Source organism: Corynebacterium sp. HFH0082 (assembly GCF_000411235.1).
Classification (GTDB): Bacteria; Actinomycetota; Actinomycetes; order Mycobacteriales; family Mycobacteriaceae; genus Corynebacterium; species Corynebacterium jeikeium_D.
The window spans coordinates 1,338,349-1,396,019 of record NZ_KE150404.1 but is presented as its reverse complement, the minus strand read 5'-3'; the positions used below and the strand labels follow the sequence as shown (position 1 = coordinate 1,396,019).

The window sequence follows — 57,671 nt, the reverse complement described above, 5'->3', positions numbered from 1 at the left end:
CCCGCACCAAGGAGTACGCCCCAGACACCGGGCATACCGTTTTTGCCACCCCAGACCAGCAGCGAAAGCACGGTAATCACAGCGAGCGCGATTGCGCCCGAGCGAGCAGCAGCCAGCAGCGGTCGCCGCGAATCATCGTATTTAGACTCGGGCTCCGGAGTTGTTTTTTCAGTCACGGTCGAAGATTGTACCTTCTGCGTCCACGTCGACGTCTTATAACCTGCCGGACCCCACTTCCACTTCTGGGACGCGCTCCCGTTGAACGGTCGTCGGCAAGCGCATTGCGACGGCGGAGGGTGAAGACAACCGCGATGATAAGCAGGATCCCGAAGGTGAGAGCGACAAATTCAAAGGGGAAAATGGTCGTGGCAACGGCGGCGTACGCGACGACCGACACCCATAGGTAAAGCACTAGCACCACGCGGCGATGACTGTGTCCCATCGACAGGAGGCGGTGGTGAATATGCATTTTGTCGGGTGAGAAGGGTGACTTGCCCTGACTGACGCGGCGAACAACAGCAAGCAACAAGTCGAGCATTGGCACGCTAATTGCTGCGATGACGACCACAACCGGCGAGATTAGAGCGATGACGTCAGCGGTGCCGTACATGGAGGGCGCGATGCGTCCCGACGCCGACACCGATGCCGCTGCGAGCAGCAAACCGATCATCATGGCGCCGGAATCGCCCATGAAAATGCGTGCGGGTTCGAAGTTGTGTGGCAAGAAACCCAGGCAAGCGCCGAGGAGGCACGCGGAAATCATCGCGGGTGGATAGGCGGAAACGGTGCCACCTTGGTCGTGAAGCATGACCATCGAATAGACAAGGATTGCAGCTGCGGCAATCATGCCGAGTCCAGCTGCGAGACCATCAATGCCGTCAACAAAATTGAAGGCGTTAATCAATGCCACAGTAAATAGGACAGTCAACACTGTGGACATGATTGGATCGAGAATGAGCGTGGCGCCGCCACTAAAAGGGATATAGAGCAGATACCAGTTGACGCCCATAAATGACATCAAAAGTGCCGCCGCGACCTGCCCCACCAGCTTGGTGAGGGCATCTAAGTCAAAGAGGTCATCCCAAATACCGACGATTAGCAAGAGCGACGCGGCCGCTACAACTGCCCTCATATCTGGAGTCATGGGCGGAAAACCACGGTTGAGAGCCGGCATCACCGAGGCAAGGGCGATAGCTGCGACCACCCCGGAGTACATCGCCACGCCTCCGAGCCTGGGCTTCGGAATATCGTGGACATCGCGCGTGCGGGGCGCATCCAACCAGCCCGAGCGGACCAGCACATAACGCACCACTCCAGTGAGCAAATAACTGACAGCAGCGGAAACTAAAACGAGCATGGCGAGCTCGCGGATGGGCACACCTGCCCCACCCGACTGGGCTGCCAATAAGCTCATGTCCGCCACTAGGTACTACTCACCCACACAATCGCTGCAGATACTAAACAGGAAAAGCCTTAGGTAGACAAGACTACTGCCCCAGCAGTCGCTCGGGCGTAGTACTCAAAACCTCGGCAACCGCCGCTGCTGACACAGCGCCTTCGCGCAGAATCCGCGGCACTGGAGTCGAGATATCGACAATCGTCGATGGGGTGCCAATCGTGGCTTCGCCGCCGTCGACGTAGACAGCCGCTTCCCCACCCAACATCTGCTTGGCACGCACGGCATTGGTGGCCGGTGCCTGGCCGGAGATGTTCGCACTGGACACGGCCATCGGACCGGTGCGGCGCAGAATCTCGATAGCAATTGGGTGCAGCGGCATGCGCAGCATGACCGTACCCGCAGTATCACCAAGGTTCCACGGCAAGCTCGGCGCCTGGTTCACAACCAGCGACAGTCCGCCCGGCCAGAAAGCCTCCACCAGCGTGCGAGCAGCTGGCGAGTATTCGCGGACGAGCCCCTCAATCGTGTTCCAGGAACCCACGAGTACCGGTACCGGCATATCCGGGCCGCGGTGCTTGGCACGCAGCAAGGAGGCAACGGCCTGGTTATCAAAGGCATCGCAGCCAAGACCATAGACGGTATCGGTAGGCATAACGACCAGCCGTCCTGCCTTCACTGCATCTACTGCTGCTGCAATTGCGCGTTCGCGGTTTTCATCTGTGCTGCAGTCCATAATCCTGCTCATCAGATTTGTGCTCCTGCTTCAAAGTTTGCTTTTAAGATCAATTTTTGCGTCCCACCGTAAAACGGTCACGACCTGCAAGGTCACGGTGGACCTCTACATCAGCGTAATCCCAGGTGTCCTTTAGCAGTGAACTGACATCGTCTCCTGAAGAGTCATCGTGCTCGATGCCGATGACTCCACCCGGCCGCACCAGCGCATCCACTAGGTTCATCATAGGTCGAATGACATCTAGCCCATCGTCGCCGCCGAAGACCGCAGAGTGCGGATCAGCTCTCACCTCGGGGGCAACCTCGGTGTCTTCGGGCACATATGGAGGGTTGGACACAACAATGTCGGTCTCATCTACCCAATCTGCGAGTTCACCGCCAGCATCAATCAGCTGTATATCCGTGACATCGCCAGCAATCAGACGCACACGCCCATCGCCGTACGTCTCGATATTCTTCGCAGCCCACGCCCGTGCCCGCTCGGAGAGCTCCACAGCCACCACGTCCGCTTCGGGTACGGCATCGGCGATTGCCAACGCCAACGCACCGGATCCAGTACACAAGTCAACGATTTTCGGCTTGACGACGCCACTTGCGACCAGTTCACGGGCTCGATCGATTGCCCACTGCGCAAGCAGTTCCGTCTCCGGCCGGGGCACAAAAACACCGGGCCCAACCTGTAGTTCCAGGCTCATCATCGGCGCCGTACCGAGGATGTGCTGCAGTGGCTCACGAGCCACTCTGCGGGCCAGTACCTCGGCCAGATACTTGCGACCGTCCTCATCGGTGTACGGTTCGTCTCCGCGGAAGATGATGTCTGCCGGTCCCGCATTGATAGCAGCTGCAAACAGCGCCCGCGCGTCGGCATCCGGAGAAGCCAGCGCCGCGTCGTCAAGCGTGCGACGCGCATAGCGAAACAGCTCGCCGAGAGTACGGACGGAATCCGGTAACGTCGGCGAGCTATTTTCTGCGGGCGTGGGGCTACTCGGCTTCAAGACGCTCAGCGCGCTCCGCGTCGTGGAGGGCCTTGAGCAGGTCATCCATGTCGCCGCCCAGCACCGAGTCCAGGTTGTGAGCCTTGTAACCGATGCGGTGATCGGAAACGCGGTTCTCCGGGAAGTTGTAAGTGCGGATGCGCTCGGAGCGATCCATGTTGCGCACCTGAGACTTACGCTGGTCAGAGGCGGCCTCGGCAATCTCCTCTTCCTTCATCTGCTGCAGTCGAGCAGCAAGGACCTGCATAGCGCGGGCCTTGTTCTGAATCTGCGAGCGTTCCTTCTGACAGGTAACAACGAGACCAGTCGGCAGGTGCGTCAGGCGAACGGCGGAGTCAGTGGTGTTAACACCCTGACCGCCCTTACCGGAGGAGCGGTAGACGTCGACACGCAGATCCTTTTCATCAATCTGAATGTCTTCGACCTCGTCGGGCTCCGGGTAGACCAGCACACCAGCGGCGGACGTCTGAATACGGCCCTGAGATTCGGTAACCGGCACGCGCTGCACGCGGTGAACGCCACCTTCAAACTTGAACACGCTCCACGCACCGTCACGGGACGGAGTCTTAGCTCGGATGGACATAGTCATGTCCTTCACGCCGCCGAGATCAGACTCGGACAGCCCGAGAATCTCGGTGGTAAAGCCGTGCTTTTCTGCATAGCGCTGGTACATACGAGCGAGCTCACCTGCGAAGAGCGCTGCCTCCTCACCGCCGGCACCGGACTTGAGCTCCATAACGATGTCATCGCTGTCGTGCGGATCGCGCGGAGCCAGCAGGTCGGCGAGCTTTTCCTCGAGCTCCTCTGCCTCGACAGCGAGACGCTCAGCCTCAGCTGCGAATTCGGAGTCCTCGTATGCCATCTCGCGAGCTGCCTCCAGGTCATCCTGGACCTCAGTCAACTTCTTGTGAGTCTGAATGACCGGCTGCAACTCATTGAAGCGCTTGCCGACCTTACGGGCAGCCTTCGGGTCGTTGTGCAGCTCGGGGTCTGCCAGCTGCGCCTCAAGGCCGTGGTATTCGGAGAGGATGTCGTCAACTGCGGAAACCTGATTAGCCATTGAATATTCCTTCAGATTGTGATGGGTGAAATGCTGGTTAGTGCTGTGGTTTGCGGCTAACCCCAGCTAAAGCATGTCGTCCACATCAACGTCGGCGGCCATTGGTGCAGAAGAAGCCACCTGCATCAGGAATTCCTTATTGTTCCGGGTCTTCTTCAGCTGCTTAATCAACAGGTCAATAGCAGCCTGCGACTCCAGCGCGGAGAGGATGCGGCGCAGCTTGTGCATAATGCGAGCCTCCTCCGTGCTGAGCAGCAGCTCATCCTTACGAGTACCCGACGGGTTGACATCCACTGCCGGGAACACGCGGCGCTCGGAGATTTTACGGTCGAGCTTCAGCTCGGCGTTACCGGTGCCCTTGAACTCCTCGAAGATGACGGTATCGCCTGCGGAGCCGGTCTCCACCATCGCGGTGGCGATGATGGTGAGGCTGCCGCCTTCCTCGATGTTTCGGGCAGCACCCAAGAAGCGCTTCGGCGGGTACAGAGCGTTGGAGTCCACACCACCGGAGAGGATTCGTCCCGATGCCGGCGAAGAGTTGTTGTACGCACGGCCAAGGCGGGTAATGGAGTCCAGCAGTACGACGACGTCCTGCCCCTGTTCCACCAGACGCTTTGCACGCTCAATAGCCAACTCGGCCACTGCCGTGTGATCTGACGGCGGGCGGTCGAAGGTAGAAGCAATAACCTCGCCACGGACACTGCGCTGCATGTCGGTGACTTCCTCCGGGCGCTCGTCGACAAGCACGACCATCATGTAGCACTCGGGGTTGTTCGTCGCGATAGCGTTCGCGATGTTCTGCAGGATCGTGGTCTTACCGGCCTTCGGCGGCGAAACGATGAGCGCACGCTGCCCCTTACCAATCGGCATAATCAGGTCTATGACGCGAGTGGTGAGGATCTTCTGCTCGGTCTCCAGACGCAGGCGACGGTTCGGGTACAGCGGGGTGAGCTTAGCGAAGTTCGGGCGCTGCTTTGCCTGCTCCGGATCGATGCCGTTTACGGTTTCGACCTTGACCAGCGGGTTGTACTTGCGGCGATTACGGCCGTTGCCATGAGTGACCTGGCCCGAGCCATTCTCCCGTGGCATGCGGACCTGCCCCGTAACGGCGTCGCCCTTGCGCAGACCGTACTTACGAACCATTTGCGCGGACACCAGCACATCGTTAGAGCCCGGCAGGTAGCCAGACGTGCGCACGAATGCGGTCTTGTTATCTAGCACATCGACGATGCCAGCCACCGGCTGGAGAACGTCATCCTCGCGGATCTCGTCCTGGCCGCCGTGTCCCCCACCGTTGTTATCGCGTCCGCGACGGTCGCGGCGATTGCGACGGTTGCGGCGGTTACGGTTGCCACGACCGTCATCGTCATGGTTATTGCGGTCGTTATTGCGATTGTTGTTGCGACCGCGGCGGTTGTTGCGGTTGCCGCGGCCTTCATCGTCGTTGTCTCGATCGTGGTTGTTGCGATCGTTGCGGTTATTACGGTCGTTGCGATCACCGCGGTCATTACGATCATTACGATCGTTGCGATTGTCGTTACGCTCACCGCGGTCGTTGCCGTTATCGGAATCGTCGCGGCTATCGTTGCTGCGATCGTCCTGATTCTCCTGCTCGCGCTGACGAGCACGGTTACGACGATTTCGACGCTGCTGAGAACGGGACATCTCCTCGCGGCCATCCGCGTTGGCGTCGTCACGCTTGTCGTTGCCCTTGTCGCTCTTGTCGGCGCTCTTACTGGAACCCTTATCCGCGCTTTCCGACGGCGATTCCTTGGCATCCTTCGCCTTGGAGCCGGTATCCGCAGCCCCAGCCGCAGCCTTCTTCGCGCGGGATTTCCGAGCTGGAGCGGAACCAGCAGCCGGGGCACCATTCTTAATGGCCTCGATCAGCTCATGCTTGCGCATGGCGGAGATGCCGCGAATGCCCTTGCTGGAAGCGATTTCACGCAGTTCTGCCATTCGGAGGGCCGCAAGATTCTCTGGGCCGCCTGCCGTGGCAGTGGTGTCCGTATCGGTCACGGATGTCCTTTCATCGACCTTCCCTGCAGTCACTCTCTACAGGGGGCTATGTCATTGACACTTTTTCGCTCTTACTGCCCGCCACCGCGTGTGCTCCGTCGTCGAACCTTTACCACGTGCGGAAAAGTAGCCGCAGCTGACGGGAAATTATCGAAAAAGCCAGGCAAAAGACCTCGACGTTGAAACTAAACCGAGGCATCTTGCCTACATTATTTCCGCATCTCAAACCCGAGCGTCCGGGCTGAAGATGGTTAGGAAATTCTAGGTCCACAGCACCGCAAGACTATGTAGTCGCACTACTGATTTGTGTGTTTTCAATGTCACGTTGCGCCATCGCGTTGTGTGAACAACTGCGAAGGTCAACGGCATGCGGAGTACATGAAGAAGTACGTATCTAGCCGCGTATTGAAAACGACCTATTGCCCAAGGATAGTCACCAAATAGTCAGGTAGCAACACTAGTTCTCACCTGCGTTTCGCTAGGTCGCGGGGCTGTGAGTCGGTACTGTAGAGCTCATGCGCAGTACGATGCCTCATATTCCTCTCAATATCGCTCAGATTGTGGAATACGGTCGCACCATTCACGGTCGGACTCCGGTGACCTCCTGGAACAGTGACGGACCTGAGACCACCACTTTTTCCGCCATCGCCGCGCGCGCTAGTGCGCTGGCACATGCACTTCGCGATGAGCTCGGCATCGACGGCGACCAGCGCATCGCCACCCTGATGTACAACTGCACCGAACACTTCGAGGTCTTCCTCGGCGTCGCCTCCATGGGCGCGGTATTCCAGCCGCTGAACAAGCAGCTCATGCCGGATCAGATTGTGCACATTATCAATCACGCCGATGACCAGGTCATTATCGCGGACCCGACCGAGATCGAACTGCTCGCCGAGGTTCTTCCCCACTGCCCGCACGTCCGCGCTGTCATCATTATCGGTATCGGTGATCTGTCCGACGTGGCTGAGCAACTGCCAGATGGCATCCCGTGGTACTCCTACGAATCGCTCATCGACGGACGCCCCAGCCGCTTCGACTGGCCTGAGCTCGACGAAAGCTCCGGTGCAGCCATGTGCTATTCGACGGGCACCGAAGGCGCACCTAAAGGTGTCGTCTACAGCCACCGTTCGCTGTACTTGCACAGCCTGAATATGCGCACCACTGACTCCTTTGCAATTTCGCATGGAAACCCATGGCTTTGCTGTGTGCCCATTTATCACGTCCTGTCCTGGGGCGTGCCGCTGGCCTCCTTCATGTGCGGGGCGTCGCTAATCTTCCCCGGCGCGGACCTGTCCGCACCACGTCTGGCAGAAATCATCGAAACCTCAATGCCGCGCGTAGCTCAGGGCGTGCCGACGCTGTGGATTAACCTCATGGCGCACTACCTCAGCAATCCTCCGAAGCGCATGAGCCTGCAGGAGATTTTCTCGGGCGGTTCCCCTGTCCCGCCTGCACTGATTCGGCTCTGGGAAGAGCGCTACGGTGTCGACGTCATCCACTTCTGGGGCATGACCGAGACTTCGCCTATCGGTACCGTGGCACGTCCTCCGTACGGCGCCTCCGGTGAGGCCCGCGAACGCTACCGTGTCAGCCAAGGGCGTTTCCCGGACATCATGCAGTTCCGCATTGTTGATGACAACGACCGCGTGCTCGACCTGCATGACCGCAACCAGGGTGAGCTGCAGGTGCGCGGCAACACGGTCACCGGAGGCTACTACAGTTCTCCGGAGGCTCAAGATGGAGGCACCGCGCACTTCTTCCGCGGTGCGGAGGTCGACGAGGCTAGCGAACAGTTCACCGAGGACGGGTGGCTCCGCACTGGCGATGTCGGCTCGATTACTCACGACGGCTATCTGACTATTCATGACCGTGCTCGCGATGTCATTCGTTCCGGTGGCGAGTGGATCTACTCTGCTCAGCTGGAGAACTTCGTAATGGAAAGCCCACAGGTACTCGAGTGCGCGATTATCGGCATGCCAGATAAAAAGTGGGGTGAGCGCCCACTGGCCATTACGGTGCTGATGCCGGAAGTTGAACCAAGCAAGGAGACCGCTGAAATGCTCCGCGATGAGCTGCGGCCAAAGCTACCAAAGTGGATGTTGCCGGAGTACTGGGCCTTCGTGGACTCAATCGATAAGACCTCAGTGGGCAAGTTCGACAAGAAAGACCTGCGCTCGCACTTGAGCGCAGGTCAGTACAGCATCGTGAAACTGAAGGGGCCGGGCGAAAAGTAGGTGGCAGGCTAAGCCACTGGCTCGGCACCTGGCCGCAGCGGCGGCTTAGCCGTCGACCACGACCTTAACCGGCTCGCCGATTCCCAGCTCCATGACCTTGATGCCAGCCTCGCGGGCATCGTCCAAGATCTTCTCATCCACTGCAGTAGTTCCCAGAACCATACAGGTCGGGCCAGCACCCGAGAGAAATGCTGCGTAGCCACGGTTGCGCAGGCGGTTGACCCACTCTGCGGTCACCGGCAGCACGTCGGAGCGGTACGGCTGGTGCAGGCGATCTCGCGTTCCCTCCCACAGCAGTTCCGGGTGGGACTGCAGCGCTGCGGTCATAACCGCAGTACGGGAGACATTGAAACGAGCGTCGACATGCGAAACATCGCTCGGCAGCACCTGACGGACTGCATTCGTGGAGGCGTGGAATGCCGGTACGAGTGCGGTAGCCTGAATGGACTCATGCACCGGAATGCTCACTGCTCGGTACTGAGGTGCGGTGCGACCATCGACAGGCTTGTCGGTCCAGCTGACCACTGCCCCGCCGAGAACGGATGCGCCGGCATTATCCGGGTGGCCCTCGAAGACCGAGGATTCCTGGATTACCTGGTCGTCGGTAAGCGGGAAGCCCGCCAGACCGTTAGCGGCAGCGACACCAGCAACAGCGGCGGCTGCGGAAGAGCCCAGACCGCGCGACTGCGGAATGGTGTTGTGGCAAATAACCTTCAGCCCCGGTGCCTCGACTCCTGCAGCGCGAAGGCCCGCGCGAATCGCGCGCACAACCAGATTAGATTCGTTGCGCGGCAGGTCAACTTCGCCCTCGCCGTGAATTTCAACGACGACACCGGACTCGATGACCTCGACCTCGACGATGTCGTAGAGCGCAACTGCCAACCCCAGGGTGTCGAAGCCCGGGCCCAAGTTCGCTGACGAACCTGCAACAGTGACGGTGACCTTCTGACCCGGGAAAAGCTCCTGTGCCATTTAGATATCCATTCCTTCGATACGAATGACGTTGTTGACGGCCAAAACCGCGTCGTTGGCGCGCAATTCGTCAACCGTTGCTTCCAAATCCTTCTCCAGTGCCTTGTGGGTCACGATGACCAGGCGAGCGCCGTTGGCGCCCTCTTCCTGGCGGACGGTGCGCAGGGAGATGTTGTGATCAGAGAAGGTACGAGCGACATCGGCAAGCACTCCGACACGATCGTCGACGTGCAGGTCGATGTGGTAGCGGGTGCGAACGTCACCGAAGTCGAGAATCGGCAGGTTAGCGTAGGTGGAATCTCCCGGTGCGCGACCACCGTGGACAATGTTGCGAGCAGCTGCAACGAGGTCACCGAGCACTGCGGAGGCGGTCGGATTACCACCAGCGCCGTTGCCGTAGAACATCAGGCGACCAGCGGCCTCGGCCTCAATGAAGACAGCGTTGAAGGACTCACGCACAGTTGCCAGCGGGTGACGACGTGGAATCAGCGCTGGGTACACGCGGGCGGAAATGGACTCCTTGCCATTTTCGTCCGTAACCCGCTCACAGGTAGCCAGCAGCTTAATGGTGCAGTCTGCGCTCTTGGCAGCTGCGATGTCGTCAGCGGTGATCTCGGTAATGCCCTCGCAGTGAACGTCATCAGCAGTCACGCGGGTGTGGAATGCCAGGCTGGCCAGAATAGCTGCCTTGGAAGCGGCATCGTGGCCCTCGACGTCTGCAGTCGGGTCGGCCTCGGCGTAACCCAGGCGGGTGGCCTCTGCCAGCATCTCGTCGTAGTCCGCACCGGTGGAGTCCATCGCATCAAGGATGAAGTTGGTAGTGCCGTTGACAATGCCCATGACCTTATTGACAGTGTCACCGGCCAGCGAACGACGGAGCGGACCGACGACCGGGATAGCTGCCGCCACAGCTGCCTCAAAGAACAGGTCGACACCCGAGGAATCAGCAGCCTCAGAGAGCTCCTCGCCGTGCGCGGCGACGAGTGCCTTGTTGGCGGTCACGACCGACTTGCCGGCACGCAGTGCCTCCAGCACAACGCGACGTGGGTAATCAATGCCGCCGATGACCTCGACTACCAGGTCAACGTCATCGCGCTGAACCAGCGAAAAAGCATCATCGGTAAGAAGATCCTGATCCACATTCGGACGCGGCTTGGTCTTGTCGCTCACAGCAATACCAACGACCTCGACCGGGCCGCCGATGCGGCGCTCGAAGTCCTCAGCCTTCTCGTTGAGCAGGCGGTAAACCTCAGTACCGACTGTGCCAAGACCTAAAATAGCGACACCAACTTTGTGGCCCTCGCCCTTTCCAGGATTATTCGTTGCGGCAGTCATCGTGGCGTTTCACACTCCAGGCTTAGTAAGTCTTGTACGGTTTCTCGTCTTAATATTTGGGTCACTTGACCATCGCATACCGACACTACTGGTGGTCGCGTCAGCATGTTGTAGCGGCTGGCCATTGCGTAACAGTATGCCCCAGTAGCAGCGAGCGCGAACAGATCACCCTCGACAATGTCGTTCGGGTAGTTCGCATCGTTAATCAGAATGTCTCCCGATTCACAGTGCTTTCCGACGACGCGGGTGGGAATCCTGGAACCGGACACCTCGCGATTAACGACGCGACCATCATAGTTCGAGCCGTAAAGCGCCGGACGAATATTGTCGCTCATGCCGCCATCGACCGATACGTAACGACGGGTCATGCCATCATCGATGGTCACATCCTTCAAAGTGCCCACTTCGTACACCGTGACCATGGACGGGCCAACGATGGCACGACCTGGTTCAACAGCCACTGCCGGAGTCGCAATGCCGATACGCTGCGCAAGCTTGTCTACGGCAGTGAGGATCTCGTCGGCAAGCGGAGCAACGTCGAGGGGCTGCTCGCCTGCGGTGTAGGCGATCCCGAAACCGCCACCGAGGTCAAGAGTGTTGAAGTGTTCCGAGATTTCAGTGCCGTGGCGTTCGACCAGCTTTTCCACCAGTGAGAACACGCGCTCGGCGGCGAGAATGAAACCGTCGGAATCGACAATCTGAGAGCCGATGTGGCAGTGGAGACCAATCAGGCGCAGATTGTCGTCCTCTTCTACGAGGTTGGCAGCTTCCAGCGCCGAACCGGACGCGAGGGAAAAGCCAAACTTCTGATCCTCATGCGCGGTAGCGATGAACTCGTGGGTGTGCGCTTCCACACCGGGCTTCACGCGGACGAGCACATCCTGCACCACGCCTGCTTCAGCCGCCACCTGGGACAGGCGACGCAGCTCCGAACGGGAGTCAAGCACAATCTTTCCCACGCCAGCGGAGATAGCATCACGCAGCTCAGCGGTGGACTTGTTATTGCCGTGGAAGGTCATGTCCTTGGCTGGGAAGCCCGCAGCCAGAGCGATAGCCATCTCGTTGCCCGAGGCGACATCGAGATGCAGCCCCTCCTCCATTACCCAGCGGGCAATGGTCTTCGACAGGAAAGCCTTGGATGCGTAGTGGACATTCTCCGCGCCGCGGAAAGCCTTGGCCATCGAGCGGCAGCGGGAGCGGAAGTCCTGCTCATCGACGACAAAAACCGGCGTGCCAAATTCCTTGGCAATGTCGACCAGGCTCACGCCGCCAATCTCCACCGAGCCGGGATTCTCTTCGTCAGCGTCCCGACGACGGGCGGTAGTTGGCCAGACATGCGCTGGTAGTTCATTAAATTGGGTGGAATCGGGTCGGGTGTAACCACCCAGTTCGAAACCATTGCCGTCGATAGGCACGAAACAGCTCTCTTTCTCCGTTACCCGGACGGAGCAACGGGGGTGTAGTTTTACGGGCGCGTTCGACTACATGCGCTCAGGTGCGGTAACACCGAGCAGCTGCAGAGCATTGGCCAGCGTCTGGCGGGTAGCCTCAGCCAGGCCGAGACGAGCACGGTGCAGCTCGGAGACCTCTTCGTCGGCCTTTGGCAGAATCTGGCAGGTGTCGTAGAAGCGGTGGAAGACACCGGCGAGCTGCTCAGCGTAACGGGCAATGCGGTGTGGTTCCCGCAGGTCAGCAGCAGACTTGATGATGGCCGGGAACTCACCGATAGTGCGGATGAGCTCACCTTCGCGGTCCTCTACCAGCAGGGAGAAGTCAGCGCCTTCGCTGGTCACACCGGTCTCTTCGGCACGGCGACCGATTGAGCACAGACGAGCGTGGCCGTACTGGACGTAGTAGACCGGGTTGTCGCTGGACTGCGAAGCCCACAGCCCCAGGTCGATATCCAGGCTGGAGTCGACGGAGGAACGGATTAGCGAGTAGCGAGCAGCATCGACACCAATGGCCTCAACCAGGTCGTCCAAGGTGACCACTGTGCCCGCACGCTTGGACATCCGGACAGCCTTGCCGTCGCGAAGCAAGTTGACCATCTGACCGATGAGCACCTCGACGCCGTCGGCGTTGTAGCCGAGCGCGGCAGCGGCGGCGCGCAGACGCGCGATGTAGCCGTGGTGATCGGCACCCAGCATGTAGATGCACAGGTTGTGGCCGCGGTCGAACTTGTTCTTAACGTATGCGATGTCACCTGCGATGTAGGCTGCGTCGCCGTCGGACTTGATGACCACGCGGTCCTTGTCGTCACCGTAATCGGTGGACTTCAGCCACCACGCGCCGTCAGCTTCGTAGAGCTTGCCGTTTTCCTTCAGGGAATTGACAGCTGCTTCCACCTGACCGGACTCGAACAGCGAGTTTTCGTGGAAGTAAACGTCGAAGTCGGTGCCGAACTCGTGCAGAGACTTCTTGATGTGCTCGAACATCATGTCCACGCCGATGGCGCGGAAGTGCTCCTGGACCTCTTCCTCAGAGCCCTCGAGTGCCTGCGGGTTCTTCTCCAGCACGGCAGCGGCGATGTCTTGGATGTACTCTCCGCCGTAGCCATCTTCCGGAGTCGGCTGGTTGCGAGCGGCTGCAACCAGGGAGTCGGAGAAGCGGTCAATCTGGCGACCGTGGTCATTGAAGTAGTACTCACGGGTGACTTTGGCACCGGTGGCGGACAGGACACGACCGAGAGCGTCACCGACTGCTGCCCAGCGAGTACCACCCAGGTGGATTGGCCCGGTCGGATTTGCGGAGACAAACTCCAGGTTCACGTCGAGGTTGGAGTTGAAGTCGGCATGACCCCACTTCTCCCCCGCTGCCAGGACGTCCTCGACGATCTTGCCCTGGGCATCGGAGGCCAGGCGGATGTTAATAAAGCCCGGGCCTGCGATGGTTGCTTCATCGATGCCCTCAGAAGCGCCGAGCGCTGTGGCAATTTCAGTTGCCAAGTCACGCGGCACCATGCCGACGCGCTTGCCCAGCTGCATGGCGATATTGGTTGCATAGTCGCCGTGCTCAGGGTTACGCGGACGCTCGACGGTCGGGTTTTCCGGCACGATAGAGACATCGGCATCGTGGGCAGTCAAAACCTCGACGGTGACTTTTCGGACTAGTACAGCAAGATCAGCAGGATTCACGATTGCCTATCCTATTAGGTCAATCGCAGTCGTGGAAACATCAGCCACCAAAAGATTGATTTGAGGGGTATCTGCAGGCCACCGCGTCCGGCTGTCCTACACCGCTTTCACGGTCCAGCCGAATTCAGGTTGAGAACAGATTTAATCCGGGGCTAGGCGTAGCATTCAGGTAGGAAATTATTGCCTTACCCCTCAACCCTTTTTGGAGCGACCGTGAAAGTAGCACTTTTCGCGACCTGCATCGGGGACATGATGTTTCCAGATGCAGTGAGTGCGACCGCCAGAGTTCTCACGCGCCTAGGATGCGATGTGGTCTTTCCACCACAACAAACCTGCTGCGGCCAAATGCACGTCAACACCGGGTACCAGAAGGAAGTCCTTCCTCAGCTGGACACCTACGCTGATGCTTTTGCAGATTCCTCGATTGATTACGTTGTCGCCCCGTCCGGTTCCTGCGCCGGCGCCGTTCGCCACCAGCATCCGATGATTGCGGGCCGTTACGGTACCCGTGCCCAAGTCCACGCGGCACAGGCCTGCGCGAACAAGACGCTGGATCTCTCCGAGTTCATCACCGATGTCGCTGGTGTGACTGACGTCGGTGCTTACTTCCCCCACTCAGTGACCTACCACTCCACCTGCCACAGCTTGCGGGTACTCAAGGTGGGTGACCGTCCGTGGCGGCTGCTCAGCGCAGTCGATGGAATCGATCTGCGCGAGCTGCCTGGCGCGGCGGAGTGCTGCGGTTTTGGCGGCACCTTCTCGGTGAAGAATGCGGAGACCTCCGCTGCAATGGTTGCCGACAAGACAGCCAATATCCGCGCTACGGAAGCGGAGTTCGTCACCGCTGGCGATGCTTCCTGCTTGCTCAATATCGGTGGCGCGTTGCGTCGCCAGGACTCTGGCGTGCACGCCATCCATATGGCCGAGATTCTGGCCTCCACCAAGGAGACCCCGTTTGATGTGCACAACCGCCAAGAGGCTTCCCTGCGAGGTGAACAGTAATGGTCGCAATTAACGTCGGCATGCCAGCCCTTCCTCCCCGCGCGCCGCACAACGTCGGGCATCTGCGCGGTACGCGCGGGTTCACGGCCGCAGCGCACGAGGAGCTCAAGAACACTCGCATGCGCGAAAATGTCGGTCATGCCACGCGTTCGATTCGTCAGAAGCGCGCGCATGTCGTAGCCGAGAAGAATGACTGGGAGCAGCTGCGGCTCGCGGGCAGCCACATCAAGCGCGATGTTATGGCGCGTCTGCCGGAACTGCTGGAGCAGTTTGAAGAGTCAGTTACGAACGCCGGCGGTCACGTCCACTGGGCGCGCGATGCCGCCGAGGCAAACCGCATCATCACGGACTTGGTGAAAGAGACCGGCGAAGAAAAGGTCGTCAAGATTAAGTCGATGGCCACACAGGAAATCGGCTTGAACGAAGCGCTTGCCGACGCCGGCATCACCGCCCGCGAAACCGACCTGGCGGAACTCATCGTTCAGCTTGCCGACGACATGCCGAGCCACATCCTGGTTCCTGCTATCCACCGCAATCGCGAAGATATCCGCGAGATCTTCCTCAATGGAATCCCCGGAGTCGACCCGGACCTGAAAGCCAATCCGGCCGATCTCGCCGAGGCATCCCGCAAGTTCCTGCGCGAGCAGTTTATGGAGGCCAAGGTTGCGATTTCCGGCGCGAACTTCGGTGTAGCCGAAACCGGCACGGTAGCCGTCGTCGAATCTGAGGGCAACGGCCGTATGTGCCTCACACTGCCGGAAACACTGATTTCGGTGATGGGTATTGAGAAGCTGCTTCCCACCTTCCAGGATCTGGAAGTCTTCTTGCAGCTACTGCCACGGTCGTCGACAGGCGAGCGTATGAATCCCTACACCTCTCTGTGGACGGGAACGACCGACGGCGACGGCCCGAAGAATTTCCACATTGTGTTGCTGGACAATGGGCGCTCGGCCACTCTTGCAGATCCGATTGGGCGTGAAGCGCTGAAGTGCATTCGCTGCTCGGCATGCCTGAATATCTGCCCTGTTTATGAGCACGTGGGCGGTCACGCTTACGGTTCGGTCTACCCGGGTCCGATTGGTGCGATTTTGTCCCCGCAGCTCACTGGCATGGATTCCTACGATGATCCGAATGCTTCGCTGCCCTATGCGTCGTCGCTGTGCGGGGCTTGCTTTGAGGTCTGTCCGGTGCGAATTGACATCCCTGCGGCACTGCTGGAGCTGCGCCACCGTAAGGTCACGGAGCACCGCCCGCCGGTGGAGGGCAAGCTGTTTGCCACACTCGGGTTCATCATGGGCAATCAGAAGCTGTGGAACATGAGCGCAAAGATGGCCTCCCTCGCCCGCGTACTCGGGTTGAAGGACGGCGAGATTCACGCCCTGCCGCTCTTCCTCAGCGGATGGTCCGATGCGCGTGATACCCCGGTTCCGCCGCAGAAGCCCTTCCGCTCCGTGTGGGGTTCGGAGGATCTCTCCGCTCAGTTGGCGCGTGAATCGGCGCATCAGGTACCGACCAAGATCAATGGCCAAAGCGAAAAGGAGTCCTAGCGATGACCAACTCTGGCGCCAAAAACGACATTCTCGGCCGCATCCGCAACGCGCAGAAGATTGCCTTTGAGGGCCGCGATTTAGCCTCTGACGTGGGCATTATCACCGGCGAGCCCGGCGCGCACTTCTCCGTTCCACGCGACTATGAACGAAGCTCGGAGCTGCCCCACAAGGACATCGTTTCGCTTGCCGACGAACGCATCGCCGATTACAAAGCCGATGTGCGCCGTTGTGGCAGCTCGGCAACTGAAATCAATGACGCAGTGAAGAAGGCTATTGCGGATGTTGGGGCCTCGCTGATTGGTATCCCCGAGGGCTTGGACCGCGACTGGGTTGCGGGGCTTGGCTCTGGCGAGACTGCTGAAGGGGCGACCGAAATCCGCGTCGATACCGGTTTCAACGCCCGCGAACTGGACGAACTCGATGCCATTGTCACCAGCTCTGCGGTTACCTGCGCGGAGACCGGCACCATTTTCCTGGACGGCTCCGCTACCTCCGGGCGCCGAGCCCTGACCTTGGTGCCGGATAAGCATATTTGTGTCGTCCCAGCAGAGACGATTGTCTCTGGCATTCCGGAGGCCATTTCCCGCCTGCGAGAGGTTGACCCCACGGCTCCAATCACTATGATTTCCGGGCCTTCTGCGACCTCGGATATCGAGCTTTCCCGCGTCGAAGGTGTCCACGGCCCGCGCACCTTGATTGTGATTATTGCTGGGTAGGGGCGAATACTCCCTGTTATCGCCCTGGCCAGTACCTTTTGACTGACACGAATAGCATCACCGCTACCGCCACGATTGTCACCGCAGCGGTAGCGCCAACATGGTGCCGCGGCACATTTGATGCAACTACCAGCACAATAACCAGCGCAAGGACTGCAGCCCAACCTTGTCGCGCCCTTTTATCCCATTTGAAGGCATTGTCCTCCCAGTCCGGGTCAAAGACCCCTTCCCTATTGCGGTAATCAAAAACGAACTGAACCGCGATTAGTAGCAACACACCGGGAAAAATCCACTTAGTTGTCAATCCCGCCCATGCAATGACTCCGATTAAGAACCCGAAAATGGCAGCATAGATAACTGCTTGTCCCCATACTGCACTAGGGCTTTTGGGTCTTTTCAGCGCAACTTCGGTTTCCGTCATAGATTCCAGGCTAAATCTCAAATCGAAGCTCCACAGCGGTTTCAACCAAACCTCGGAATATTGACATGCCAACAATGCGTTATGGAAAATGAAACAACCTAGCTAAAGGAGCCTTCCATGAGCGCAATCATTCAAAAGTTCTCAGTAGCCGACAACCCACAGCTTCCCGGCATGGATCCCTTCCTGTTCGCGGTCCACCATTACGACCTATACCCGCAGGCCAAGGGCACAACCATGACACCAGATGCCTCGCTGCTCGGCCACAATATCGGCATGGACTTTTCCGGCAAGGACGGCTGGTCCATGTACCACGGCACAACCGTCCCCGGCTTCCCCTCCCACCCACACCGTGGATTTGAAACCATCTCCATCGTGGAGGAGGGCTTCGTCGACCACACCGATGCCGAAGGTGCACAAGCCCGCTACGGCGAAGGCGACACTCAGTGGCTGACCACCGGCGCGGGTACAGCACACGCAGAGATGTTTCCGCTTTTGCATGACGACGGCCCGAATCCCCACCACATGTTTCAGATTTGGCTGAACCTGCCGCCCGAGGGCAAGGGGGCAAATCCGCACTTCCAGATGTTTTGGGCCGAGGACACTCCACACGTCACCGGCACTGATGACAATGGCCACGGTTACGACGTAAAAGTCATCGCTGGCGCATTCGGCGATACTCAGCCGCTTGCTCCACCGCCAGAATCCTGGGCCTCCAACCCGGATTCCGATGTAGCCGTGTGGGTGCTGCGTCTGCAGCCAAACGCGCAGCTCACTTTGCCACCTACCAATCATGCCGAGACAATTCGGAATCTCTACTCTCTACGCGGCAGCCTCTCCGTCGAGGGCGAAACGCTGGAGCAAGAGGGCGCAGTGCTGCGCTCAACTGAGGCACTGGACATTTCCGCAGGTGACGAAGGGGCTTTCGCACTCATCCTCCAGGGGCGGCCAATTGGCGCTCCCGTGTATCAGCATGGCCCGTTTGTCGCGAATAGCCGCGAAGAGCTCGTTGAGGCATTCGATGCCTACCAGCGTGGCGAGTTCGGCGCATGGCGGTTTGATTCCAACGATCCGGTTGCACCCTTTGAAGAGGGGCGCTTTGCCCGCTATCCGGACGGTACGGTTCGCCGCCCGGTCAACTAACCGGGATCCCCGGCGGGCTGCACTTGTGAAACTGTGCGAGTTTATGACACTTTCAGGCCATTTTTCGGGCCATTTTTGTCATAAACGCAGTCAGTAACTCGGATTGGCCCGCTTCCGCCAGGTACACCCGAAACAAAAATCCCTAAAGCAACCAGGCGAATCTAATCGAACCTGACCGCTTAAGGGATAAAACGTGCCCCCGAGAGGAGTCGAACCTCCGACCTTCGGTACCGGAAACCGGCGCTCTATCCACTGAGCTACGGGGGCGTGTGGCACAAGTACAACAAGTGCAACGAGAAGAGATGTTACCACTTGGCTGGGGCGATTAGCGAAATGCCCCGCACCCCAGCCAAATCCGCACTATGCGGCCTCAGAAACCTGGTCTTCCTCAATAGGACACACCACGGGCACGCCTTCGTCATCAAGCACGCGGGCTCGAATTCCATAGACGCGGGCCAAAAGGTCCGGAGCGAGAACATCAGCAGGTCTCCCCTGGGCAACCACGTGGCCGTCGTGAAGCATGACAAGCTCATCGCAGTAGCGGGCGGCGAGATTGAGATCGTGGATTGCGACGAGCGCCAAGGAGCTCCGTGAGGTGACCTCCGCGCGGACGAGCTGTAGGAGTTCTACCTGGTGGCGCAGGTCGAGGGCGGAGGTGGGTTCGTCGAGAAGCATGACCTCGGGATCACGGACAAACATCTGCGCGACGGCGACGAGCTGACGCTGACCGCCGGAGAGCTCGCCGACGAAGCGGTCGGCAAGGTGCTCAATACCAACCTTGCGGAGAGCCGCCGCCGTGTGCTCAATCTCGGAGCCGCGAACGCGCAGACGCCCGGCGCGCCGCCCAGAGACCAACACCGATTCAAATGCGGTCAGCGAGGCACTTGCTGGCAAATCCTGGGGCACGTAGCCCACCACATCACGCAGTTCGGAGCCGACAACCCGCTCAGTGTCACGGGTCAGCACAATCTCCCCGGACATGGGCTTTCGAATCCCCGCCAGGGCGGTCATCAGTGTGGACTTGCCCGCAGCGTTTGGGCCGAGCAAGCCCGTCACCGTACCCGGCTTTAGCGTGCGTATTGACGCCCCGCGCAGCACCTTCCGCTTGCCATAGCCTGCAGCTACGTCATTGACATCGAGAAATACGCCCATTAGTTCCACACCGTCCTCTTACGCAGGAAAACCAAGCCGACAAAGAATGGGACACCGACGATTGCCGTAATGATGCCAATCGGCACTGCCACACCCGGCACCACCGTGATGGATACCGCATGAGCTGCCGCAAGCAGCGCCGCGCCTGCCGCCATCGATGCTGGGGCAAAGAAGCGCTGTTCTTCACCGACCAGCATGCGCGCAATGTGTGGACCGACCAGTCCGATGAAGCCGATGATGCCGGCAAAGGCCACTGCGGTTGCCGCCAACAGCGAGGCTACAATCAGCGTCGCAATGCGCAGCCTATCCACATTGATGCCCACGGCTTTTGCGCGGGCATCGCCAAGTCGCAGCACCGTCAGCGCCCACGCGTAGCGGATGGTGAACGGAATAGCGATTAGCAGCGCTGCCGCAATGATGCCGTTGGCCACCCAGTTCGCGCGCTGTAGCGAACCCATCGTCCAGAACACGATCTGCTGGAGCGCCTCGGTAGTCGCGCGGTATTGCAACAGCGCCAACAGCGCTTGGAATAGAAACACCAGACCGATACCCAGCAGAATCATCGATTCCTTACCCGAGCCGCGCCATACCGACGCCGCCGCCACAATCGCCACAGCGACGACGGATGATACCCAGGCCACAGCCGCTAAGTTGAACTGCGCATGCGGAATGATCACCCAGCCCAGCACAATCGATGCCGCCCCACCGAACGCCGCTGCAGCGGAAATACCGAGCGTAAACGGCTCCGCCAGAGGGTTGTCGAGGATTGTCTGCATCTGTGCGCCGGCAAGCGACAGCGCTGCACCAATCAGCACTGCCATCACTGATGCAGGCAGGCGCAGCTTCCACAGCACCGTACGAGTGGTTTCGTCAACATCATTCGGGCTCACGATGCCCCGGACGACATCCCCCACACTCAGTGACATCGGCCCCACGATTGTCGCCACTACAAACGCGCACACGGCCAGACCCACCAGCACCGCAATAACGGCAATCTTCCGGGCTGAGCGTCGTCGGTACTGTCGCGCAGAGTCGTAGGTCGTGCTTGACGACGGACACTCGTGCTGTTCGGTGGCGGGCTGCGACTCTTGACCGCCACTGTCGTTGGTGGAGGTGGGCTCGCGGGGTTCGTCGTCAAGCCCTGACGCGGGAGCGTGCAGGTTGGTGTAAGTCATCGGATTCCTTCTTCGGTGGTGGAAGATGGGTTACTTGGTCGGCTCCAGCGCGGTGAAGAAGGTGCCGCTGAGTTCGAAGGGCAGGTAGTCCTTGTGGAACTTGGCGAAGTCATCGACTGGGTCGAGGTCAGCGAACTCTTCGGGGTGAATCCACTTGGCGAATTGCTCGAGGGCGAAGACGTTGTACGGCGAGTCGTAGAACTGGTGGAAGGCGGCGTACAGGTCCCCCTTCTTCGGCGCAGTCAGGGTGTCAAAACCCGGCGTCTTCAGCAGACCTTCCAGAGTGCGCTGTGCGGTCTCTGGGGTGGCGGTGTAACCGAGCTCAACGTGTGGCAGGACTTCCGGCTTCTTTGGGTCGAGCGCCCAGGAACCGCCGGTGGCGATGATCTTCTCCGGCTGGACGGACAGGACCTTCTCTGCGGTCACGTCGCCCGATTCGGTGTCGAGGAGGCTGTCTCCGAGGTTCTCGCCGCCGGCTGCTGTGACGAGGTCACCGAGGTTGGACTTGTTGACGGTCGAGCAGCAATCCTTGAGGCCGGCTGCTCGCCAGACGAAGGTCTTTGGCTTGTCTTCGAGCTTGGCGGCGCGTTCGGTGATCTCGTTGACGCGCTTAGTGTAGAAGTCGGTGAACTTCTTGGCATTGTCCTGCTCGTCGACGATCTGGCCGAGGAGCTCGACGGACTTGGCGGTGTTCTCCAGGGGCTTCTGACGGAAGTCGGTAAATACGTACTTCAGACCTGCCTGATCAAGCTTGGTGAGGAAACCAGACTCCTCCGCGGCCTTCTTATGGTCAAGGGTCATGACGACCACGTCTGGGTCGTGGGAGATGAGGTTTTCAACTGTGACATCGCCCTTGGCGATATTGCCGATGGTCGGCATGTCCTTCAGCTCTGGATTCGCCTCGAAAAGCTTGGTTTCAAACGACGGTGCGCCCGAATGCAGATCGCTGCCCATGGCGACAACGTGGTCACCCGGGTTTTCCTGGTCAAGCATCGAGGTGACAAACATGGCGCGGCCTTCACCGAGCACGACTCGTTCAGGCTGCTTATCGAAGGTCACAGTGCGACCTGCGACATCAGTAACAGTGAGTTCTCCCTTGTTGTCGGCAGCCTCGTTCGACTCCGCGTCCGCACCGCATGCTGTAGCGACGAAGCTCAGCGCTGCACACCCGATTACGGCCAGAGTTTTGGTCTTTGGCGCGGTTTTAGCCTTGGCGAAAATATTGACTCTCATGCGTTCTTGTTTCTGCCTTATTTATCTCTGCGTAGTTTTTGGTGTTTAGGGCGTGCAAAGAGAAGCGAACACTCACCCCTTTGCATTAGGCACGCCTTACCTTACAGTTTGAGGCGTAGAGAAAAAAGCGCCCTGCTAGTGGTGGTTTTACTAGCAGGGCGTAGAGGTCTTATTTCCTTTCGAGAACCGCCTGGAAGCACCTCAACATCACTTCGCGGTCTTCATTAGCAAGTGGTGAAATAACTTCCTCGCGAACGGTGTCTACGTAATCCGGTGCCGCTTCGGCAAATACGTGTCGACCAACACCTGTTAGGACGACGACATAATCCGAGTCCGGGTCTTCGCCGTGATCTTCGGTGTGAATAAATCCGCGCTTCTCCAACCTGTTGGTATGCAGCAGCGCGCGAGGATGGTTCCACTTCAGTCGATCACAAATCTTGTCAACATGCAGAATCCCATCCTCCACCTCATGCAGAGCGATGAGCAAGGTAAAGTCCGCGAACGTCAGCCCAGTTCGAGTGCGTAGGCTCCGCTCAATATTGCGCTCTACCTCGCGAAAAGCAGCTACCATCGACTGCCAAAAGAGCTGTTCATCATCACTCAGCCATTCAAATGAGTTCATACTGCTCTAGGCTAATGGTGAGAGCCTCGAAGCGGAGACAAATGAGAAAACACTCACAGAAAAACTTTTGACTACTCTGCTTTTCCGTCGGCGAAATCGGTGACCGTAGCATTGGCGGTCTCTGCAATCTTATCGAGCACAGCGGAAATTCCCTGATAGTCGATATTTTCACCGAGCACATCAAACAAAACATGGCGCACAAGCTTCACATGGTTCGGCGCCGCCTTCTCAATCACGGTTCGGCCCTGTTCAGTAAGCGTGACATCGATACCACGGTTATCGCAGGCGCAGCGTTCCTTAGTTACTAGTCCTCGTCGCTCCATACGAGTGATTTGGTGCGACATTCGGCTACGGTCCCATTCCAGGGACTCGCACAGGGTGCGCATGCGCACAACATTGTCTTCAGCCTCGGAGAGAACAACCAGAACCGAAAAGTCTGCAGTGGAAATATCGAGAGTTTCTTGCAGCTGAAGGTCGATTGACCTGTCAACGGCCCGCTTTGCGTTCAGAATTGAGCGCCATAACCGCTGTTCTTCATCACTTAACCACGGAACATCTTGCATGTGTACAGAGCCTACTATCTTGAAACCAAATCCTGAATTTTCATAAATTCCGCTCCTGTCACACGATCGAAGCGTGCTTCATCGCACGTCAGGACTAGTACCTGCATATCGCGCCCCGCTTTGGCAAGAGCATTATTCATCCGCCGCAAACGGTGTTCGTCTGAATAGCCTAATGCATCATCAATAATCACCGGTGCGCCTTGTCCGCCCTCCATTACGCCGGCGACGGCCAAGCGCAGCAGAATGTCCAGCTGTTCCTGCGCTCCACCAGATAGCTCATCGACATCGAACTTGCCATCGGCATTGGACCGTGACTCAATCTCCAAGTCCTCATTCATAGTGAACTGGGTTCCCGCACCGAACACACCGCCGCCGTACTCTTCGAGCTTGCGGAGCAAGGGGTCAGCCAGCGCATTCCGCGATGCCGCGCGTGCCTGTGTCATTACCTCCATCAGAGTCTTGGCGGCAGCTGCACGCCGACGCATTGAGTCCCGATCGCGCTGTGTTCGCTCCACCACGCCTTCTGCTGCTGCCAGCTTCTCATTCGCGCTGTCGAAATAATCCAAGTGCACCCGAATTTCTTGCCGACGCTTTTCCAGCTCAGCCAGGCGCTTCTCAACTGCATCTCGCCGCTGCTTAGCACCCGCGAGCGATGCCTCCACATCGTCGGCATCCCGCTGTGCCAGCTCCTTCTGAGCCGCCGCTAGCTGCCCTTCCGCCACCTGGAAGTCCTTGCCTCGGTTTTCCACCGCAGCAAAGATCTCGGCATCCGAGGCTTTTTCTCGCGCCGTCGTGAGCGAATCTTCGCGGACCTTCAGGACGGACCGAGCCCCTTCAAGCTCGCTGCTGGCCTTCGTATAGTTGGCGTGTGCAGGACGCTTTTCCAGCTTCGACAAGCGCATATCAGCATTGTCGCGCTCCGACTCGGCATCCCTACGCACCACTGCGGCTTCTTCCAGCCGCGACTTTGCCGCTACCAAGTCAATCTCCGTCGGCGCATCCTCGCCCGCAAGTTCCCGATACCGCTCGCCGTGTACTCGCGCTTCTTCCTTCGCATCGTCCAACTCTGCTATGAGCTGGTGATACTCCACACCGTCGGACACCGCTGTTATGGATGTCTCCACCTGGAATTTTGCTTTTTCCGCTTCACGACGTCGTGCGTATGCCTTTTGTGCTTCCGCGACAGAATCAGCGCCTGCCGCCTCAAGCTGTTCCTTGAGCGATATCTCTGCTTTTTCCAGCTTGCGCTGCTGCGAATCTGAGCCGTCTCCGGGCTGGATAGCAACCGTGACGTCGCCAACTTCGATGACCAATGGTTTAGTAACCGCGCGTTGAACTGTCCCAGCCTCCGGAGCGAGCCCCACTTTCTCGCCGTCGACCGTGACCTCCTGCGCACTACTAGCCGAGAGCTGCACACTCGGGCTCGACGCCTCCAGAACAGCGGTGGCTGTTGCAACTTCGCGTTCGCAGGTCAACAGTTTTTCCATTACCTCCTCGGTAACGGAATTCCGAGCAATTACCTCCTTGTGCTCTGCCAATTGCGCGCGGAGCGCATCGAGTTTCTCCACTCGCTTCGACAGGGCTTCAACCAAGCCGCGCTTCTCCCCCAATGCGACTTCAGCTGCGGCCAGCTCTTCTGCTTTTCGAGCTTCGCGGTACGCGGTCACAACCGCATCGCGGTCTTCCTGCGCCTTCTGTAAAGCTGCGACCTCCTTATCGAACGCTTCCTTAAGTTCAGCAACTTTCTTCTCTGCGGCGGAATGCTGATCCTTGGCATCTTGTGCCTGCTGAATGAAGGTTTCCCGCTCTTGCTGAGCCTGTTTAGCTAAGTCCAGCTGCTGCTTCGCCGCTGCAGAGACCTCCTGTGCCTGGGACACGGCAACCCTGAACTTTTCGAGTTCTTCTAGCGCCTGGCCCCAGTGCTCGACTTCGTTTTTGGCCTCTGGCAACGATGCCCGCTGCGTGTGTTGGCTTTCTTCATTACGAGCAGCTTCCTCATTGAGCGCCTCGAATTCCCGGACCTTTTTCGCCGCTTCGTCGCGCACCTGCTGGGCTTCCGTCAGCTCTTTGTCTACGTCGGTAAGCTGCTTGCGCTCTTTGCCATTTTTTTGGAAATAGTTGCCGTATTCAGCTTCAACGGCTTCAAACAGACCTACCTCTTCTGCGGTTTCCGCGCGCTGCCCCGATGCCGACTGCAGTGCGCTTGTGACCTGCGCATACCCGCCCAAGGAGAGTGTCTTTTGTGCTTGCCCCTGCTCGGCAACGAAGACCTGCCACAGGTTCTTGGTGTCTGCATTGTGCATTCGGGCGGCCAGCCACTCTTCCGCCTGGTCATCTTTGAGAACCTCGGCTGACGGAGAGTGGACGGTGACGATTGTGCCGGTGTCCTTGGTGCTACCAAAGATCTTGTCCAGCGTAAATTCGTAGCCGTCAAGCTCCAGCCGGAGCTTAACCTGCGGCTTTTCCTGGCTGGAGTGACTGTTCAGACTAAGCGCTTCACTTGACTTGGACTTCCATTTTGTCGTCAGCGCAACGTGAATAGCTTTGGCGATTGTCGTCTTACCCGACTCGTTTTCACCGGAAATCACTACCACACCGCGTTCGGCTAGTCCCGTGATTGAGAGTGAATCAATCGCACGTACATTGTGTAATTCGATGTCGTGAAAACGCATGATTTATTCCTTCTCTCCTGCCAGGCGGGCCAGCAAGCGAAGCGCATCGGCTGCTGCGGTGGCTTCAGATTCTGATAGGGGGCTACCGCTCTCGGTTCGTCCTTTACTCAAGACCGTTAGTTTTTCTGCAGCTATGAGCGGATAACCGGTGAGATTGAGATTAGAGATATCCCCCTCGGACGGAACCACCGTCAAATCGGAGCCACTTTCCCGGCGATAAAGTGCAGCGAAAAGCTGTTGATACTGCTCAAGTCGGTTTTCAAAGGTAGTCGACTCTGACAGTGTCACGGTTCCTCGCAATGAATACTTCACCGCTGTGTCTGTCTTCGCCTCGATACCGTCCAGCTCAGCAAAAAACTCATCGAGGTCTTCCGCGCCAGTGATATCCATGTCGATGGCATGAAAAGCCCACTGCCCCACTCGGTGGGAGGCCACGGTAACTGAGCCTTTTACGGGGTCATCCTCTGCGATTTCGACGACTAGCGCATTGCCGGAATCCCGTTCTTTGTCGTCATACGCTGTGGTTTCGTGTGCGCCGGAGAAATAAATTCTGCCAACATGATCGAGTCGGCTCGTGGAGTGGGAATCCCCCAGCGCAACATAGTGCAACGCCCCACGGTCAATAGCTTGTTCCAAGCTGGTCAAATCAATGGTGGCGCCTGCATCAGCACCAAAGCCCTCTACTTGGCCGTGTGCGACCATCACTCGAATTCCATCGGCGGGCTCAAGCTCCGTGGCTATTTCCGCCACGATGTCATCTGCCGAATACTTGCCGCGTACTGGCACACCGATGAGTTCCACCCCGTCACGGATGGAAATGGGCTCGCTGTCTCGAATTACGTAAACTCCTCGGTCTTCCAAAGATTCGAAAGCGCTACGTCGAAAAATGGAAGAGGCATCGAGCGCATCATGGTTGCCGGGTAGGAGATACACCGGCACCGGTAACTTGGCGATTCGCTCAAGAGCCCGCAGGAACACCTTGTCCGGCAGTGTGTTGGAATCGAACACGTCTCCAGCGACGACAATGAACTCAGCGCCTTCGCTGGTCGCCAACTCGCCGATGCGATCGATGGCGTTGAGGCGACTTTCGTGGAACCTAGCTTGGGCTTCACCGCCGTCGAGCTCTAGGAACCACCGAGTCATTCCCAGTTGCCAATCTGAGGTGTGAATGAATTTCATGACTAGCGCTCCTTTTGTCCCAGGCTCAGCGATTCCTGCAGATGTTGCCAACAATCTTCCAAATCGGCGACTGCACGAATGGTCTCTCTCGAAATTACGCAGGTTGGCTGCAATGCTTCATGCAGCAAACTGCGGTCGGTAACTGTTAGTGGATCAATAACCTCAAGCGAAGGAACGCTGACTCGTTCCAAGTCATTGCCCCAGTAGTCGGCTTCGACAGCGAAAAGCTCGGCAACCTTTTTCTGCTCGTTGTCACCGCCATCATTTCCACCAGCAACATCCGACTTCTGGTCGGTTTTATTGGGATCCTCCCGAACCGCGCCGCCAAGCCCGAGGCGCTTCGGCGCAGTCCGGTTTCGCAGCTGTGTTAGTTCCTGAAGCCGGCGTTGCAATTCGCGTTGCGGATAATCGCGCAGCTGCAGTAGCGACAGCGGATCGCGGTCGATATCAGCGACAAGTTGAGCTGCGATTGCAACGGTGTGCTTACACACAGGTGCCGGGTCCGGGCAGGTACATTCGCTGTAAATGTGCTCTTCGCCATCGCAAAGCAGCATTTCCATCTGCTCATACGGCAATTCACCGTGCTCAAACTCCGTGAAAGCCGACGGATTGTTCACTAACCACCGCAGTACGTCGTCAGTTTGTTTCTGCTCCCGCCGTGGGAACCGAATAAAGACTGAGAATGGTTCCGGCTGGCTGCCCTGCACTTCACCGATGATGTAACCATCCGCGATTCGAAGCCCCAGCACATTGCCGTCGAATCGGTACTTCTCACCTCTGTGAACACGACCCGAATCGGCGCCACGGATGATGAACTCCCACACCCACCGGGCAAAAGTAGTACGCGGCTCGACCGCCACGCGCGCTGCGGTTCCACGGCGCTGCTGTCCGGTAAATGCACCGGCCCAGTCCTGGGTGGCTAGGAGCTTTTCAATCGTCGAGCTGGTCGCTGGCGCGCTTCGCGCCGTAGTCCTTTTACGACCGCGCTTCCCAGAGGGGCCCTTGCCAAACTCGGCAAAGATGACATTGTCGCCCCATGTCACGTCTCCGTCACCGGCCATTAGTACCACCTCTTCTGGACTCTAAACGGTGTCACATTGTTGGGAATCGAATCGTCATCAGAGGTTGCGGAATCCGATGCCGTGGCCTCTGGGGTCACCCCATCGGTCACTGTCCTACCGGACTTTGACTCCGCTGCGTCCATCGATTCACGCAGTGACTGAATCTTGTCCTGGTCCAATTGCCACAGAGACCGCAAACGGTGAAAGTCCATCTCCGTGAGCTTGGTTTCACCAGCGCGCACAACCGCATCGGCCAATTCTGCCTTCTCGAAAATCAGCTCGTCGATACGCTCTTCCAGCGTTCCCACGCTGACCAGCTTGTGCACGTGTACGTCTTTACGCTGACCGATGCGGTAAGAGCGGTCCGTGGCCTGGTTTTCAACCGCTGGATTCCACCACCTGTCAATGTGAATGACGTGGTTGGCGGCAACCAGGTTGATACCGACACCTGCCGCGAGAGTCGACAGCAAAATGATTGGTGGACCGTCCGGGGCATTAAACTCTGCCACTACTTTCTCGCGCTGTGCCGGAGTCATTGCCCCTTGAATAAACGGAATGTCCACGCCAAGGCGCTTGCTGAAATGAGGGGCGAGCATCTTTCCAAACTCCACGAACTGCGTGAACACAAGCGCGCGTTCACCGTTTTGGACAATCTCATCGACGAGCTCTTCCAGCCGTGCAACCTTGCCCGAGCGATGCTGCCCATGATTGAGCAGCCCCGAGCCGTCGTGCTGGTAGTGCGCTGGGTGGTTGCAAATCTGCTTCAACTTCATGATGCCGCCGAGGATGATGCTCTTTCGCCCGAAGTTGCCAGAGCGGTTCCGCTTCGAGCGCTTAAGCTTGTCCTCGATATCCTTCACGGCTTCCTGATACAAGAAAGCCTGCTCCGTCGTGAGAGGAACCATTTCCACCTGCTCATTCTTCTTAGGCAGGTCCGGCGCAATAGCTGGATCCGACTTGAGTCGGCGCAGGATAAAAGGTGCTGTAATCGACTGCAATTGCAGTAGCATTTCCGCATTCCCATCACGCTCGATGGGAATCGCAAACTTGTTGCGAAATGCATTCGCCGACCCCAGCATGCCTGGGTTACAGAAATCCATGATGGTGCGTAGCTCGCCCAAGTCGTTTTCCACCGGAGTACCAGTCATGGCGATGTTGTGTCGCGAGCCCAGGCTCCGTAGCGCTCTGGATACCTGCGCGTTGGGGTTCTTAATTGCCTGTGCTTCGTCGGCAATAACATGATCCCACTGCACTTGGGAAAGTTCCTTCACATCGCGGGTAGCAACACCATAGGTCGTCACAACAACATCGTGTTTTCCGATAAATTCCTGTAGTTCTTCACCATGAGGGCGGTTTGAACCATGCAGCAGCCCAACCTTGAGCTCTGGAGTGAACTTTGCCGCTTCTGCTGCCCAATTGCGCAGCACACCTGTCGGAACGACCAGAAGCGAAGCCTTGTGCTCTTGATCCGTCGCATCCGCTTGACGACGGCAGCGCTCATACTCCAACAGCGCCAGAATTTGCACAGTCTTACCAAGCCCCATGTCGTCAGCGAGAATGACACCAAAGCCGCGGTTGGACATATCCGCCAGCCACTCCACACCGCGCTGTTGATACTCCCGCAGCTCACCGACAAAACTCGGTGGCACCTCGACCGACTCTGCGAGGGCCGTGGAACCGTCTGAGTACTTCGACACCAACGCCTTGAGCCAAGAGGGATCCCTGGGGGCGACTGGCACTGCTGCTGGAGCTTGCGACTCCAAGCCACCGTCGAAGACCAGCTCTTTCAGGGTGGCTTGCCCCTTACCGGTCTCCTCCCCGGCCTTGGTCTGCTCCACCAAAAACTTCAGGGCTTCTCTAGCTACCTCTGGGTTCGCGTGCACCCAGTGGTCTCGCAGATGCACTAGCCCCGTACTCGATGCAGCGAGCTCACGCATTTCCGCTTCCGTCAGTACGGCATCCCCCACGGCCAGCTTCCACTCGTAATCAACCAGTTGGTCAAATCCGAGTTTCGGTTCCGAACGGCGCCCAGCAGGCCCCGTCGGATCTAACTGGACGACTTCAGTGTGCAACTGCAGGGTGGTCTCCACTGACTTCCAGTTCGGCGGCAGCATCACATCGATATCGACCTTTGCCAGCTGCGAGATGCCATCAGTCATAAGCTCTATCAGCTGCTCTGAGGTCAGCAGCAGATCTAAGCCCGGGTGGCCCGCTGCTTTCGCATATTTGAGCGTCGGGAATGCCTCTTGTGCAGCCAATAGCTGCGGGCGAAGTAGCGACAGCACGGACCGGCGACACATTTCTGGGTTCAGGCGCTCTGGAGCTGCGACACCGATGCGGTAGTACATCCGCAATGGCCATAGAGTCTCATGTTCCACCGCAGCTGAACGAGGATTGAGGCGAGTTACTGAGCCGCCTTCGTCATCCGCTCGATCCCGCAACTCCAACAGCTGCGGAAGATCCACATCCGGCAAGTCTTCCAGCTGGCCTTCAAAACCAACGGGTTCCTGCACCATTAGCTGCAGGCGAACATCCTCACCATCGGCCGACAGCCTCCACTTTGCCAGCGACTGCGCCACCCCCGGCGTCGCGCGCCCCAGGGAATCCGACTGCAACAACGACCGCACGAAGCTCTGGCGCTGTTCTGCCGGTTCATCCAAATCGGCCAGGAGCGCGTTGGTGACCCAATGAAACATGCGATTGATGAAATCCTCAGCCACCGTGGCACCTCCGTTATCAATCAACACCGGTGGTGTACGGGAAATGACCTGACTCTGCCAGGCAATCTCACTCAACCCCTCCGACATCCGCCACGTCGGCCACCACTCATTGTCTTCCCACGTCAGCGCCACCAGTGCCCGCCCAGAGCGTGCGAAAGCATCCAATCCCTGTACAACATCTACAAAGAACCTAAGATCCGGCGCCATCGCCGCCGAGGAAACTTCCTCCTGCAATTGCACCAGTGCTGTCACAGCAGCCCATGGCGGGAACACCCATGTGGGTACCGTTTTCTCTACTGCCCGCCCCTTCGGTGTGCGCAGTTTTAGCGTCAGCTGCGCTCGACTCCCCCGGTCCAGGACTGCAAAAAGCCGACGCTGATGCGCCGGGACTTCCAGCAAATCCACGTCCGCAATAATCCGGTGCCCCTCTGGCCGCTCCACCCATAGGTGAAGACCCGAATCATCCTTCCAGACCGCGTGCAGCAGCAACGGCACCGCTGACTTAGCAACTTGGCCCATTACTTCCTCCCCACTGCTTGCTCAGCCATCACCGTCTAATCACCCGGCGACTTCGCCACCAGATATTTCTTCAATGAAGATTCTGCCACGCACCCCGGAGCAGCTTTTCCATCACACCACAAGATTAGCACGCGTGTTCGAATTATGTATCTTGCAAAAATTACTTCACCTCCACCCAAATACCCCTTTTCCCAGGTAATTTGTCGCACTTAACCGATTTTTAAAGCCTTTTTCAACGCTTCTTATCTTGCAATGCAGCGCATCACATGCAAACGTCGTATGAGCTACAAGAATTAAAAATGTGTGACTCGTGCAATAGTTCTGCCATGGTTCGCATGTGCCAGTAGGCTCCGCTGACTGACGTAGACAGCCTGGAAGCCGAAGTTGTGTTTCATTGCGAATCGCAGGTTCCGCTGTTTCTGTCGGCCACTTTCTGGTTCGATGTTGCTGCGACGCTGTGAACGTCGTCAAGCGGACTGACTCAATTGAAATTGAGTGATGCGCCAGGAAACGGTTTCCGGCGTGCTGGGCAGTGCGTGAGTCCGACTGTACGCCTAATAAATAATGAGGAGTTGCCCTGTGGACCAACAAACATGGTTCATCATCGCACTAGTCATTTATCTGCTGTTGATGGTCTACATCGGTTGGACCGGATGGAAAAAGACCGCAGAGTATGACGAATACATGATTGGCGGTCGCGGTCTGCATCCGTTCGTCGCAGCACTGTCAGCGGGTGCATCGGACATGTCCGGTTGGCTGCTGATGGGTCTGCCCGGCGCGATTTATCTTTCAGGCCTGAATCAGACCTGGATTGCAATCGGCCTGGTCGCAGGCGCATGGTTGAACTGGAAGCTCACCGCACCGCGCCTGCGTAGCTACACCAAGATTGCTCGTAACTCGATTACCGTGCCGTCGTTCCTGGAGAACCGTCTGCACGATACGTCGAAGGTGCTGCGCGTTTCCGCAGGCCTGATTATTCTGCTGTTCTTCACCTTCTACGTCTCCTCGGGCATGGTCGCAGGTGGCCGCTACTGGGAGTCGACGTTCGGTGGCAGCTACCTCGTCGGCATGCTGCTGGTTGCGGGGATCACTGTCGCATATACCTTGTTCGGCGGCTTCCTTGCTGTCTCCTACACGGACGCGGTGCAGGGCATCATCATGTTCATTGCGCTGCTGACGGTTCCGACTGTCGGCATCATCTACCTGATTAACAACGGCAACTCCTTCTCGGACATCTTCAGCTTTGCTGCTAACAACCCGTACCCGGGCAGCGAGGGACAGCCGGTTGAGACCTTCTTCGATCCGTTCGCCGGCATTCCGCTAATCACTATTATCGGTCTCCTCGGCTGGGGTCTGGGCTACTTTGGCCAGCCGCACATTATCGTCCGCTTCATGGCTCTGCGCAGTGCAAAGGACGCAACTGAGGGTCGCCGCTGGGGCGTTGGCTGGCAGGCACTGTGCATGCTCGGCTCGGTCCTCGTGGCCCTGACCGCAACTGTTTTCTTCGCTACGAACCCAGATGCTTCGGTCACTGATGCGTCTTCCTACGAGACCATCTTCCTGGACATGACCCGCATCCTGTTCCACCCGCTGATTGCAGGCCTGATTCTGACTGCAGTGCTGGCAGCAATCATGTCCACCATTTCTTCGCAGCTGCTGGTGTCTTCCTCCGCGCTGATCGAAGACCTGTTCAAGGCAACGGTCAACAAGTCCCTGCGTCCGAAGACCTACATGACGCTCTCCCGCGTCGCCGTCGCGCTGATCGCCATCATCGCCGCAATCATCGCTGCTAACCCGAACAGCTCCATTCTGGATCTGGTTGGCTTCGCATGGGCTGGCTTCGGCTCGGCATTCGGCCCGGTGCTGCTGGCCGCCCTCTACTGGTCGCGTCTGAACACCCCTGGTGCTGCTGCCGGCATGATCACCGGTGCGGTTGTCTCCTTCGCATGGGGCATGAGCTCGCTCAGCGACACTCTCTACGAGATCGTCCCGGGCTTCGCCGCTGCAACTGTCGTGATGATCATTGTCACGCTGCTTACCAAGGAGCCGAACGAGAAAATCAAGGAAGAGTTCGACCACGCAGCAAAGCAGGCTCTGGTCTAACGCTTTGATCTAGGCTTGGCCTCCGCTAGCCCCGCAGGCTAGCCCCGGCGCATACCTACAAGGGAACCGAAAAAGTATTTTTCGCGCCCAACTAGGTATGCGCCCTTTTTTATTTGCCATCCTGGCCGCCTCCCTGACTGCCGCCTTTGTCTCATCCTTTGCGCTTACGCGAGTTCTCGTCACCTCCTCCCCCGCGGGCTCGGAGACGGAAGCCGTCGTCAAGCAACTGCGCACCGTACGCGTCGTCGCCGACCGCCCCACCGTCACCGGATACAAGCGCGAGCGCTTCGACGTCTGGGCAGGTTCTGCCGATTGCAATACACGCCATAAAGTGTTGGCGGCGTGGTTCGGGGACTCTGCGTGTTCGCTTGACGACGGCTCCCCGCGCGAAATCCCCGACCCTTACACGGGTGACCCAGTTGGTGCGCATGAGGTCGATATCGACCACATTTATCCGTTGGCAGCGGCGTGGGATTTCGGAGCCTACGCCTGGGATTCCGAAAGGCGTCGGCAATTTGCCAACGATATCGAGACCAACCTCGTGCCCACGCGAAGCGCGGTCAACCGGGATAAAGGAGATGCCAGCCCGGCGGAATGGCTTCCCGAGGATGCGAAGGCGTGTCACTACTCGCATCGCTACTTAGCGGTGGCCATTAAATGGGACCTGCCCGTATCGTCGGCAGACTGGACGGCGATGGCAGCTGCGTGTGGGATCCGCGCGGGAAAAGGCACGAAATAGAGAAAATAGTGCGAGCACGTTAAGTTAAGGACTGGTCTTAATAAAGAAATATCCAGGCCACTCCTCGCTTGAACGCGAGGCCTACATTCAGTCGTGGAAAGGTAATACGTGCAAAACGTAGTTCTTATGGTTCACGTCCTGACGGCAATTCTGCTGCTTGGACCGGTGACTGTCGCAATTTCGATGTTCCCGAAGCTCGCGCTTGCAGCCCGCGGCGGAGAGGCTGGAACGGTCGGCGCCGCGCGCACCATGCACGCCATTTCGCGCACCTACGGCATGTGGTCGCTGCTCGTGCCGCTGCTCGGCTTCGGTGTCATGTTCACCGATGTGTCGACCTACATGAAGTCCGGGGCAATGCACGCCGCAATTCTGCTGGCTATCATCGCCTGGGCACTGTTGTTCTTCCTGGTCATTCCGCGTCAGCGTCTGATGATGGCCGGCCTCGGCATCGCTGACGAAGACGAGGATGCTGACGATCCGGAGTTCATCGAGCGTCGCAAGAAGGCTGAAGAGCTCGACTGGGACAAGCAGAAGGGCCAGCTGGCTATGTTCTCCGGCATCTTCTCCCTGCTGTGGGTTGTCGCCGGCATCCTGATGTTCTTCATCTAGAGCTCACGCTCAGACACAATAAAACTGCCGGTGCGTCTGTACGTTTCGGCCCGACTAATCGGGTTTGAAAGTACATGCGTACCGGCAGTTTTTTATTTTCTAGGTCAGCGCCAAGGGCGGTCGTCGGTTGTCGCCTGACGACGACCACCCAGCTCACCTCACCTAGCAGGTTTAGCGGCGTCCGCCTCGGTAACCACCGCGACGGTCATCACGGCCACCACGGTAGCCACCGCGACCGCGACCGCCACCACGACGGTCATCGCGACCGCGACCACGGCCACCGAAATCGTCACCGTCATCGAAGTTTCCACGGTAGCCGCCACGGCCACGGCCACCACCACGACGGTCGTCGCGACCGCGACCACCACGGTATCCTCCGCGACCACGGCCGCCATCACGACGATCGCCACGGTAGCCACCACGGCCACCGCGGTAGTCATCGCTGTCGTCGACCGAGGTGCCGTCGTCAAGCTTCAGCCCAATGAGCTGGCCGGAGATGCGAGTATCGGAGAGGTTGTTGATGACTTCTTGCGGCAGGTTGGCCGGCAGTTCAACCAGAGTGTGATCGCCACGGATGTCGATGTGCCCGAAGTCCTTGGAGGACAGGCCACCCTCGTTGGCGATGGCACCGACGATGGCACCCGGGCGGACGTGCTGGCGACGACCGACGCTGATGCGGTAGGTTGCGGTGCCCTCGCGGTCGAATTCGACCAGGTCAGCGCGCTTGCCCTGACCGCGCTCACCGCGGGAGCGACCATCGCGGCCACGGTTGCGGTCGCGGTCGAAACGATCACGGTCACGGTCGTTACGACGGCCACGCGGCGGCTCCTTCATTAGGAAGTCGCCCGACTGTGCCTGCGCAGCGATAGCGGCGGCGATATCAACCAGTGGGGTGTCGTGCTCTTCTGCGTACTCCTCGATGAGCTCACGGAAGACCGGAACCTGCGAATCAGCAAGCGCCTCGGTCAAGTCATCAGCGAACTTCTGCTTGCGAGAGTCGTTGACCTCATCGACGGTCGGCAGCTTCATCTCGTGCAGCTGCGACTTGGTTGCACGCTCAATCGAGCGCAGCAGGCGCCCCTCACGCGGGGTGACAAACAGCAACGCTTCGCCGGAGCGGCCAGCGCGGCCGGTACGACCGATGCGGTGGACATAGGACTCGGTATCGTGCGGAATGTCGTAGTTGACCACATGAGAAATACGGTCAACGTCCAGGCCACGAGCAGCCACATCGGTTGCCACCAGGATGTCCAGGCGACCGTCCTTGAGCTGATCAATCGTGCGCTCACGCAGAGTCTGCGGGATGTCGCCGTTGATGGCGGCAGCGGAGAATCCGCGGGCACGCAGCTTCTCGGCGAGCTCCTCGGTCTCGTGCTTGGTGCGCACGAACATGATCATCGCTTCGAATTCCTCGACTTCGAGGATGCGGGTCAGCGCGTCCAGCTTGTTGCGGTGGCTGACCATCAGGAAGCGCTGGCGAATGTTGTCCGCAGTGCGAGTCTGGGACTTGACGGTAATCTCTTCCGGCTCCGTCAGGTACTGCTTGGACAGGCGACGAATCGCAGCCGGCATGGTAGCCGAGAACAGCGCAACCTGCTTGTCATCCGGGGTGTCGGCAAGAATGCGCTCGACATCCTCCTGGAAGCCCATCTGCAGCATCTCATCGGCCTCGTCCAGCACCAGGAAGCGCAGGTCGGAGATGTCCAGCGAGCCCTTCTCCAGGTGGTCGATGACACGACCAGGCGTACCGACGATAATCTGCGCACCTCGGCGCAGACCCGACAGCTGCACTCCATAGGACTGACCACCGTAGATTGGCAGGACCTGAATCTTGCCCAGGTGATCAGCAAACGACTGGAAGGAGTCCGCAACCTGCAGCGCCAGCTCACGGGTCGGAGCAAGCACCAGAGCCTGAGGTGCGCGGACGGAGCGATCAATGCGAGCCAGAATCGGCAGCGCAAACGCCGCGGTCTTACCGGTACCAGTCTGAGCCAGGCCGACGACGTCGCGGCCGCTCATCAGAGTCGGGATAGTAGCAGCCTGAATTGGGGACGGAGTCTCAAACCCAACCTTGCGCACTGCATTGACAATGTCATCCGGCAGCTCAAGCTCATCGAAGCCGACGGTGTCGTCGTCTTTGTTCTTCTCGGCCTTTTCCTTGACCTCGGCCTTTTCGGTCTTTTCCTCAGCGGCCTTCTCTTCGACCACCGGTGCTTCCTCGGCCACTACATCCTCGGCCTTCACAATTGCGTCCTCGCGCTGGTTTTCGCGCTGATCCTCGCGGGTTTCCTCGACGCTGCCATTCATTTCATTATTAGCCATTTGGGGCTCTTCCTGGGCCTTTTCGCCCGCACACTCAATATTCAACAGTTGATTACTCACAGTTGGGTCGCACATACATGACCCGCCCAATTTACGTTCTTGTTTTTCAGTGCTCTCACGTCGGAATTGCGATGACATCGCTTCTCTTGCACATACTTCGAAAAATTGCGCCCAAACCCAATTCAGCTTTTACTTCCGAGGAGGGCGCCCATCATGCACTATGCACTTTCAAGCGTTTCACCAGCGAATTTATACCGCTGCCAGATTCTCTGCGACATTGTCGTCAGGATTTCACACCGATTGCCCAGACTACGCCACCGTCGGTCAAAAAACCATTTCCTGTCCGCAAGGTCACGACAATGGGAACGTCGTCAAGCGAACACATTGCACCCACTTCGGGGTGCCTATTTTGTAATTTCCTGGGGTGAGGTGGCTAACATTTTCCCTACAAGTTTGTACACATATCAGCTATTTTCCGCCGTGGAACACCCACCGTTCGGCGGATTTTTGCAATTTCGCAACGCATAAGCCCAAGGTCGCTAGAGAATGTCCAGCTATAACAACGCACCAGAAACGCAGCCGTCATCGCCCCGGCAGTCCCCGCTAAAACCACATTATCCCGAGGAGATTTCTGGGAATGGCAGGCAGGAAAATAAGGCACCGTCGAAGCTCTCGGCAATGATTGAAGTTCTCGGGTTTCCGGGCTTTATTTTGGCGGGTTCGGCGCTGGCATTCTTCTTCCCCGCCCCGTTTACTCCGCTGACGGATTACATCACGTACTTCCTGATGATCATCATGTTCGCGATGGGCCTCACCCTGACCATCCCGGACTTTAAGCAGGTCGCTAAGCGCCCGTTGGCGATTCTCTTCGGCGTCATTGCGCAGTTTGTCATCATGCCGCTGCTAGCGATTGCCGTGGCGAAAGCCCTCGGGCTCAACCCGGCACTCGCCGTCGGCCTGCTGATGCTGGGATCCGTCCCCGGCGGCACCTCGTCGAACGTCATCGCTTACCTAGCACGCGGTGACGTCGCGCTGTCCGTCGCCATGACCAGTGTGTCGACACTGGTCTCGCCGATTATGACGCCGTTTCTTATGCTCGTGCTTGCCGACGCGCACACGGATGTCGACGGCCTCGGGATGGCCTGGAGCCTCTGCCAGACAGTCCTCCTGCCAGTGATTGGCGGTCTGATTATCCGCTTTGTGGCCGATACCTTTATTAACAAGATTCTCCCGATCCTGCCGTGGATTTCTATTCTCGGTATCGGTGGCGTGGTCTTCGGTGCCGTGGCCAAGAACGCAGAGAGCCTGGCAAACATTGGCCTGATTGTGTTTGTGGCTGTGATCATCCACAACGTTCTGGGCTACGTGCTCGGCTTCTTTGCAGGCCAGCTGGTCGGGATGCCAACTGCGGGCAAGCGCACGGTGGCCGTGGAGGTCGGCACACAGTCCGCTGGCCTGTCCTCCGGTATGGCAGCGAAGCTCTTTACCCCGGAGGCAGCGCTTCCCGGCGCGGTGGCCGCTGTGGTGCACAACATCACTGGCGCAATCTACGTGGCTATTTGCCGAAAGCTCGATGAAGGCAAGGAAACTAGCAAATCCGCTTCTGCTTAAGCTGTTTTCGCTTTGGCTTCTTTGGCCCCGCTGTTCGACGAGTGGGCTGGTAGAGTCTCGCGCCCAAAAATCCAACCCACCATTGCGACCAGCGAAATGACACCACAAACAAGGAAACCGGCCTTGAACCCTGCGGCATCCACGAGTGCGCCGACAATCAGCGGGCCGGAAATCGCTCCTAAGTCCTGAGCCATCTGGAAATTGGCGAGCACCTTTCCACCTTGGCGGTTGGCGCCGATGACGTCGGCAAGCACGGCCTGCTGCGATGGATTGATCATGCCAGCGCCGAAGCCGGCGAGGACTGAGAGAATCAGTAGCGGAATGGCACCGCTGCTAAATCCGATTGCGCCAGTGAACACGCCGTTGATAAACAGGCCTGTGATGAGCAGTGGACGACGGCCAATGCGGTCGGAGAGACGACCGGAAAACTGCAATGCCGTGACATTGCCGAGCGCGAAGGCCGTCAGCGCGAAACCAGCTGTGGCAGTGGCGGCTACTGCCCCATCGCTGCCCGGTTCTGGGGCGCCAACATGGGAAAACGTTGCCGCGGCGAACAGCGGGACAATCGCGACGCGCACGCCGAAGTTCGACCAGCCGTTGGCGAAGGCTCCGACTAGTGCGCTTCGATATGCCGAGTCGCGGATTGCCTCGGAGAACCTCAGCACCGGGGTTGTGCGCTTGGGCACTACGTGGCGAAGATGCTCTGCACTCAGCGACATACCGACCACAATCGTTGCCACAATCAGCGCGCCACCGTAAATGAAAAACGGCACCCTCATGCCCCATGCGCCCATCGCAGCACCAATGATTGGGCCAAAGACATTGCCCAACAGGAAGGCTGTGCCGTAGGCGGCCGAGCTCTTACCGCGGATCTCCGGCGGTGAAATCCGCACAATCAGCCCCATTGCCGAGACCGTAAACATCGTCGAACCGATGCCTCCGAGCGCACGAAACGCCAGCAGTTGCCAATATGTCTGCGCAACACCAACAAGCAAAGTCGAGAGCGCGACGATACTGATGCCGGTTAGGTACGTGCGTCGGTATCCGAGCTTCTCTACCAGTGAACCCGATGCCGGCGCGAAGATTAGCCGGAAAATGGAGAACGAACTGACCACGAAGCTGGCCGCGAACACACCCACATCAAAGCTGCGCGCGTACTGCGGCAAGATCGGTGCAATCAGACCGAAGCCCAGCGCAATGATGAACGCAGCGCTGACCAGAATCCAAATCTCTCGCGGAATCGGCTGTTTAGTCCCGTCTAATTCACCCTGCCGAGGATCCCGACCTTGTGGTTTGCTTCCCACCTCCGATGCGATATCCGGCTGAGATTCGCACTTTGCTTTACGACGAAGCAGGTCGCGCGAACGGGAAGCTGACAAGGTAACGGTCCTTTCTAAAACCTCTAGTCAGAGTCGCCCGATTCACTTTCAATTCGCCGGGCCAACTCTTTGCCAATCAAATGAGGAATCCCGACTACTAGCGCATTACCCATGCAAAAGGCACGGTGGCCGTCGGTCATTCCTGTGTCCGTCCATCCTTTAGGGAATCCTTGCAGAGCATCCAGTTCATCTGGAACTAGACGACGCAGTCTTCCATCCACCTTAACCACATGCTTGAAACGGGAGGCCGATTTTCCGCCTTCACCAGTCAAAATCGTTCGGGAGGGCTTTTCCGTCGAGTCCGGGAAGGACATACTCCCCTCACTGTACAAATACGTAAAACCAGTCTTTTTATTGACTCGTTCTTCGCGCTTTGAACCCTTCAGATACTCCCACTTATGAACTTCATCCGCGTGAATGACGAAAGAATCTGGAACAGCAGACTCATCAACAAGGACATCCCCAAGAACTTGTCGAGGCCCATCATAGGACTCAACCACAGAAAATGTCAGCGCCTTGAAGTTCTGCATTATGCCTCCAGTTTCGAATGGAGACTTCTTGGCACCTAGTGAAAACGTCTTTGTTGCTTCATATGGATCCTCTGGAATCACAACTTCTGTGAAATGCAGAGGTTCCTCAATTGGTAAAGCCGCGGCCATGATGCCATCCTTAGCGCGCTGCTCTAATTCCCAGGTGCCGGGATTCTTAACTGCATAGATGTAGACCCGCTTACGTCGCTGCGGAAAACCATACTCAGCACTATTAATCACCCTCCACTCGACGGAGTAGCCGAGGTCACCGAAGCACGACAACATAATTGCAAAGTCACGACCTCGCTGAGTAGCAGGGCTCTTCAGCAATCGATCAACGTTTTCCAACAAGACATACTTGGGGCTCTTTAGCTTAAGGAACCTGTAGATATCCCACCAGAGGACACCTTTTTTCCCTTCAATCCCACCTGCTTGCGATAGCGGTTTGGCAACTGAGTAGTCCTGGCACGGAAACCCTCCCACAACCATGTCTACATCGGGAATTTCGAACAGCCCGGCTTCCGCATTGTCGAGAACAACGTTGATGTCTTCATTCACACAGCTGTTCTCCCCGAACCTGTTTACATAACAGCGCCATGCAAACTGGCGAGCTGGAGTTCCTGGTGGTTCCCACTGGTTAGCCCACACAGTCTCAAATGGTCCTGCCGCCGGAAGAGATGCTATACCGTCGCTTTGATCCTGATAGCCGTCTAAGCCGAGGCGAAAGCCACCTACTCCCGCGAACAATTCGGCTACGTGGATGGTTTTATCAGACACGTTTCTCCAATCGCTACTGTGTTCTGATACGTCAGAGTGATTCTAACCATGTCACATAGGTCGGATCAAACTGGCCGTTAATTGACCGAAACCGCCGCCTTATTCGAACATTATTTCTAAATCTCTAGGAATTTAGAACCCGACTGATCTCATCACCCACGTACCCCGCGTTCAACCAAAAGGACTTTTTGACCACAGTTTCACCTCGCGGAGTAACAGCTGTATCTGCCGCGTTTCGCGCCTTCGGCCGAACGTGACAGCAACGGTTCTCCGTACTCTTAACCGACTCGCTAGCACGCCCGTCGATTACACGCTCTCGCATCAGGTCGTAACATGCACGTGCCTCTACCAAGTCAGAGTCAGGCATCTGCCAAAACAGTACGTCCGCTAGTCGAAACTCTCCAAGATTCGACTCATCTTCACAGAAGACAACAAAAAGGTACTTCTGCGCCAACTGCTCACTGAACTCGCTTTGCTCGAAATCTTGCTCCACCAAATCACGGTAGGAAAACCTTGGAAAAGATAGGGATTCCTTGGGCTTTCCATTTCTCTTCAAACGGATAACCTTAGGGACGATTCCAGCTTTTACAAACTCAGCAATTTCAGATTCCTTGTCCACACCGAGAATACTCTTAACAATAAGACTGCCAATATGCTTAGGAAGGCGGGTGTTACTGTAACCCAAGTCGTCAGCCAAGCTAGTAAGGGTACGATTCATATACGGCGCGAATCGCTTCTTTACCAGCCCAAGCAAATCCATATCTGCTTCTGATTGCTTTCGTTCAATCTCTTGAGCATTAAGCATTCCGTTGAGAATGACATCAATATAACTCCGCTTAAAGGCCCATGCCCGTGGCTTCGCCAGCTCATCCGAGAATGGCTGCTTCCGCGTAATCGTGCTATTCGCCGCCTTAGTACAGGCTTCCAGGTACATCGTGTCGCCAGATGAAATGGTGTGCGCTTGTCCTCGTCGGACCTTCTCCTGAATCAATTCCCAGTCACTGCGAAGCTGGACAATGTCATCCTGCGACAGTTCCCAAAGCTTCGCGAGAAGAACCTGGTAATCGACAGGGTTCTTATCCTTTTCAAAAAGGTATGCCACTAATAGCATGCGGCGGATCTTGGCCAGCAGATGCGACTCAGCCCACTGTTCCTCAGGGAGTGAAAAGTAGTCAATCATCGAAAGGACTAGGCGTTCCTTTGCGGAATATTGACCTTTTTTAGTCAACTTCATCGGCGTACTTTTTAGTTCGACACCTATTTTTGTAAAGTCCGCTTCTGCGTTACTGTTAGCCGGAATCTTGAAATAGAGTGTCTCTAGCGCGGAACCGAATGCTCCTCGCTTTACCCTCGGATCATCCAAATCTTCGACACCGAGTGCCTCTCGAAGAGATTTTCCGACTATCTTTTCGGCGTAGTTTACAACTGACTCCACATCAGAATCGTCATAGCCTAACTCAGTCGAAAAACTCTTCATAGCAAAAAATTTCCTATCACTTTATTCCTGCATATTTCTTTTCGTATGCTGGTGCGTTTAGCTTATATAATTTTGCGGCCAAAATACTAAAGCAAACCCCCTACCCCGCCACTGTGGCGGAATAGGGGGGTTGGACGGAGCGTCGTAAAGCGAACGCCCTATCTACGAGACTGCGGTGACCTGATTAGAACAGGCTCGGCAGGTTCGCCTGCGAGGAAATGTTGCTGGCTGCCTGTGTTGCCTGAGCGGTCGCACCAGACAGCTCCGGAATCGGCAGCTCCGGGAGAGATGGGCTCTCCGAGATAATGTCGGCAATCTCCGGTGGGACCTCGACGCCCTCTGGAAGCAGCTCGCCGATCGGACCCAAATCCGGCTCTTCCTGCGGGACGTGCTGCTTGGTGTACTGAGAGTCCTCGTCAATCGTGCGGAACTCGGACTGCGGTTCGGTGGAGGTCTCTACCTTGAAGCGCTCGTTGACCTGGCCGTCCGGGATGTCGTACTGCTCTTCAAGAGCAACGTCAATCGGCTGGAAGCGGCTCAGCGGGCCAATGCCCATGGAGTTAACGCCGATGGCCTCGCGAGTCTCCGGGTTGTAAGCGTTTCCGCCCGAATCGCCGTGGTCAATCGGAGCGATGGCCCAGACACCGTTGCGGACACGGAAGACCTGGAAGCCGCAGCCGCGGCCAGTACGGGAACCGTCGGTGCACACGGGCTCACCGAAGTTGTCAACGGAAATCTCCATCGGGTCGAGAGTGCGCTTGTCCTCGATACCGACGATCTGAACCGGCTCGCCGTGGACGTTGCCGAACTCATCCACAGAGTGGGACATAGAGGTGGTCTTGATGTCGTCCTGAACCTCAATGATGCCGTAGTCACCGCTATTGAAGAGCTCGTTGAAGAACTCCGGCATAGTGGTGTTTTCATCGAAGTCACCCTCTTCCGGCATGACATCGGTGCCCATGTAGTCCTTGTTGACCAGCTTGTCGCCGTCCTTGGTTGGGATGAAGAACTGGCCGGTGACCTCTTCGCCGGTTTCAGTATCCTTCGCCACAACACAGTGACCGGCAGTCATGATGACACGATGCGAAACGCCATTCTGATCCACAACGGTGCCAGGAACTCCCAGAGAGCACATCGGGGACTGAACATGACGTCCGTCGATGTTCTTGCTGCTCGGGAACGGCATTCGCAACGGCGAGCCCGGGCCGATGACAACATCCGAGTTTGCCGGTGCAGCCTCAGCTACCGCGATTCCGGGCACAAAGCCACCTACAGCTACCGACAGTGCAGCCGTGAATGTGGCGACCTTCTTCGAACTGGCCATAGTGTGCGCTACTCCATTTCTGTACAGAAAACTTGTCCCACTCAGTGTATTAGGGACACCTTTACAAAGCTCTCCGAAAATGAAACCTAGGGTGAAATTCTCAGTCGAGGAACCGTTCATTCGTCTTCATTCCACACTCATTACACATCAAAAAGTTTGTTCAGCAGCAATGCAAGCGCCAGAACCATCCGCCTTGGATGATCCTGGCTCTCTTAACGGTTCGGGGGTGATTTTTGTCAGATTCTCAGACTGGTGCTAGCCCTCAAAGCTTGGAAGCTGAATTTCTGCCAACTGAGGCAGCTCAAACGACTGTGACGATTGTGGCAATTGGGGCGATTGTGGCAGTTCAGGGAGCTGCGGCGACTGCGGCAACTGGTCCACAAGATCAGCTAATTGCTGTACAGAGTCTTCCTGCGAAGCCTGCGGATCCTGCGCCCGGGCATACTCCTGATCCGCCGCCATATCCTCGTTGAGGGTGCGGTAGGAGGAGTCACGCTGAGCCGTGGAATCCGATACCTCGAAGTGGTCGTTTACTTGACCGTCGGGAATGCCGTAGGCCTCCTCGAGGACAATATCCGCGGGCATCACACGCGAGACCGGACCGAAGGTCATCGAATTCACGCCAATAACTTCGTTAGTGGTCGGGTCATAGGCATTTCCGCCGGAGTCACCATGGTCAACGCCAATACCAACCGTCCAGATGCCGTTTCGAGCCCGGAATACCTGATAGCCACAGGCACGTCCGGTACGCATGCCGTCCTTACAGATAGGTTTGCCAAAATTATCGAAGGAGACTTCGCCACGCGGCAGGTCTTCATTGTCCTGAATGCCAGTCATCGCTACAGGCTCCCCGTAGCTCTGACCATTTTCATCGATGGAGTAACTTGCGCCGGTAGTCTCTACGCCCGGATCAAGGTTGATTACTCCATAGTCCGCGCCATTAAAGGCCGCCGGCAACGACTCCAGGCCGGCATCTTCCTGCGGCACTTCCCAACGGTGAGCACCTGTCGTACCAATGCGCTTATCGCCTTCGGTGGTCGGCACATACACCTCACCAGTGACGATTGGCAGTCCCACATCCGGAGCATCATTCACGCAGTGTCCTGCGGTCAACATGACCCGATGCTTTTCCCCATTGCGGTCCGTCACCGTTCCCGGAACACCCGCCGAACACATCGGCGAGTTGATATTTCGATACCCATCCCACGGACTTCCCTCCATGGGAGTTCGAATCGGGTCACCCGGACCAACCACTACAGCGTGCGCCGCGGCCGGGGCCACCAAGGACAAAAAGGCTGCGAAAGCCGATACCGCCATTCGACTTCTTGCGTGCTTCATTGAGATGAATCTTTCAAATGTTTAGTTTTTCCTTAGGACTACCACTCACACTAATCCACCACCCCACCCCAGAAATAGCGTTTTCTCAGACTCTTGCACTTTTACAAAAGTCGTTACCGAATCGTTTCCACAACCCCACGCGTCCCTGCAATAACACCAGACACTTAGCCAATTGACTACCCCCACTTGGGTAGCCCATTGATGCTAAACAAAGCTCGAACATTAGTTCTATATATTCGAAAATATGAGTCCGGGGTGTTCGATAACTTGTGAGCCATGAACACAGCAAACGAGTTTCCCATTCATCGCCGCCTAGCTCTTCCCCCGCTATCCGCTACCTACCGTGCAGAATGTTTCGAAGACCTCGACCTCATCCGCACGATCCTCTGCCACCCCACCATCGGCCGTAGGCATTCGCCTGGCGCGCTAGATCACACCTTCTCGCTTCCCGACGGGCCTGTGGTCACCGTCCGCGCGTCGCGGATAGCGCTTCCTCGCGCACTGGTCTTCCAGCTTGCCGACGTGCACGCGGAATATTTCATCCTGAAGGATGAGCCCATGTTCATGTACTCCGTTTCCGTCAAGGTGGAATCCTCATCGGAGGTAGTCCTCCGCAGAATTGGCGGTTCGAATCGGACGCGGGAAGAAAACCGCCGACGTACTCGGGCTGTGGCTGAGGCTCTCCATCGAGCGCAGGACTGCAGCAAGATACACGAAAACGGCACTGACCTCGCGCTCCCCGGGCGCCGTTATAGCTGGATTGGCACCAGGGACGCGCGGCCGCTGCCGTGTCCTAACGAGCTCTTTTCTTCTCGCCCATCAGCGGCTTAGCACTGGTCACAGCACTGCCGCAGTACGGCTACTCGCTGTCGTCGCCTTCTTCGTCGTCCTCGTCGTCATAGTCGCCATCGTCGTAGAGGTCATCATCGTCCTCGTCGTCATCATCCTCGTCCAAGGAGGCAACGTGATCAGAGTAGATGTACTCCGCATACCCGTCATCGACGGGTGCCAGCTGATCTTCCCATTCCTCTGCGCGGTCTACCACGAGCGCGAGGACATCCATCAGCTTGTCAAAGTCCTTGAAGGTGCCCAGCGTCAGAACCTCATTGCGCAAGGTCTGGATGTCAGAGTAGAGGTCAGCAAACATCTTGCGACGGTCATCATCGGTGAGAACCGTTTCGGTGTCCGAGTCCCAGAACTCTGCGATGGCCTGGTCGACGATGTCGTCCAAGTTCGCGTCCTGAGCGATGAAGCGGACGTGTGCGCTGGGCTCGTTGTTGTGGGCAGTTACCAAAACCTGAACCAACGAGGAGGTACCAACTTCGGAGGTGACCAAGGTTGCCTCTTCGGGGTCCTGTTCAAACTCCAGGTCAGCAATGCGGTCATCATCGCCATCGAGCAGAGTGCGCAGCAGGCCAACAACCTGGTCAGTAGCTACATGGTGGGCGACTGCCGCGACGGCGTCTTCGACGGAGAAAACAGCGGAGACCAGAACAGCTTCGAACTCGTCGTCCTCATCATCCACATCGGCAGCGGCTACGTAAACTTCGGCAGCCGGGATGTCCTCATCAATGGTGACGAACTGAACCTCCAGGTCAGAGGTAATGGGAACGAAGAGGGTGTCATCGTTGACACGGCTTTCAATGCCCTCGCGGTCCAGTGCCGCAGCAATCTGCTCGAAAAAGCTCATGGGTGGAATCCTCCCTTGAAAGATAATTGGCCTCTACCCGCAGCCAATCGTAGCGACAAACGCGCAATCATGGGGCGGCTCATGCCCCCGACAATTGCTGCGAAAGATCACGCCGGCAGCGTTCGTACTACTTCAAAGCCGCCAACGCGGCCGGTTGAGGGGCAGGCCTCCAGCTGTCGATTCTCGAAAACAGAGCGCTCAGTAGCGTGCCCAGAGTTGATGGCGTTCCTCACGCGAACGTTTCGGACACGATACACACAGGTCGGCATCTGGGCTGTGATAAATCATGCAGCAAGTAGCTCTCTCCAGGTGAGTAACTACATCGAAGTCCGGTTCTTCTCCCGATTCAGCAGCAGCTTCATCCCAGGGGCGCACCTCGCCTCCGCAGGAATCCATGAAACGAGGAAGAGGGGCCCGATGTACTCTCTGCATTCCCTCAACGACATGTTTGCCAATAAGCGCTCCACGCCAGGGCTCCATCAGCTCATTACCGGCGGAGATTGCGGCGTTAGCTACGGCATCGGCAGCCACGGCCCAAAGAGGGGCAGGCTTGATTTCCCCGACTTCTCCAACAACCTGAGCCAACGGCTCCAAGAAATGCGCCAGTGCTTCGCCGGTATCCTTCAGCTCATCCGCATCCTCAGCGGAAATGCTTTCAAACTGTTGAGCTTGAAACCCAACCCAATAGTCATCTCGGAGAAATGCGAACCAAGAAGACCACTGCCACACCGGAACTCGATTGGAAACCAACACGCATGCCAGCGATGGCCCCACCAATGCTCCGCACATGGACCACCACCACAACTGAGCCTGGAAACGGGTATCCCCCTCAACCTCGGGCATGGGAAACAGCTTTCTCCCAGCCTCAATTCCTGCGGCTACAGCTTCGGTAGAAAGGTGCCACTCCGCAGCACCTTCGTGAGGCATGACATCTGCGGAAAACCTAGGAAAGTCCGCCAAAAGCTGGGAGTACTCGGGAGGCAATGCGGCACCCCGCGTTACATCGTTCACCAGTCTCATCCTTCTATCGACTGTGTTAATCGCCGTACACCTGCCTATTTTTCCACCGACTACGGAATTTCCCCACAGCTCAGTAGTGTTTATATGGGCATATGGCTCTCAACGGACCCGTTTAGGAGGTCTACTGCTTTGTTCCAAAAGACGAAGAAGGATTCAACTCGCACAGTAACTGATGCAGTGAACTCCACCCCCGAAGCGATCGAACGTGATGCCGGAAAACTGGGAACCCTTCTTATCCAAACTCTGGATAAGACCATGAGCTGGCAGTCGTCTGCCATCACCGGGTACGTCAGTTCCCTGCACAAGCGCAAAAAAGATGAAACTCCGGCGCAGGTACAGGAACGTATTGATTCCCACTTCCTCAACCTGGTCACCGGCACCGGTGGTGCCGCCGGCGGCAGCGCGGTTCTCCCCGGCGTCGGCATGATTACGGGCTTGGCTGCGGTTACCGGTGAATCTCTGCTGTTTCTGGAAGCATCAGCCTGGTACACACTGGCCTCAGCAACCCTGCGCAATATTGACATCACCGATCCGCAACGCCGTCGCACGCTGATTCTTGCGGCCATGAGCGGTTCAGAGGGGACAGCTATTATGGCCTCTCTGCTTGGCGAGGAATCGCTGCGGAAGCAGACCAAAACTTCCGTCAATTCTCTACTGCCACGGCTTGGTGTTCCGCAGCTGGGCGCAGCAAACCGCCTGCTGATTCGCGAGGCACGCAAGCGCTTGATGAAGAACGCTCGTCTCGCCATCATCGGTAAGATTTTGCCATTTGGAATTGGCGCCGTGGTTGGGGCCTCCGCAAACCGCAAGCTCGGTGGCATTCTTATCAGATCCACTCGCGCATCTCTGGGCCCGCTTCCCCAGGATTGGTCGGACTTTGAACGAAAGCTTCCGGCTAAATCCAACACCTCTGAGGACTCGAAGAAGGACTCAAAGTCATCGAGGTTCTCTATTCCCTCGGCGCTGAAGTGGCCGAAGAAAAAGAAGAATAAGTAGTTCCTCTTACCCCGATTACCCTTCAGCGACTTACCCTTCAGCGACTTACCCTTCAGCGACGTTTTTCAATGGAAGAGCGGTACCCACGATGGCTCAGAGCAAACCCCTCAGAACCTCTCCCATGAAGTTCTTGTGGAAACAGTCTCTTCAACGGCCACTACCGCTCTATGGCGTCATTGTCGCAGCGCTAATCGTTGTCGGGCTGGAGTCCGTACTTCCGCTTCTCACTAGAGATGCCATTGATGTGGCAACGGGCTCTTCCGACGGCGGTGTCCCCGCACGCCTGCTGCCTTCCCTAACTCCTCTACAGGCAGTCATTTCAGTATTTCTGGCCATCGCGTTAGTACGCTTCGTCGCCCAGGCGGGACGCAGATTCTTCTCCGGCAAACTCTCCATTGATGTTCAGCACGACCTGCGACTAAACATCCTTCGCTCCCTACAAAACCTCGATGGTCCAGCACAAGACCGAGTCAACACAGGCCAGGTTGTATCACGGTCAATTTCCGACCTTCAGGCAGTGTCCGGACTACTGGCGATGTTGCCGTTGACGCTGGGATCCGTCGTCAAGCTGTTTATCACTATCGGCATCATGCTCGCCCTCTCGCTGCCCCTGACACTGGTCGGCCTCGCGGTGGTGCCAGCGATTGTCTACATTGCAGTGAATTCGCGTGACAAACTCCATGCCGCAACCTGGGCTGCCCAACAGCAAGCAGGCGAGATTGCCGGACAAGTCGAGGAAACCGTTTCCGGCATCCGTGTTGTTAAGGCGTTTGCGCAGGGCGACAACGAAGTTGCGAAGATGGAGCGTAACTCGTCGCTGCTCTATTCCCTCCGCCTGCGAGCGGCAAAACTCAGCGCTCGGTTCCAACCGGCGTTGCAGTCGTTGCCGCAACTGTCCCTCGTCGGAAATATCGCGGTCGGTGGCTGGCTCGCAATTAACGGACACATCACCCTAGGCACATTCGTGGCTTTTGCCACGTATCTCACCAGCCTGACTGCCCTGTCGCGTCTGGTCTCCAACATGGTCATCTCGATACAGCTGACGTCGGCAAGCATCGACCGCATTTCCGATGTCATCGACGCCCGACCAGACAACCCCGAACCCACCGACGCGCTCCCTCTCCCCGACGGCCCCGTTGGCATCAGCTTCAACCACGTCACCCACAGCCGTGGCGGACGCACGCTTATCGACGATGTCTCATTCTCCGTCGCGCCAGGGGCGACCTTAGCGTTGATTGGCCCACCGGGGTCCGGAAAGACTATCGCCACGGAGTTACTCGGCCGTCACTATCTGCCGGATTCGGGGACTATCACTATAGATGCGCCCAGCCACGGAACATCCACAGATACCGCGCGCATTCTCTCCAGCGACGTATATGACGCTATTACTGTCGTTCCGGATACTCCTTATCTATTTGCGGGCACGTTGCGTGAGAACATCGCATTCGCCAATCCCGAGGCGTCCCAGGAAGAGATTATCGCCGCAGCGACCGCCGCCCAGGTCAACTTCGTCGACGACCTGCCTCAGGGATGGGACACAGCCATCGGCGAGCGCGGGCATAATCTCTCCGGCGGACAAGCTCAACGCGTGGCCTTAGCACGGGCATTCCTCGCCCGTCCTCGGGTTTTGGTTCTCGATGACGCGACCTCAGCAATCGATGCTGCGACAGAGTTGGCAATCTTCAACACGCTGACTTCACAGCTGGCGGATACGACTATCGTCATCGTGGCGCATCGATCTTCCACTCTCGAGCAGGCGGACGACATCGCCATTTTCGAAGACGGTGCCATCACTGGCATTGGCACCAAGGCCGAACTGATTACTTCTCATCCGCGCTTCACCGAGCTGATGGACATTGACCAGAGCGCCTACCCCGAAATCGAAAACCTTGTTCTCGACCCCATCGACAGTGAAGACCCCAGCCCCGAGGAACTCTGGCCCGACGAATCCGCACCAACCTCCGATGACTCCACGTCAGACACCGCTTCCCGCCGTCTCGGAGGTGCCACTTCTCAAATGAGCCGCGGGGTTGGCCGAGCCGGAGGAGGTCCCGGTGGTCCCGGTGGTCCCGGTGGCCGCGGTGGCGGTCGTGGTGGCATGGGGGCGGCTCTCGCCAATGCTCCTGCGACGCCTGAGCTTCTCGAGCGCGTGCGGAACCTCCCACCCGCTGCCGAAAAACCGCGTGTGCCCGCTGCGGCACTCGACAACTCCGAGCCTTTTTCTCTGCGCCGGCTGCTCTCCTACGTCCGCGGCCTATTTATAAGTGTCATTGCGCTGCTCGCCCTCATTGCCGTTGCCGATCTGGCGTTCCCCATGCTCGTGCGCTACGCCATTGACCACGGCATCAGTGCGCACGATGAGGCCGTGCTGTGGGCCTGCGCCGCAGGTGGTTTGGCGACGGTCCTCATCAGTTGGATTGCCGTAGCCACAAATGCTGTTATTACTGCGCGCACTGGTGAGCGGCTGCTCTATGCCCTACGCGTGCGCTGCTACCGTCACCTGCAGTCGCTTGGCATTAACTACTTCGAGGCCAATCGCTCGGGCGCCATCATGACCAGGATGACAACCGACATCGACGCGCTGTCCTCTTTCCTGCAAACGGGACTGGCACAAGGGGCAATCGCCGCGTTTACTCTGCTCGGTGTCACGGCACTGTTGCTTGCCACACAGGTGTCACTCGCCGCGGTGGCGTTGGCGTCCCTTCCCATCATTGTGGTGGCCACCCTGGTATTCCGCCGAATCTCCTCGCGCCTATACAAGTCTGCACGCGAGCAGCTCTCCTTGGTCAACGCTGATTTTCAGGAGACCATTGGTGGGCTTCGCGAGATTCAGATGTACCACCGCGTCGCCGATATCGAATCTTCCTTTGCCGAGGAATCCGATAAGTACCGCGCAATTCGTCAGCGAGCACAGCTGGCCGTGGCTCTATTCTTCCCCGGCATCAACTTCGTCTCTGAGCTGGCAACAGCCGCGGTATTGGCTGTCGGTGCCCAACAAGTTGCTTCGGAAACTACAACGCCCGGCGTACTCGTCGCCTTCACGCTGTACCTGGGAATGCTCTTTGGCCCGATTCAGCAGCTGTCCCATGTTTTCGACGGCTACCAGCAGGCGAAGGTCGGCCTCAATCGTATTGATGACCTCCTACAGACCGCCCCCATGCCAGACCACGGCACTACTGACGGCGCGTCCCGCGCAGCTGATGGCGACCTGCGCTTAGACAAGGTGACTTTCTCCTACCCCGCCGCCAACACTGAACACGAACGCCCACAGGTTCTCGATGCTCTCGATTTGCAGATTCCTGCCGGAGAAACAGTCGCAATTGTCGGATCCACCGGTGCCGGAAAATCGACAATCATTAAGCTGTTTGCCCGTTTCTACGATCCGGTTGGCGGCGTGGTGCGAGCCTCCGAAACTGACATCCGCGACTTCCCTCTTAACGATTGGCGACGCACCCTCGGCTATGTCCCCCAAGAATCACACCTTTTTTCGGGGACAGTAGCAACAAATATTTCCTACGGTCTACCGGACAGCAGTCATGCTGAAATTCAGCAGGCCGCGAAGAACGTCGGTGCTCTCAGCACCATTGCCAGCCTGCCCGGCGGCTTCCACCACCCTGTCGGCCCAGATGGCCGAGGGCTCTCCTCCGGACAGCGTCAGCTCATCGCACTCGCTCGTGCCGAAATGATGCGTCCTGAACTGCTACTTCTCGACGAAGCCACCGCGACACTCGACCCTGCAACAGAGTCGGCAATCCTTGAAGCCACTGACCGTGCGTCGCGTCAACGCTCGGCAATTATTGTGGCCCACCGCCTAGCTACGGCGGCTCGGGCCAACCGGATTTTGGTACTTGACCACGGGCGTATTGTCGAGGACGGCTCCCATGACGAGCTTCTCGCGGCGGGTGGCCAATACGCAGAGCTCTGGAGCAAGTACCATATGGGGAGCGCGACGGTGTAGTAATTCAGAATTTTCGTTATCCTTGAATGACACTTTGACGCTTGCGCTAATTAGAATAAACGTGAGTTAGTAAAACTAAGACGAAAAGAGGCGAGTACCTGCCGTGAGCAGCGACATGAGCTTCGGCCAGAACGAATGGCTGGTCGACGAGATGTACCAGCAATTCCAGAAGGATCCACAATCTGTGGGTCAGGAATGGCGCGAATTCTTCGCAACCCACACCCCGTCCCAAAAGGGCGAGGACCTTTCCGATATGGCAAAGCCCGCAGCAGCCACGAAGGAGGAAGCTAAGGCAACCGGACGCCGTGAATCCAAGGGGGTCGAACCAACTAAGACCCCGAACAAGCCGGCGTCTCCGAAGCCGAAGAAGTCCCCGATGGATGCAGCAGCCAAGGTCTCGGCTGTTGAATCCGGCGAGGAACCTCTGAAGGGCGTCGCACGGGCTATCGCTAAGAACATGGATGTCTCCCTGGAGATGCCGACTGCTACGTCGGTTCGCGATATGCCGGCACGTCTGATGTTTGAAAACCGCACCCTGGTTAACAACCATCTGGCACGCGCCCGCGGCGGCAAGATTTCCTTCACCCACATCATTGGTTACGCCATGGTGAAGGCTGTCATGCTCCACCCGGACATGAACAACAACTACAAGGTGGTTGACGGCAAGCCAGTTCTGGTTACCCCGGAGCACATTAACCTCGGCCTGGCCATTGATATGCCAGCTAAGGACGGCTCTCGTTCGCTTGTGGTTGCCGCTATCCGCGAGTGTGAGACCCTGACCTTCAAGCAGTTCGTCGACGCCTACGAGGACATCGTCGTTCGTGCTCGCCACGGCAAGCTGACCGGAAAGGACTTCCAGGGCGTCACCATTTCCCTGACCAACCCGGGCGGCATCGGTACCCGCCACTCCGTCCCGCGCCTGACCAAGGGCCAGGGCGCGATTATCGGTGTCGGTTCCATGGACTACCCAGCTGAGTTCGCCGGCGCTTCGGCTGACCGTCTGGCAGAGATGGGCATCGGCAAGCTGGTGACCATCACCTCTACTTACGATCACCGCATTATCCAGGGTGCAGAGTCCGGCGAGTTCTTGCGCACCATGAGCAATCTGCTTGTCGACGACAAGTTCTGGGACCACATCTTCCAGACCATGCATGTTCCTTACACCCCAATCCGTTGGGCGCAGGATCTGCCGAACACGGGTATTGACAAGAACACCCGCGTCATGCGTCTGATTGAGGCCTACCGTTCCCGCGGTCACCTGCTGGCTGACATTGACCCGCTGCGGTACGACCAGCCAAATACTTCCGCTCCGAACCACGCTGACCTGGATATCCAGGAGCACGGTCTGACCCTGTGGGATCTGGACCGTACTTTCAACGTCGGTGGTTTCGGCGGTAAGGAAAAGATGACGCTGCGTGAGGTCCTCTCTCGCCTTCGCAACGCATACTGCCTCAAGGTCGGTTCAGAATACGCCCACATTCTTGACCGCGAAGAGCGCGAGTGGCTCGAGGAGCGCATTGAGGGCGGCCAGCCTAAGCCTTCCCACGCCGAGCAGAAGTACATCCTGCAGAAGCTCAACGCAGCTGAAGCGTTCGAAAACTTCCTGCAGACCAAGTACGTCGGTCAGAAGCGCTTCTCGTTGGAGGGCGCTGAGGCACTGATTCCACTGATGGACTCCGCTATCGACACCGCTGCTGGCGCTGACCTGGATGAGGTCGTCATCGGTATGCCACACCGCGGTCGACTGAACGTACTCGCAAACATCGTCGGCAAGCCACTGCGCCAGATTTTTACCGAGTTCGAGGGCAACATTGACCCGGCTCAGGTTGGCGGTTCCGGCGACGTCAAGTACCACCTGGGTACTACTGGCCGTCACATTCAGATGTTCGGTGAGGGCGAGATTGATGTCACTCTGACCGCAAATCCGTCCCACCTCGAGGCCGTTAACCCGGTTGTTGAGGGTCTTGCTCGTGCACGCCAGGACAAGATCAACAAGGGCGAAGAGGGCTACTCCGTCATGCCGCTGCTGCTGCACGGTGACGCTTCTTTCGCTGGCCTGGGCATTGTCCAGGAGACCCTGAACCTGATGTCCCTGCGCGGCTACAAGGTCGGCGGGACCGTCCACATCGTGGTGAACAACCAGATTGGCTTCACCACTTCGCCGGACTCCGGACGTTCCTCCTACTACGCAACCGACATTGCCAAGGCATATGGCTGCCCGGTTTTCCACGTCAATGGCGATGACCCGGAGGCTGTCGTCTGGGTTGGCCAGCTGGCTGTTGAGTACCGAAACCGCTACGGCAAGGATGTCTTCATCGACCTGGTCTGCTACCGCAAGCGTGGCCACAATGAGGCTGATGATCCGTCCATGACTCAGCCGCTGATGTACAAGATCATCGACGAGAAGGAAAGCGTCCGCGCTCAGTACACCGAGGACCTCATTGGTCGCGGTGACATCTCCGAGGAAGAGTACGAGGCAGTACGCCGCGACTTCCACGATCAGATGGAGGCGGTCTTCAACGAAGTTCGCGCAGCTCAGGACGCAAAGCCGGGCGACCAGTCCGGTATTGCGGGCTCTCAACCACTGCCGCACGGTTTGAAGACCAGCATTGACAAGGCTGAAATCGTCGAGATTGGACAGACCTACGTCAACGTCCCGGAGGGCTTCAAGGTTCACCCGCGTGTTGCACCGGTGGCTAAGAAGCGTGCCCAGATGACCCAAGAGGGTGGCATCGACTGGGGTATGGCTGAGCTGCTGGCAATCGGTTCCTTCACCGGTGCTGGCATCGACGTTCGCTTTGCGGGTGAGGATGTCCGTCGCGGTACCTTCACCTCTCGCCACGCCGTGCTAATCGACGCCGAAGACGGTTCGGAATACAACCCGATTGACGCCTACGGAAAGTCCAAGGACGGCGGCCGCTTCATGATCTACAACTCGGCATTGACCGAGTACGCAGGCATGGGCTTCGAATACGGCTACACTCTCGGTAACCCGGATGCAGCCGTGTTCTGGGAGGCACAGTTCGGTGACTTCGCCAACGGCGCGCAGACCACCATTGACCAGTATGTTTCCTCTGGTGAGGCTAAGTGGGGTCAGACTTCCAAGCTAGTCCTGCTGCTGCCACACGGCTACGAGGGAATGGGGCCGGACCACTCTTCGGCACGCATCGAGCGCTTCCTGCAGCTTGCAGCTGAGGGATCCTACACCGTTGCTCAGCCCTCCGAACCGGCTAACTACTTCCACCTGCTGCGCCGCCACATCCTCTCGGATCTGCACCGCCCATTGGTTGTGTTCTCGCCGAAGTCGATGCTGCGTAACAAGTTGGCAGTCTCCGACATCGAGGACTTCACCGGCGACACCAAGTTCCGCGCTGTCATTGATGACCCGCACTTCGCTTCTAAGGACAAGTCCGGCATCAAGACCCTGCTGCTCTGCTCCGGCAAGATTTATTGGGATTTGGAGAAGAAGCGCAAGAAGGACAAGCGAGACGACATCGCAATCGCTCGCCTGGAGATGCTGCACCCGCTGCCGCACAACCGCCTCCGCGACCTCTTCGAGTCCTACCCGGATCTTGAGGAAGTCCGCTGGGTTCAGGATGAGCCGGCTAACCAGGGTCCGTGGCCGTTCCTGGCACTGAACCTCCCAGAGGCTCTGCCGGATATGCCGAAGCTGACCCGCGTTTCCCGCCGTGCACAGTCCTCCACCGCAACTGGTGTGGCTAAGGTCCACCAGATTGAGGAGAAGGCTCTGCTGGAAGAGGCTCTCAAGTAGGTCTCATTGGCTGGTCTTACCAGCTGGCGTGTAAACGTTAAGGGGCTCCAACCGAACGGTTGGAGCCCCTTTCCTGTTGCTTGGGCGATCGTTGCCAGGCATCAAGGGCGAATAGTCAAAAAGCGTGTCCGGTCGGCGTGCCACCGGGTCGGCACCATTTACTACTTAGTCCTCAATGCGAGTTACTGACTACGTTTATGACAAAAATGTCCCGAAAAATGGCAGGTAGGGTCAGGCGGTCATTGCATCATGGATAACACCAGAGATTACCTCCCGGGGAGTTAACCCGTCGAGCACTACCCGCGGCCGGTTATTCAGCAATGCTTCCGCCTCGGCGACCTCTTGGTCGGTGACATCGGTAAAGTTGGTGCCTTTGGGGAAATAAAACCGGATATCCCGGTTCATCCGCTCATTGCTACCT

41 protein-coding genes, 1 tRNA gene and 1 pseudogene (1 of these 43 running past the window's edge) are annotated in these 57,671 nt (G+C 57.8%); 13 read left to right on the top strand and 30 right to left on the bottom strand.

Going from position 1 to position 57,671, the window contains the following annotated elements; translation table 11 throughout:
- The 6 genes from HMPREF1206_RS05990 to rho all read right to left on the bottom strand — a co-directional run.
- Window positions 1-176, bottom strand: the 5' end (the start) of a protein-coding gene (locus HMPREF1206_RS05990; protein ID WP_016422454.1) for a hypothetical protein. 274 nt of this gene lie to the left of the window's left edge; only the first 176 of its 450 coding nucleotides appear in the window; it begins with the start codon at window positions 174-176; its stop codon lies off the left edge, out of view.
- On the bottom strand, window positions 173-1,405 hold the full coding sequence (locus HMPREF1206_RS05985; RefSeq protein WP_224783720.1) for a glycosyltransferase family 4 protein: 1,233 nt from the start codon (window positions 1,403-1,405) through the stop codon (window positions 173-175). Before HMPREF1206_RS05985 ends, HMPREF1206_RS05990 begins: the two co-directional genes overlap by 4 nt.
- Window positions 1,406-1,487: 82 nt before the next feature.
- Complete coding sequence (locus HMPREF1206_RS05980; RefSeq protein WP_005509411.1) at window positions 1,488-2,144, bottom strand: L-threonylcarbamoyladenylate synthase; 657 nt, start codon at window positions 2,142-2,144, stop codon at window positions 1,488-1,490.
- A 37-nt stretch (window positions 2,145-2,181) separates the two neighbouring features.
- Window positions 2,182-3,126: a peptide chain release factor N(5)-glutamine methyltransferase gene (prmC, locus tag HMPREF1206_RS05975; RefSeq protein WP_016422452.1), complete on the bottom strand. Its 945-nt coding sequence runs from the start codon at window positions 3,124-3,126 to the stop codon at window positions 2,182-2,184.
- Window positions 3,113-4,186 (bottom strand): peptide chain release factor 1, encoded by a 1,074-nt coding sequence (gene prfA / locus HMPREF1206_RS05970; RefSeq protein WP_016422451.1) that lies wholly within the window; start codon window positions 4,184-4,186, stop codon window positions 3,113-3,115. The genes prmC and prfA overlap by 14 nt, the downstream gene beginning before the upstream one ends.
- A gap of 66 nt (window positions 4,187-4,252) precedes the next feature.
- Window positions 4,253-6,205, bottom strand: coding sequence for a transcription termination factor Rho (gene rho / locus HMPREF1206_RS05965; protein WP_016422450.1), 1,953 nt, complete (start codon window positions 6,203-6,205; stop codon window positions 4,253-4,255).
- Window positions 6,206-6,720: 515 nt separating this feature from the next.
- Here rho and HMPREF1206_RS05960 point away from each other — a divergent pair.
- Complete coding sequence (locus tag HMPREF1206_RS05960) at window positions 6,721-8,439, top strand: long-chain fatty-acid--CoA ligase (protein ID WP_042388601.1); 1,719 nt, start codon at window positions 6,721-6,723, stop codon at window positions 8,437-8,439.
- A 45-nt stretch (window positions 8,440-8,484) separates the two neighbouring features.
- On the opposite strand, the gene thrB is transcribed toward HMPREF1206_RS05960, so the two are convergent.
- The 4 genes from thrB to argS form a co-directional block, all read right to left on the bottom strand.
- Entirely contained in the window at window positions 8,485-9,411 is a 927-nt protein-coding gene (gene thrB / locus HMPREF1206_RS05955; protein WP_005509404.1) for a homoserine kinase, read from the bottom strand.
- Window positions 9,412-10,746, bottom strand: a complete 1,335-nt coding sequence (locus tag HMPREF1206_RS05950) for a homoserine dehydrogenase (protein ID WP_016422448.1) — start codon at window positions 10,744-10,746, stop codon at window positions 9,412-9,414. It abuts the gene before it with no gap.
- Window positions 10,743-12,161 (bottom strand): diaminopimelate decarboxylase, encoded by a 1,419-nt coding sequence (gene lysA, locus HMPREF1206_RS05945; RefSeq protein ID WP_016422447.1) that lies wholly within the window; start codon window positions 12,159-12,161, stop codon window positions 10,743-10,745. Before lysA ends, HMPREF1206_RS05950 begins: the two co-directional genes overlap by 4 nt.
- A 66-nt stretch (window positions 12,162-12,227) precedes the next feature.
- Complete coding sequence (argS, locus tag HMPREF1206_RS05940; protein ID WP_016422446.1) at window positions 12,228-13,880, bottom strand: arginine--tRNA ligase; 1,653 nt, start codon at window positions 13,878-13,880, stop codon at window positions 12,228-12,230.
- 213 nt (window positions 13,881-14,093) lie between these two features.
- On the opposite strand from argS, the gene HMPREF1206_RS05935 reads away from it, so the two are divergent.
- The 3 genes from HMPREF1206_RS05935 to HMPREF1206_RS05925 are packed head-to-tail and all read left to right on the top strand — an operon-like array spanning window position 14,094 to window position 17,148.
- Window positions 14,094-14,882, top strand: coding sequence for a (Fe-S)-binding protein (locus HMPREF1206_RS05935; protein WP_042388597.1), 789 nt, complete (start codon window positions 14,094-14,096; stop codon window positions 14,880-14,882).
- On the top strand, window positions 14,882-16,429 hold the full coding sequence (locus tag HMPREF1206_RS05930) for a LutB/LldF family L-lactate oxidation iron-sulfur protein (RefSeq protein WP_016422444.1): 1,548 nt from the start codon (window positions 14,882-14,884) through the stop codon (window positions 16,427-16,429). The genes HMPREF1206_RS05935 and HMPREF1206_RS05930 overlap by 1 nt, the downstream gene beginning before the upstream one ends.
- Before the next feature lie 2 nt (window positions 16,430-16,431).
- Window positions 16,432-17,148, top strand: coding sequence for an LUD domain-containing protein (locus tag HMPREF1206_RS05925; RefSeq protein ID WP_016422443.1), 717 nt, complete (start codon window positions 16,432-16,434; stop codon window positions 17,146-17,148).
- 16 nt (window positions 17,149-17,164) lie between these two features.
- Here the strand turns inward: HMPREF1206_RS05925 and HMPREF1206_RS05920 are convergent, their stop codons facing one another.
- The gene (locus HMPREF1206_RS05920) at window positions 17,165-17,569 is read right to left on the bottom strand and encodes a hypothetical protein (protein ID WP_016422442.1); all 405 of its coding nucleotides are present in this window, start codon (window positions 17,567-17,569) and stop codon (window positions 17,165-17,167) included.
- 117 nt (window positions 17,570-17,686) lie between these two features.
- On the opposite strand from HMPREF1206_RS05920, the gene HMPREF1206_RS05915 reads away from it, so the two are divergent.
- Window positions 17,687-18,709, top strand: a complete 1,023-nt coding sequence (locus HMPREF1206_RS05915) for a pirin family protein (RefSeq protein ID WP_016422441.1) — start codon at window positions 17,687-17,689, stop codon at window positions 18,707-18,709.
- Window positions 18,710-18,903: 194 nt separating this feature from the next.
- On the opposite strand, the gene HMPREF1206_RS05910 is transcribed toward HMPREF1206_RS05915, so the two are convergent.
- The 10 genes from HMPREF1206_RS05910 to HMPREF1206_RS05865 form a co-directional block, all read right to left on the bottom strand.
- A tRNA-Arg gene (locus tag HMPREF1206_RS05910) sits at window positions 18,904-18,976 on the bottom strand.
- Between the two features lie 93 nt (window positions 18,977-19,069).
- The gene (locus tag HMPREF1206_RS05905) at window positions 19,070-19,861 is read right to left on the bottom strand and encodes an ABC transporter ATP-binding protein (RefSeq protein ID WP_016422440.1); all 792 of its coding nucleotides are present in this window, start codon (window positions 19,859-19,861) and stop codon (window positions 19,070-19,072) included.
- Window positions 19,861-21,036 (bottom strand): iron ABC transporter permease, encoded by a 1,176-nt coding sequence (locus HMPREF1206_RS05900; RefSeq protein ID WP_016422439.1) that lies wholly within the window; start codon window positions 21,034-21,036, stop codon window positions 19,861-19,863. The genes HMPREF1206_RS05905 and HMPREF1206_RS05900 overlap by 1 nt, the downstream gene beginning before the upstream one ends.
- A gap of 30 nt (window positions 21,037-21,066) precedes the next feature.
- Window positions 21,067-22,269: an ABC transporter substrate-binding protein gene (locus tag HMPREF1206_RS05895; RefSeq protein ID WP_016422438.1), complete on the bottom strand. Its 1,203-nt coding sequence runs from the start codon at window positions 22,267-22,269 to the stop codon at window positions 21,067-21,069.
- 169 nt (window positions 22,270-22,438) lie between these two features.
- The gene (locus HMPREF1206_RS05890; protein WP_016422437.1) at window positions 22,439-22,891 is read right to left on the bottom strand and encodes a MarR family winged helix-turn-helix transcriptional regulator; all 453 of its coding nucleotides are present in this window, start codon (window positions 22,889-22,891) and stop codon (window positions 22,439-22,441) included.
- 71 nt (window positions 22,892-22,962) lie between these two features.
- Window positions 22,963-23,454: a MarR family winged helix-turn-helix transcriptional regulator gene (locus HMPREF1206_RS05885; protein ID WP_016422435.1), complete on the bottom strand. Its 492-nt coding sequence runs from the start codon at window positions 23,452-23,454 to the stop codon at window positions 22,963-22,965.
- A gap of 14 nt (window positions 23,455-23,468) precedes the next feature.
- On the bottom strand, window positions 23,469-26,126 hold the full coding sequence (locus HMPREF1206_RS05880) for an ATP-binding protein (RefSeq protein ID WP_016422434.1): 2,658 nt from the start codon (window positions 26,124-26,126) through the stop codon (window positions 23,469-23,471).
- 3 nt (window positions 26,127-26,129) lie between these two features.
- A complete protein-coding gene (locus tag HMPREF1206_RS05875; RefSeq protein ID WP_005509591.1) occupies window positions 26,130-27,305 on the bottom strand; it encodes a DNA repair exonuclease in 1,176 nt (391 codons plus the stop codon).
- Window positions 27,306-27,307: 2 nt separating this feature from the next.
- The gene (locus HMPREF1206_RS05870; protein ID WP_005509512.1) at window positions 27,308-28,366 is read right to left on the bottom strand and encodes a hypothetical protein; all 1,059 of its coding nucleotides are present in this window, start codon (window positions 28,364-28,366) and stop codon (window positions 27,308-27,310) included.
- Entirely contained in the window at window positions 28,366-31,605 is a 3,240-nt protein-coding gene (locus tag HMPREF1206_RS05865; RefSeq protein ID WP_016422433.1) for a DEAD/DEAH box helicase, read from the bottom strand. Before HMPREF1206_RS05865 ends, HMPREF1206_RS05870 begins: the two co-directional genes overlap by 1 nt.
- Before the next feature lie 579 nt (window positions 31,606-32,184).
- On the opposite strand from HMPREF1206_RS05865, the gene putP reads away from it, so the two are divergent.
- The 3 genes from putP (at window position 32,185) to HMPREF1206_RS05850 (ending at window position 35,056) form a co-directional block, all read left to right on the top strand.
- Window positions 32,185-33,708 carry a sodium/proline symporter PutP gene (gene putP / locus HMPREF1206_RS05860; RefSeq protein ID WP_016422432.1) on the top strand — a complete coding sequence of 508 codons (1,524 nt, stop codon included), beginning with the start codon at window positions 32,185-32,187 and terminating at the stop codon, window positions 33,706-33,708.
- 97 nt (window positions 33,709-33,805) lie between these two features.
- Window positions 33,806-34,447 carry an HNH endonuclease family protein gene (locus tag HMPREF1206_RS05855; protein WP_016422431.1) on the top strand — a complete coding sequence of 214 codons (642 nt, stop codon included), beginning with the start codon at window positions 33,806-33,808 and terminating at the stop codon, window positions 34,445-34,447.
- 108 nt (window positions 34,448-34,555) lie between these two features.
- A complete protein-coding gene (locus HMPREF1206_RS05850) occupies window positions 34,556-35,056 on the top strand; it encodes a hypothetical protein (RefSeq protein ID WP_016422430.1) in 501 nt (166 codons plus the stop codon).
- Window positions 35,057-35,227: 171 nt separating this feature from the next.
- Here HMPREF1206_RS05850 and HMPREF1206_RS05845 read toward each other — a convergent pair whose 3' ends face one another.
- The gene (locus HMPREF1206_RS05845) at window positions 35,228-37,378 is read right to left on the bottom strand and encodes a DEAD/DEAH box helicase (RefSeq protein WP_081636713.1); all 2,151 of its coding nucleotides are present in this window, start codon (window positions 37,376-37,378) and stop codon (window positions 35,228-35,230) included.
- A 678-nt stretch (window positions 37,379-38,056) separates the two neighbouring features.
- Here HMPREF1206_RS05845 and HMPREF1206_RS05840 point away from each other — a divergent pair.
- The gene (locus HMPREF1206_RS05840; protein WP_042388587.1) at window positions 38,057-38,989 is read left to right on the top strand and encodes a bile acid:sodium symporter family protein; all 933 of its coding nucleotides are present in this window, start codon (window positions 38,057-38,059) and stop codon (window positions 38,987-38,989) included.
- Here HMPREF1206_RS05840 and HMPREF1206_RS05835 read toward each other — a convergent pair.
- The 5 genes from HMPREF1206_RS05835 to HMPREF1206_RS05815 form a co-directional block, all read right to left on the bottom strand.
- Window positions 38,986-40,368 carry an MFS transporter gene (locus tag HMPREF1206_RS05835; protein WP_016422427.1) on the bottom strand — a complete coding sequence of 461 codons (1,383 nt, stop codon included), beginning with the start codon at window positions 40,366-40,368 and terminating at the stop codon, window positions 38,986-38,988. The two genes, HMPREF1206_RS05840 and HMPREF1206_RS05835, sit on opposite strands and share 4 nt — an antisense overlap.
- 23 nt (window positions 40,369-40,391) lie before the next feature.
- Window positions 40,392-41,675: a DNA (cytosine-5-)-methyltransferase gene (dcm, locus tag HMPREF1206_RS05830; RefSeq protein WP_016422426.1), complete on the bottom strand. Its 1,284-nt coding sequence runs from the start codon at window positions 41,673-41,675 to the stop codon at window positions 40,392-40,394.
- 124 nt (window positions 41,676-41,799) lie between these two features.
- A complete protein-coding gene (locus HMPREF1206_RS05825; RefSeq protein WP_016422425.1) occupies window positions 41,800-43,152 on the bottom strand; it encodes a Sau3AI family type II restriction endonuclease in 1,353 nt (450 codons plus the stop codon).
- Between the two features lie 184 nt (window positions 43,153-43,336).
- Window positions 43,337-44,476: a trypsin-like serine protease gene (locus tag HMPREF1206_RS05820; RefSeq protein WP_042388584.1), complete on the bottom strand. Its 1,140-nt coding sequence runs from the start codon at window positions 44,474-44,476 to the stop codon at window positions 43,337-43,339.
- A 255-nt stretch (window positions 44,477-44,731) separates the two neighbouring features.
- Complete coding sequence (locus HMPREF1206_RS05815; protein ID WP_231367185.1) at window positions 44,732-45,814, bottom strand: hypothetical protein; 1,083 nt, start codon at window positions 45,812-45,814, stop codon at window positions 44,732-44,734.
- Between the two features lie 276 nt (window positions 45,815-46,090).
- Between HMPREF1206_RS05815 and HMPREF1206_RS05810 the strand changes: the two genes are divergently transcribed.
- Entirely contained in the window at window positions 46,091-46,645 is a 555-nt protein-coding gene (locus HMPREF1206_RS05810; RefSeq protein ID WP_016422422.1) for a hypothetical protein, read from the top strand.
- A gap of 28 nt (window positions 46,646-46,673) precedes the next feature.
- Here the strand turns inward: HMPREF1206_RS05810 and HMPREF1206_RS05805 are convergent, their stop codons facing one another.
- Complete coding sequence (locus HMPREF1206_RS05805) at window positions 46,674-47,504, bottom strand: hypothetical protein (RefSeq protein WP_005509671.1); 831 nt, start codon at window positions 47,502-47,504, stop codon at window positions 46,674-46,676.
- A 198-nt stretch (window positions 47,505-47,702) separates the two neighbouring features.
- The gene (locus HMPREF1206_RS05800; RefSeq protein ID WP_231367184.1) at window positions 47,703-48,524 is read right to left on the bottom strand and encodes a (2Fe-2S)-binding protein; all 822 of its coding nucleotides are present in this window, start codon (window positions 48,522-48,524) and stop codon (window positions 47,703-47,705) included.
- A gap of 129 nt (window positions 48,525-48,653) precedes the next feature.
- Here HMPREF1206_RS05800 and HMPREF1206_RS05795 point away from each other — a divergent pair, with 129 nt between their 5' ends.
- The 3 genes from HMPREF1206_RS05795 to HMPREF1206_RS05785 all read left to right on the top strand — a co-directional run bounded on the left by HMPREF1206_RS05795 (window position 48,654) and on the right by HMPREF1206_RS05785 (window position 57,250).
- Window positions 48,654-49,520, top strand: coding sequence for a hypothetical protein (locus tag HMPREF1206_RS05795; RefSeq protein ID WP_016422420.1), 867 nt, complete (start codon window positions 48,654-48,656; stop codon window positions 49,518-49,520).
- A 121-nt stretch (window positions 49,521-49,641) separates the two neighbouring features.
- On the top strand, window positions 49,642-53,478 hold the full coding sequence (locus HMPREF1206_RS05790) for an ABC transporter ATP-binding protein (protein WP_147580938.1): 3,837 nt from the start codon (window positions 49,642-49,644) through the stop codon (window positions 53,476-53,478).
- 103 nt (window positions 53,479-53,581) lie between these two features.
- Complete coding sequence (locus tag HMPREF1206_RS05785; protein ID WP_042388580.1) at window positions 53,582-57,250, top strand: multifunctional oxoglutarate decarboxylase/oxoglutarate dehydrogenase thiamine pyrophosphate-binding subunit/dihydrolipoyllysine-residue succinyltransferase subunit; 3,669 nt, start codon at window positions 53,582-53,584, stop codon at window positions 57,248-57,250.
- Between the two features lie 231 nt (window positions 57,251-57,481).
- On the opposite strand, the pseudogene HMPREF1206_RS11135 reads toward HMPREF1206_RS05785, so the two are convergent.
- A pseudogene (locus HMPREF1206_RS11135) lies at window positions 57,482-57,671 on the bottom strand (IS30 family transposase); the annotation flags it as partial.

What these genes read in the sequence shown, in the direction of transcription:
- HMPREF1206_RS05980 (WP_005509411.1), bottom strand. Translation starts at nt 2,144, where the DNA reads ATGAGCAGGATTATGGACTGCAGCACAGATGAAAACCGCGAACGCGCA.
- prfA (WP_016422451.1), bottom strand. Translation starts at nt 4,186, where the DNA reads ATGGCTAATCAGGTTTCCGCAGTTGACGACATCCTCTCCGAATACCAC.
- HMPREF1206_RS05960 (WP_042388601.1), top strand. Translation starts at nt 6,721, where the DNA reads ATGCGCAGTACGATGCCTCATATTCCTCTCAATATCGCTCAGATTGTG.
- thrB (WP_005509404.1), bottom strand. Translation starts at nt 9,411, where the DNA reads ATGGCACAGGAGCTTTTCCCGGGTCAGAAGGTCACCGTCACTGTTGCA.
- HMPREF1206_RS05950 (WP_016422448.1), bottom strand. Translation starts at nt 10,746, where the DNA reads ATGACTGCCGCAACGAATAATCCTGGAAAGGGCGAGGGCCACAAAGTT.
- HMPREF1206_RS05930 (WP_016422444.1), top strand. Translation starts at nt 14,882, where the DNA reads ATGGTCGCAATTAACGTCGGCATGCCAGCCCTTCCTCCCCGCGCGCCG.
- HMPREF1206_RS05925 (WP_016422443.1), top strand. Translation starts at nt 16,432, where the DNA reads ATGACCAACTCTGGCGCCAAAAACGACATTCTCGGCCGCATCCGCAAC.
- HMPREF1206_RS05920 (WP_016422442.1), bottom strand. Translation starts at nt 17,569, where the DNA reads ATGACGGAAACCGAAGTTGCGCTGAAAAGACCCAAAAGCCCTAGTGCA.
- HMPREF1206_RS05915 (WP_016422441.1), top strand. Translation starts at nt 17,687, where the DNA reads ATGAGCGCAATCATTCAAAAGTTCTCAGTAGCCGACAACCCACAGCTT.
- HMPREF1206_RS05905 (WP_016422440.1), bottom strand. Translation starts at nt 19,861, where the DNA reads ATGGGCGTATTTCTCGATGTCAATGACGTAGCTGCAGGCTATGGCAAG.
- HMPREF1206_RS05900 (WP_016422439.1), bottom strand. Translation starts at nt 21,036, where the DNA reads ATGACTTACACCAACCTGCACGCTCCCGCGTCAGGGCTTGACGACGAA.
- HMPREF1206_RS05895 (WP_016422438.1), bottom strand. Translation starts at nt 22,269, where the DNA reads ATGAGAGTCAATATTTTCGCCAAGGCTAAAACCGCGCCAAAGACCAAA.
- HMPREF1206_RS05890 (WP_016422437.1), bottom strand. Translation starts at nt 22,891, where the DNA reads ATGAACTCATTTGAATGGCTGAGTGATGATGAACAGCTCTTTTGGCAG.
- HMPREF1206_RS05885 (WP_016422435.1), bottom strand. Translation starts at nt 23,454, where the DNA reads ATGCAAGATGTTCCGTGGTTAAGTGATGAAGAACAGCGGTTATGGCGC.
- HMPREF1206_RS05880 (WP_016422434.1), bottom strand. Translation starts at nt 26,126, where the DNA reads ATGCGTTTTCACGACATCGAATTACACAATGTACGTGCGATTGATTCA.
- HMPREF1206_RS05875 (WP_005509591.1), bottom strand. Translation starts at nt 27,305, where the DNA reads ATGAAATTCATTCACACCTCAGATTGGCAACTGGGAATGACTCGGTGG.
- HMPREF1206_RS05870 (WP_005509512.1), bottom strand. Translation starts at nt 28,366, where the DNA reads ATGGCCGGTGACGGAGACGTGACATGGGGCGACAATGTCATCTTTGCC.
- HMPREF1206_RS05865 (WP_016422433.1), bottom strand. Translation starts at nt 31,605, where the DNA reads ATGGGCCAAGTTGCTAAGTCAGCGGTGCCGTTGCTGCTGCACGCGGTC.
- HMPREF1206_RS05855 (WP_016422431.1), top strand. Translation starts at nt 33,806, where the DNA reads ATGCGCCCTTTTTTATTTGCCATCCTGGCCGCCTCCCTGACTGCCGCC.
- HMPREF1206_RS05845 (WP_081636713.1), bottom strand. Translation starts at nt 37,378, where the DNA reads ATGGCTAATAATGAAATGAATGGCAGCGTCGAGGAAACCCGCGAGGAT.
- HMPREF1206_RS05840 (WP_042388587.1), top strand. Translation starts at nt 38,057, where the DNA reads ATGATTGAAGTTCTCGGGTTTCCGGGCTTTATTTTGGCGGGTTCGGCG.
- HMPREF1206_RS05825 (WP_016422425.1), bottom strand. Translation starts at nt 43,152, where the DNA reads ATGAAGAGTTTTTCGACTGAGTTAGGCTATGACGATTCTGATGTGGAG.
- HMPREF1206_RS05820 (WP_042388584.1), bottom strand. Translation starts at nt 44,476, where the DNA reads ATGGCCAGTTCGAAGAAGGTCGCCACATTCACGGCTGCACTGTCGGTA.
- HMPREF1206_RS05815 (WP_231367185.1), bottom strand. Translation starts at nt 45,814, where the DNA reads ATGAAGCACGCAAGAAGTCGAATGGCGGTATCGGCTTTCGCAGCCTTT.
- HMPREF1206_RS05810 (WP_016422422.1), top strand. Translation starts at nt 46,091, where the DNA reads ATGAACACAGCAAACGAGTTTCCCATTCATCGCCGCCTAGCTCTTCCC.
- HMPREF1206_RS05805 (WP_005509671.1), bottom strand. Translation starts at nt 47,504, where the DNA reads ATGAGCTTTTTCGAGCAGATTGCTGCGGCACTGGACCGCGAGGGCATT.
- HMPREF1206_RS05800 (WP_231367184.1), bottom strand. Translation starts at nt 48,524, where the DNA reads ATGAGACTGGTGAACGATGTAACGCGGGGTGCCGCATTGCCTCCCGAG.
- HMPREF1206_RS05790 (WP_147580938.1), top strand. Translation starts at nt 49,642, where the DNA reads ATGAAGTTCTTGTGGAAACAGTCTCTTCAACGGCCACTACCGCTCTAT.